Annotated in this window: 54 protein-coding genes (1 of these 54 running past the window's edge); 29 read left to right on the top strand and 25 right to left on the bottom strand. The window is 63.6% G+C overall.

Annotated features, from left to right (window positions below):
* The 6 genes from NKH91_RS27595 to NKH91_RS27570 form a co-directional block, all read left to right on the top strand.
* Window positions 1–938, top strand: the 3' portion of a protein-coding gene (locus tag NKH91_RS27595; protein ID WP_352848314.1) for a glycosyltransferase. Its footprint begins 70 nt before the window's first position; 938 of the gene's 1,008 nt are visible here — the last part of the coding sequence; the start codon falls outside the window, past its left edge; it ends in the stop codon at window positions 936–938.
* A gap of 7 nt (window positions 939–945) precedes the next feature.
* Complete coding sequence (locus NKH91_RS27590) at window positions 946–1,320, top strand: GtrA family protein (RefSeq protein ID WP_352640351.1); 375 nt, start codon at window positions 946–948, stop codon at window positions 1,318–1,320.
* Between the two features lie 216 nt (window positions 1,321–1,536).
* On the top strand, window positions 1,537–2,478 hold the full coding sequence (gene gshB / locus NKH91_RS27585) for a glutathione synthase (protein ID WP_352640352.1): 942 nt from the start codon (window positions 1,537–1,539) through the stop codon (window positions 2,476–2,478).
* 160 nt (window positions 2,479–2,638) lie between these two features.
* Window positions 2,639–4,171, top strand: coding sequence for a YifB family Mg chelatase-like AAA ATPase (locus NKH91_RS27580; protein ID WP_352789071.1), 1,533 nt, complete (start codon window positions 2,639–2,641; stop codon window positions 4,169–4,171).
* A complete protein-coding gene (locus NKH91_RS27575) occupies window positions 4,171–4,587 on the top strand; it encodes a hypothetical protein (protein WP_352481522.1) in 417 nt (138 codons plus the stop codon). The genes NKH91_RS27580 and NKH91_RS27575 overlap by 1 nt, the downstream gene beginning before the upstream one ends.
* Complete coding sequence (locus NKH91_RS27570; RefSeq protein ID WP_352481514.1) at window positions 4,470–4,778, top strand: GNAT family N-acetyltransferase; 309 nt, start codon at window positions 4,470–4,472, stop codon at window positions 4,776–4,778. The genes NKH91_RS27575 and NKH91_RS27570 overlap by 118 nt, the downstream gene beginning before the upstream one ends.
* Before the next feature lie 201 nt (window positions 4,779–4,979).
* On the opposite strand, the gene NKH91_RS27565 is transcribed toward NKH91_RS27570, so the two are convergent.
* The 6 genes from NKH91_RS27565 to lepA form a co-directional block, all read right to left on the bottom strand.
* Window positions 4,980–7,151 carry a malate synthase G gene (locus tag NKH91_RS27565; protein WP_352848312.1) on the bottom strand — a complete coding sequence of 724 codons (2,172 nt, stop codon included), beginning with the start codon at window positions 7,149–7,151 and terminating at the stop codon, window positions 4,980–4,982.
* 290 nt (window positions 7,152–7,441) lie between these two features.
* The gene (locus tag NKH91_RS27560; RefSeq protein ID WP_023718895.1) at window positions 7,442–9,469 is read right to left on the bottom strand and encodes a hydantoinase/oxoprolinase family protein; all 2,028 of its coding nucleotides are present in this window, start codon (window positions 9,467–9,469) and stop codon (window positions 7,442–7,444) included.
* A gap of 297 nt (window positions 9,470–9,766) precedes the next feature.
* On the bottom strand, window positions 9,767–10,390 hold the full coding sequence (locus tag NKH91_RS27555) for a CDGSH iron-sulfur domain-containing protein (RefSeq protein ID WP_023718894.1): 624 nt from the start codon (window positions 10,388–10,390) through the stop codon (window positions 9,767–9,769).
* 526 nt (window positions 10,391–10,916) lie between these two features.
* Window positions 10,917–11,264: a hypothetical protein gene (locus tag NKH91_RS27550; RefSeq protein ID WP_352848309.1), complete on the bottom strand. Its 348-nt coding sequence runs from the start codon at window positions 11,262–11,264 to the stop codon at window positions 10,917–10,919.
* A 306-nt stretch (window positions 11,265–11,570) separates the two neighbouring features.
* Window positions 11,571–12,095, bottom strand: coding sequence for a hypothetical protein (locus NKH91_RS27545; RefSeq protein WP_352481393.1), 525 nt, complete (start codon window positions 12,093–12,095; stop codon window positions 11,571–11,573).
* A 173-nt stretch (window positions 12,096–12,268) separates the two neighbouring features.
* Window positions 12,269–14,074: a translation elongation factor 4 gene (gene lepA, locus NKH91_RS27540; protein ID WP_023718891.1), complete on the bottom strand. Its 1,806-nt coding sequence runs from the start codon at window positions 14,072–14,074 to the stop codon at window positions 12,269–12,271.
* A 159-nt stretch (window positions 14,075–14,233) separates the two neighbouring features.
* Between lepA and NKH91_RS27535 the strand changes: the two genes are divergently transcribed.
* From NKH91_RS27535 to msrA, 4 genes are all read left to right on the top strand, one after another.
* The gene (locus tag NKH91_RS27535) at window positions 14,234–15,286 is read left to right on the top strand and encodes a TadE/TadG family type IV pilus assembly protein (protein WP_352848307.1); all 1,053 of its coding nucleotides are present in this window, start codon (window positions 14,234–14,236) and stop codon (window positions 15,284–15,286) included.
* Window positions 15,287–15,660: 374 nt separating this feature from the next.
* On the top strand, window positions 15,661–16,386 hold the full coding sequence (locus NKH91_RS27530; RefSeq protein WP_352848304.1) for a DUF1223 domain-containing protein: 726 nt from the start codon (window positions 15,661–15,663) through the stop codon (window positions 16,384–16,386).
* 79 nt (window positions 16,387–16,465) lie between these two features.
* Window positions 16,466–16,774: a hypothetical protein gene (locus tag NKH91_RS27525; RefSeq protein WP_352848301.1), complete on the top strand. Its 309-nt coding sequence runs from the start codon at window positions 16,466–16,468 to the stop codon at window positions 16,772–16,774.
* A gap of 77 nt (window positions 16,775–16,851) precedes the next feature.
* Window positions 16,852–17,580, top strand: coding sequence for a peptide-methionine (S)-S-oxide reductase MsrA (gene msrA / locus NKH91_RS27520; RefSeq protein WP_352848299.1), 729 nt, complete (start codon window positions 16,852–16,854; stop codon window positions 17,578–17,580).
* Window positions 17,581–17,808: 228 nt separating this feature from the next.
* Here the strand turns inward: msrA and NKH91_RS27515 are convergent, their stop codons facing one another.
* The 3 genes from NKH91_RS27515 to NKH91_RS27505 all read right to left on the bottom strand — a co-directional run bounded on the left by NKH91_RS27515 (window position 17,809) and on the right by NKH91_RS27505 (window position 22,819).
* Complete coding sequence (locus NKH91_RS27515) at window positions 17,809–20,343, bottom strand: mechanosensitive ion channel family protein (protein ID WP_352848297.1); 2,535 nt, start codon at window positions 20,341–20,343, stop codon at window positions 17,809–17,811.
* A gap of 101 nt (window positions 20,344–20,444) precedes the next feature.
* Entirely contained in the window at window positions 20,445–21,449 is a 1,005-nt protein-coding gene (locus NKH91_RS27510; protein WP_352481386.1) for a cytochrome d ubiquinol oxidase subunit II, read from the bottom strand.
* Window positions 21,446–22,819, bottom strand: coding sequence for a cytochrome ubiquinol oxidase subunit I (locus tag NKH91_RS27505; protein ID WP_023718884.1), 1,374 nt, complete (start codon window positions 22,817–22,819; stop codon window positions 21,446–21,448). The genes NKH91_RS27510 and NKH91_RS27505 overlap by 4 nt, the downstream gene beginning before the upstream one ends.
* 263 nt (window positions 22,820–23,082) lie before the next feature.
* On the opposite strand from NKH91_RS27505, the gene NKH91_RS27500 reads away from it, so the two are divergent.
* From NKH91_RS27500 to NKH91_RS27485, 4 genes are all read left to right on the top strand, one after another.
* A complete protein-coding gene (locus NKH91_RS27500) occupies window positions 23,083–24,009 on the top strand; it encodes an ABC transporter ATP-binding protein (protein ID WP_352640363.1) in 927 nt (308 codons plus the stop codon).
* 14 nt (window positions 24,010–24,023) lie between these two features.
* Entirely contained in the window at window positions 24,024–24,785 is a 762-nt protein-coding gene (locus tag NKH91_RS27495; RefSeq protein WP_023718882.1) for an ABC transporter permease, read from the top strand.
* 137 nt (window positions 24,786–24,922) lie between these two features.
* A complete protein-coding gene (locus NKH91_RS27490; protein ID WP_023718881.1) occupies window positions 24,923–25,414 on the top strand; it encodes a MarR family winged helix-turn-helix transcriptional regulator in 492 nt (163 codons plus the stop codon).
* Window positions 25,411–26,091 (top strand): GNAT family N-acetyltransferase, encoded by a 681-nt coding sequence (locus NKH91_RS27485; protein WP_352481385.1) that lies wholly within the window; start codon window positions 25,411–25,413, stop codon window positions 26,089–26,091. The genes NKH91_RS27490 and NKH91_RS27485 overlap by 4 nt, the downstream gene beginning before the upstream one ends.
* A 102-nt stretch (window positions 26,092–26,193) precedes the next feature.
* Here the strand turns inward: NKH91_RS27485 and NKH91_RS27480 are convergent, their stop codons facing one another.
* Window positions 26,194–28,185, bottom strand: coding sequence for a PhoX family protein (locus NKH91_RS27480; protein ID WP_352848293.1), 1,992 nt, complete (start codon window positions 28,183–28,185; stop codon window positions 26,194–26,196).
* A gap of 202 nt (window positions 28,186–28,387) precedes the next feature.
* Between NKH91_RS27480 and NKH91_RS27475 the strand changes: the two genes are divergently transcribed.
* The 4 genes from NKH91_RS27475 (at window position 28,388) to NKH91_RS27460 (ending at window position 31,924) form a co-directional block, all read left to right on the top strand.
* Complete coding sequence (locus NKH91_RS27475; protein WP_023718878.1) at window positions 28,388–28,726, top strand: hypothetical protein; 339 nt, start codon at window positions 28,388–28,390, stop codon at window positions 28,724–28,726.
* Between the two features lie 14 nt (window positions 28,727–28,740).
* A complete protein-coding gene (locus NKH91_RS27470) occupies window positions 28,741–29,442 on the top strand; it encodes a phosphatase PAP2 family protein (RefSeq protein ID WP_352848291.1) in 702 nt (233 codons plus the stop codon).
* 318 nt (window positions 29,443–29,760) lie between these two features.
* On the top strand, window positions 29,761–30,030 hold the full coding sequence (locus NKH91_RS27465; protein WP_352885414.1) for a helix-turn-helix domain-containing protein: 270 nt from the start codon (window positions 29,761–29,763) through the stop codon (window positions 30,028–30,030).
* 181 nt (window positions 30,031–30,211) lie between these two features.
* The gene (locus tag NKH91_RS27460; RefSeq protein ID WP_352848288.1) at window positions 30,212–31,924 is read left to right on the top strand and encodes a SulP family inorganic anion transporter; all 1,713 of its coding nucleotides are present in this window, start codon (window positions 30,212–30,214) and stop codon (window positions 31,922–31,924) included.
* Window positions 31,925–31,937: 13 nt separating this feature from the next.
* Here the strand turns inward: NKH91_RS27460 and NKH91_RS27455 are convergent, their stop codons facing one another.
* Complete coding sequence (locus tag NKH91_RS27455; RefSeq protein ID WP_352848285.1) at window positions 31,938–32,798, bottom strand: SMP-30/gluconolactonase/LRE family protein; 861 nt, start codon at window positions 32,796–32,798, stop codon at window positions 31,938–31,940.
* Between the two features lie 115 nt (window positions 32,799–32,913).
* Here NKH91_RS27455 and NKH91_RS27450 point away from each other — a divergent pair, with 115 nt between their 5' ends.
* Together NKH91_RS27450 and NKH91_RS27445 are read left to right on the top strand one after the other, a co-directional pair.
* The gene (locus tag NKH91_RS27450) at window positions 32,914–33,717 is read left to right on the top strand and encodes a helix-turn-helix domain-containing protein (RefSeq protein ID WP_352592331.1); all 804 of its coding nucleotides are present in this window, start codon (window positions 32,914–32,916) and stop codon (window positions 33,715–33,717) included.
* A gap of 364 nt (window positions 33,718–34,081) precedes the next feature.
* Window positions 34,082–34,852, top strand: coding sequence for a DUF6647 family protein (locus NKH91_RS27445; RefSeq protein ID WP_352848283.1), 771 nt, complete (start codon window positions 34,082–34,084; stop codon window positions 34,850–34,852).
* A gap of 109 nt (window positions 34,853–34,961) precedes the next feature.
* On the opposite strand, the gene NKH91_RS27440 is transcribed toward NKH91_RS27445, so the two are convergent.
* Genes NKH91_RS27440 through NKH91_RS27430 form a run of 3 tightly spaced genes read right to left on the bottom strand, consistent with a single transcriptional unit; the run spans window position 34,962 to window position 37,230 of the window.
* A complete protein-coding gene (locus NKH91_RS27440) occupies window positions 34,962–35,774 on the bottom strand; it encodes a C40 family peptidase (protein ID WP_023718869.1) in 813 nt (270 codons plus the stop codon).
* Between the two features lie 41 nt (window positions 35,775–35,815).
* The gene (locus NKH91_RS27435) at window positions 35,816–36,760 is read right to left on the bottom strand and encodes a CHAD domain-containing protein (RefSeq protein WP_023718868.1); all 945 of its coding nucleotides are present in this window, start codon (window positions 36,758–36,760) and stop codon (window positions 35,816–35,818) included.
* Window positions 36,757–37,230 (bottom strand): CYTH domain-containing protein, encoded by a 474-nt coding sequence (locus NKH91_RS27430; protein ID WP_023718867.1) that lies wholly within the window; start codon window positions 37,228–37,230, stop codon window positions 36,757–36,759. The genes NKH91_RS27435 and NKH91_RS27430 overlap by 4 nt, the downstream gene beginning before the upstream one ends.
* Window positions 37,231–37,318: 88 nt before the next feature.
* On the opposite strand from NKH91_RS27430, the gene NKH91_RS27425 reads away from it, so the two are divergent.
* Genes NKH91_RS27425 through NKH91_RS27410 form a run of 4 tightly spaced genes read left to right on the top strand, consistent with a single transcriptional unit; the run spans window position 37,319 to window position 41,047 of the window.
* Window positions 37,319–38,035, top strand: coding sequence for a CerR family C-terminal domain-containing protein (locus tag NKH91_RS27425; protein ID WP_023718866.1), 717 nt, complete (start codon window positions 37,319–37,321; stop codon window positions 38,033–38,035).
* Complete coding sequence (locus NKH91_RS27420; protein ID WP_023718865.1) at window positions 38,032–38,985, top strand: HlyD family secretion protein; 954 nt, start codon at window positions 38,032–38,034, stop codon at window positions 38,983–38,985. Before NKH91_RS27425 ends, NKH91_RS27420 begins: the two co-directional genes overlap by 4 nt.
* Window positions 38,982–39,902: an ABC transporter ATP-binding protein gene (locus NKH91_RS27415; RefSeq protein ID WP_352848280.1), complete on the top strand. Its 921-nt coding sequence runs from the start codon at window positions 38,982–38,984 to the stop codon at window positions 39,900–39,902. The genes NKH91_RS27420 and NKH91_RS27415 overlap by 4 nt, the downstream gene beginning before the upstream one ends.
* A gap of 8 nt (window positions 39,903–39,910) precedes the next feature.
* Window positions 39,911–41,047: an ABC transporter permease gene (locus NKH91_RS27410; RefSeq protein ID WP_023718863.1), complete on the top strand. Its 1,137-nt coding sequence runs from the start codon at window positions 39,911–39,913 to the stop codon at window positions 41,045–41,047.
* 36 nt (window positions 41,048–41,083) lie between these two features.
* On the opposite strand, the gene NKH91_RS27405 is transcribed toward NKH91_RS27410, so the two are convergent.
* The 3 genes from NKH91_RS27405 to NKH91_RS27395 all read right to left on the bottom strand — a co-directional run bounded on the left by NKH91_RS27405 (window position 41,084) and on the right by NKH91_RS27395 (window position 43,327).
* Window positions 41,084–41,737: a glutathione S-transferase family protein gene (locus NKH91_RS27405; protein WP_352848277.1), complete on the bottom strand. Its 654-nt coding sequence runs from the start codon at window positions 41,735–41,737 to the stop codon at window positions 41,084–41,086.
* Between the two features lie 92 nt (window positions 41,738–41,829).
* Window positions 41,830–42,807, bottom strand: a complete 978-nt coding sequence (locus NKH91_RS27400; protein ID WP_352848275.1) for a threonine/serine dehydratase family protein — start codon at window positions 42,805–42,807, stop codon at window positions 41,830–41,832.
* Window positions 42,808–43,009: 202 nt separating this feature from the next.
* Window positions 43,010–43,327, bottom strand: a complete 318-nt coding sequence (locus NKH91_RS27395) for a hypothetical protein (protein WP_023718860.1) — start codon at window positions 43,325–43,327, stop codon at window positions 43,010–43,012.
* A gap of 181 nt (window positions 43,328–43,508) precedes the next feature.
* On the opposite strand from NKH91_RS27395, the gene mbfA reads away from it, so the two are divergent.
* A complete protein-coding gene (gene mbfA, locus NKH91_RS27390; RefSeq protein ID WP_023718859.1) occupies window positions 43,509–44,492 on the top strand; it encodes an iron exporter MbfA in 984 nt (327 codons plus the stop codon).
* A 6-nt stretch (window positions 44,493–44,498) separates the two neighbouring features.
* Here the strand turns inward: mbfA and NKH91_RS27385 are convergent, their stop codons facing one another.
* The 3 genes from NKH91_RS27385 to NKH91_RS27375 form a co-directional block, all read right to left on the bottom strand.
* The gene (locus NKH91_RS27385; protein ID WP_023718858.1) at window positions 44,499–44,843 is read right to left on the bottom strand and encodes an antibiotic biosynthesis monooxygenase family protein; all 345 of its coding nucleotides are present in this window, start codon (window positions 44,841–44,843) and stop codon (window positions 44,499–44,501) included.
* On the bottom strand, window positions 44,840–45,172 hold the full coding sequence (locus NKH91_RS27380) for an NIPSNAP family protein (protein ID WP_023718857.1): 333 nt from the start codon (window positions 45,170–45,172) through the stop codon (window positions 44,840–44,842). Before NKH91_RS27380 ends, NKH91_RS27385 begins: the two co-directional genes overlap by 4 nt.
* A 95-nt stretch (window positions 45,173–45,267) precedes the next feature.
* On the bottom strand, window positions 45,268–45,483 hold the full coding sequence (locus NKH91_RS27375; protein WP_352481378.1) for a DUF1127 domain-containing protein: 216 nt from the start codon (window positions 45,481–45,483) through the stop codon (window positions 45,268–45,270).
* A 68-nt stretch (window positions 45,484–45,551) separates the two neighbouring features.
* Here NKH91_RS27375 and NKH91_RS27370 point away from each other — a divergent pair, with 68 nt between their 5' ends.
* Window positions 45,552–46,226, top strand: a complete 675-nt coding sequence (locus NKH91_RS27370) for an ArsR/SmtB family transcription factor (protein ID WP_352848273.1) — start codon at window positions 45,552–45,554, stop codon at window positions 46,224–46,226.
* A gap of 224 nt (window positions 46,227–46,450) precedes the next feature.
* Here the strand turns inward: NKH91_RS27370 and ligD are convergent, their stop codons facing one another.
* From ligD to NKH91_RS27355, 3 genes are all read right to left on the bottom strand, one after another.
* Window positions 46,451–48,952 carry a DNA ligase D gene (gene ligD / locus NKH91_RS27365; protein ID WP_352592324.1) on the bottom strand — a complete coding sequence of 834 codons (2,502 nt, stop codon included), beginning with the start codon at window positions 48,950–48,952 and terminating at the stop codon, window positions 46,451–46,453.
* 9 nt (window positions 48,953–48,961) lie between these two features.
* On the bottom strand, window positions 48,962–49,813 hold the full coding sequence (ku, locus tag NKH91_RS27360; protein ID WP_023718853.1) for a non-homologous end joining protein Ku: 852 nt from the start codon (window positions 49,811–49,813) through the stop codon (window positions 48,962–48,964).
* A gap of 125 nt (window positions 49,814–49,938) precedes the next feature.
* Complete coding sequence (locus NKH91_RS27355; RefSeq protein WP_023718852.1) at window positions 49,939–50,445, bottom strand: YciE/YciF ferroxidase family protein; 507 nt, start codon at window positions 50,443–50,445, stop codon at window positions 49,939–49,941.
* A 407-nt stretch (window positions 50,446–50,852) separates the two neighbouring features.
* Between NKH91_RS27355 and NKH91_RS27350 the strand changes: the two genes are divergently transcribed.
* From NKH91_RS27350 to NKH91_RS27340, 3 genes are all read left to right on the top strand, one after another.
* Complete coding sequence (locus NKH91_RS27350) at window positions 50,853–50,999, top strand: hypothetical protein (protein WP_023718851.1); 147 nt, start codon at window positions 50,853–50,855, stop codon at window positions 50,997–50,999.
* 251 nt (window positions 51,000–51,250) lie between these two features.
* Window positions 51,251–51,637, top strand: coding sequence for a thiol-disulfide oxidoreductase DCC family protein (locus NKH91_RS27345; protein WP_352481375.1), 387 nt, complete (start codon window positions 51,251–51,253; stop codon window positions 51,635–51,637).
* Window positions 51,638–51,687: 50 nt separating this feature from the next.
* Entirely contained in the window at window positions 51,688–53,409 is a 1,722-nt protein-coding gene (locus tag NKH91_RS27340; protein WP_352848271.1) for a saccharopine dehydrogenase family protein, read from the top strand.
* On the opposite strand, the gene NKH91_RS27335 is transcribed toward NKH91_RS27340, so the two are convergent.
* Both NKH91_RS27335 and NKH91_RS27330 read right to left on the bottom strand, forming a co-directional pair.
* On the bottom strand, window positions 53,322–53,705 hold the full coding sequence (locus tag NKH91_RS27335) for a DUF1850 domain-containing protein (protein ID WP_352592309.1): 384 nt from the start codon (window positions 53,703–53,705) through the stop codon (window positions 53,322–53,324). The two genes, NKH91_RS27340 and NKH91_RS27335, sit on opposite strands and share 88 nt — an antisense overlap.
* Window positions 53,702–55,798 (bottom strand): TRAP transporter permease, encoded by a 2,097-nt coding sequence (locus NKH91_RS27330; protein ID WP_352495444.1) that lies wholly within the window; start codon window positions 55,796–55,798, stop codon window positions 53,702–53,704. The genes NKH91_RS27335 and NKH91_RS27330 overlap by 4 nt, the downstream gene beginning before the upstream one ends.
* Between the last annotated feature and the right edge of the window lie 319 nt (window positions 55,799–56,117).

Here is a 56,117-nt window from a genome sequence, read left to right as displayed (position 1 = left end):
TCGGCGAAGTGGTGCGGCGCTTTCGCGAGACGCTGCCTGCCGCCGCGATATATGTCTACGACAACAATTCGCGCGATCTGACGGCGCTCCGAGCCCGCGCCGCCGGCGCCATCGTGGTGCGCGAGCCGCGCCAGGGCAAAGGCAATGTCGTGCGCCGCATGTTCGCCGACATCGAGGCCGACATCTATCTGATGGCCGACGGCGACGGCACCTATGCGCCGGAGGACGCGCCGCAACTGATCAACACGCTGCTGACCGAGCGCTCCGACATGGTGGTGGGCACCAGGCGCGGCGTCGCCGACGATGCCGGCAGGACTGGCCATGCCTTCGGCAACCGCATCTTCAACAGCCTCTACAAGCGGCTGTTCGGCTCGGACTTTACCGATATCTTCTCGGGGTACCGCGCCTTCACCAGGCGCTTCGTCAAGAGCTTTCCCGCCGTTTCCGGCGGTTTCGAGATCGAGACCGAAATGTCGGTGCACGCCTCGCAGCTCAAATTGCCGGTGAGCGAGATCGGGCTCGACTATGGCCGCCGGCCGGAAGGCTCCTCGTCGAAGCTGTCGACCTTTCGCGACGGCGCGAAGATCCTGTGGATGTTCGCCATGCTGATGAAGGAGACACAGCCGCTGCGTTTCTTCGGCGCTTTTTCGGTGTTCTTCCTGGCATCGAGCCTGTTCCTGATGGCGCCGGTGCTGATCGAGTTCGCCGAAACCGGGCTTGTGCCGCGCATGCCGACCTGGGTGCTGTCGGTCGGGCTGCTGCTGCTGTCGATGCTGGCGGCGGTGACCGGGGTAATCCTCGATTCGGTGTCGCGCGGCCGGGCCGAGCAGAAGCGCATCTTCTATCTGTCGATGCCTTCCGGTCGCGTCGAACGTGACCGTGCAAGCGCCCTCGCGACTTTGAAGGCCGGACCGGGCAAGACCCCGCGCGCGGCCTAGAGCCTGAATGGGACGCCTCGCCCGCTTCATTTTCGCCGGCGGCGTCGGCTTCGTCGCCGATGCGGCGGCGCTTTGGCTGGTGCTGACGATAGCGCCGCTCGGACCATTCGCGGCTCGCATCATTTCGATCGGTTTTGCCCTGTCCGTCACCTGGTTGATCAACCGCCATCTGACGTTTTCGCCTTCCAGCCGCGGCATCGCGCAAGAGGGCGCACGCTATGGCGGCGTCGGCATTGCCACCAGCGTCGTCAATTATCTCGTCTATTGCGCCATCCTGTTCGCGCTGCCGACGGTGTCGCCGCTCATCGCCCTTGCGGTCGCCTCGCTGATTGCCATGGCGCTGTCCTTCCTCGGCTATTCCAAGCTGGTCTTCGATCGCTGACGGCACATCGCATTGGGATCTGCGCCAAACGAAGCGCAGCCTCATCATGACCTTGGCCGATTGGCAGAAGCCGCCGATTTCCTTATATCGCTGTCGTCGATGCATCGGCGCGAAAATCGGAATCGATTTTCGGACAGCACGATGCATGGATTCAAAAGTGTTGGAGCGTACTTTGTGCATCCAAGTGGATCGCTGCAAGTGCGCCGGAGAGCTGCCATGCCCCTGAAAGTCGCCGTCCAGATGGACCACATCTCCACCGTGTCGATTGCCGGCGACACGTCGTTTGCGCTGTCGCTGGAAGCGCAGCGGCGCGGCCACCAGCTGTTCCACTACACGCCCGACCGGCTGTCGCTGCGCGACGGCAAGGTGTTTGCCCGCATCGAGGCGATGCAGGTCCGCGACGAGAAGGGCAGCCATTATTCACTGGGCGAAGAAATCCGTACCGATCTTTCGGAGATGGACGTCATCCTTTTGCGGCAGGATCCGCCCTTCGACATGAACTACATCACCACCACGCATATCCTCGAGCGCATCCATCCGAAGACGCTGGTGGTCAACGACCCGGCCTGGGTGCGCAACAGCCCGGAAAAGATCTTCGTCACCGAATTTCCCGACCTGATGCCGGACACGCTGATCACCAAGGATCCGCTCGAAGTCGCCGCCTTCCGCAAGGAGTTTGGCGACATCATCGTCAAGCCGCTCTACGGCAATGGCGGCGCCGGCATCTTCCACCTGCACGAGGCCGACCGCAACCTCGCCTCGCTGCTCGAAATGTTCGGCCAGATGTTCCGCGAACCCTACATCGTGCAGCGCTACCTCAAGGAGGTGCGCGCCGGCGACAAACGCATCATCCTGATCGACGGCGAGCCGGTCGGCGCCATCAACCGCGTGCCGGCCGAGCACGATTCGCGCTCCAACATGCATGTCGGCGGCCGCGCCGAAAAGACCGAGCTGACAGAGCGCGAACGCGAGATCTGTGCCCGCATCGGCCCGTGGCTGAGGGAGCGCGGCTTCATCCTCGTCGGCATCGACGTCATCGGCGACTACATGACCGAGATCAACGTGACCTCACCGACCGGCATACGCGAAGTGAAGCGCTTCGGCGGCGCCGACATCGCCAGCCTGTTCTGGGATGCGGTGGAGGGCAAGCGTAACTAGTCTCGCTTCGGAGCGGCCGCGTTGCAACCCATTGGAGCCGCTGCGTTCAGCCGTTCCCCAAATGTTCTTGCCTTCGCCGGAAATCTGTGGTTGTCTCCGGTGACGCCGTTCGCGGCATGATCGCAAGGGCTTGGGGCAAGCCTGCAGCCGGGGTGAAGACATGGTGGCGCGGGTTCGCACGGTTGCTTTCCAAGGCATCGAGGCCGTGCCGGTCGACGTGCAGGTGATGATCGCGCCGGGCAAGGTCAACATGCACATCGTCGGCCTGGCCGACAAGGCTGTAGCCGAAAGCCGCGAGCGGGTGCAGGCGGCGCTGCATGCATCCGGCCTGTCGATGCCGTCGAAGAAGGTCACCGTCAATCTGGCGCCTGCCGATCTGCCCAAGGAGGGCAGCCATTACGATCTGCCGATCGCGCTCGGTTTGATGGCGGCACTCGGCGCCATTCCGGGCGACATGCTGGCCGGCTATGTCGTGCTTGGCGAATTATCGCTCGACGGCACCATTGCCGCGGTGGCCGGCGCGCTGCCGGCGGCGATCGGCGCCAATGCCGAAGGCAAGGGCCTGATCTGCCCGTTCGCCTGCGGGCCGGAAGCGGCGTGGGCCGGCAAGGATTTCGACATATTGGCGCCGCGCAGCCTGATCGCCATCGCCAATCATTTTCGCGGCACGCAGGTCCTGTCGCGGCCGGAAGCCGGCATCCATGCTTCGGCGCGCGACCTGCCCGACCTTGCCGACATCAAGGGGCAAGAGACCGCCAAGCGGGCGCTGGAGGTGGCGGCAGCCGGCGGCCACAATCTGCTGATGGTCGGTCCGCCCGGGTCCGGCAAATCGATGCTGGCGCAGCGGCTGCCGTCGATCCTGCCGCCGCTTGCGCCGAAGGAATTGCTCGAAGTCTCGATGATCGCGTCGGTGGCCGGCGAACTCGGCGAAGGAAAGCTCACCGACCGGCGGCCGTTCCGCGCGCCGCATCATTCGGCCTCGATGGCGGCGATGGTCGGCGGCGGCTTGCGCGTGCGGCCGGGCGAGGCCTCGCTTGCCCATCACGGCGTGCTGTTCCTCGACGAGTTTCCCGAATTCTCGCCGCAGGCGCTCGATGCGCTGCGCCAGCCGCTGGAGACCGGCGACTGCATGATCGCGCGCGCCAATCATCGCGTCACCTATCCGGCGCGTATCCAGCTTGTCGCGGCGATGAACCCGTGCCGTTGCGGCATGGCCGGCGAGCCGGGCTATCGCTGCCTGCGCGGCGACCGCTGCCGCACCGACTACCAGGCGCGCATTTCCGGCCCGCTGCTCGATCGCATCGATCTCAGGATCGAGGTACCGGCGGTTTCGGCCAGCGATCTGATCCGGCCGGACCGGGCGGAGAAGAGTGCAGCCGTGGCACTGCGCGTCGCCCGTGCCCGTACGATCCAGCGTGAGCGTTTCGAACGGCTCGGCGCGACCTCCGCCACCACCAACGCGCATTGCTCACCGTCGGTTATCGAGGAGATCGCCATGCCCGATGCCGCCGGCCTGTCGCTACTGAGGGACGCCAGCGAAAAGCTCGGCTTTTCGGCAAGAGCCTACCACCGCGTCTTGAAGGTGGCGCGGACGCTGGCCGATCTCGAGGCCAGCGAAACGGTCGGCCGCATCCATCTGGCCGAGGCGATTTCCTACCGCATGAGCTCGGAGCGGATGGCACAGGCGGCGTAGTGCTTCTGCTGCTCGCTGGAAGTACGGTTGCGGGTTCGCGCCCGATGATCGCATATGTTACGGTCATGCACCTAACCGGGGCTGAGGCGGGGATGATTTCTGTTTCGCCGGCACGCAGTGCCGAAGACTTCGAGACCATGGCCGGGCTTTGCCGCAAGCTTGCACAATGGGATGTCGACGCCGTGCAGCCTTACGGCGTCTCGGAGGAGGACGTGAGGACCATCTTCCACCCCGAAAGGAGCGGCAGTTCGCTGGCAGCGAAGTTCGGCGCGCCAGATGCCATGGCGTTTATCGCGCGATCGGAGAACCTACCGGCGGGCTGCCTCGCCTTGACCAGTTCGACGACCATACGGCGGAGATTCACAAGTTTTTTGTCGACGCGTCGTTTCGCGGAAAAGGAATCGGCCGGGCGCTGATGGGGGCCGCGCTGGCGGAGATCCGGAAAGGCCGAATCCGGACGGTATTGATCCACACGACGTTCTACATGAAAAACGCCATTGCCGTGTATGAGTCGTTCGGCTTCAGGCCCTGCCCGCCCTTCCGTGAAACCCCGGAGCCGGTCAGACATACCGATATTTTCATGTCGTGCTCGATCTCGCCCGCGTGAGGTTAGAGGCAGCCGCGGTGTGGAGGACGCGGCGTCCCTCGACTTGCCCTATTTTTGGAAATCGAACCTGGGCCCCGATGATCCTCTTCCTGAGGCGCATCGTCAGAATGGGCGTTGGCGCACTTCATGCAGGACCCCTCCCGGCCCTTCGGGTCACCCTGCCCTCAAGGGGAGGGGGACGCCGGCTCCCGCGCCTTCGCTTCAGGCGCCTTGCTTCGCCTTCAGTTCCAGCCGCCGCGCGTGAAGGACCGGCTCGGTGTAGCCGTTGGGCTGGACGCGGCCCTTGAAGACGAGGTCGCAGGCAGCAAGAAACGCGATGGACTTGTCGAAGTCCGGCGCCATCAGCCGGTAGAGCGGATCGCCATGGTTTTGGCGGTCGACGATTGCCGCCATGCGTTTCATCGTTTCCATCACCTGGTCGGGCGTGCAGACGCCGTGATACAGCCAGTTGGCGATGTGCTGCGAAGAGATGCGCAGCGTAGCACGGTCCTCCATCAGGCCGACGTTGTTTATATCTGGCACTTTCGAACAGCCGACGCCCTGGTCGATCCAGCGCACGACGTAGCCCAGAATGCCTTGCGCGTTGTTGTCTAGCTCCTTCTGGATGTCTTCAGGCGACCAGTTCGGCCGCCTTGCTACCGGCACCGACAAGATGTCGTCGAGCCTGGCCTTGGGCCGGCTTTTCAGCGCCTTCTGCACGGCCTGGACATCGACCTTGTGGTAGTGCGTGGCGTGCAGGGTTGCCGCCGTCGGCGACGGCACCCAGGCGGTGTTGGCGCCGGCCTTAGGGTGCGCGATTTTCTCGGCCAGCATCGCCGCCATCAGGTCGGGCATCGCCCACATGCCCTTGCCGATCTGGGCGTGGCCGGCCAGCCCGCATTCGAGCCCGGTATCGACGTTCCAGGCTTCATAGGCGGCAATCCAGGCGGCCTGCTTCATGTCGCCCTTGCGGATCATCGGGCCGGCTTCCATCGAGGTATGTATCTCGTCGCCGGTGCGGTCGAGGAAGCCGGTGTTGATGAAGACGACGCGGTCCCTGGCGGCGCGGATCGCCTCCTTGAGGTTGACGGTGGTGCGCCGCTCCTCGTCCATGATGCCCATCTTGATGGTGTTTTTCGCCATGCCGAGCAGCGCCTCGACGCGGTCGAAAATCTCGACGGCAAAGGCAATTTCCTCCGGCCCGTGCATCTTGGGTTTTACGATATACATCGAGCCGGCGCGAGAATTGGCGCGGCGCCCGTTGGGGCCAACATCGTGCAGCGCGATCAGCGCCGTCAGCGCCGCATCCATGATGCCTTCCGGCACCTCATTGCCGTCGCGGTCCGATATCGCCGGATTGGTCATGAGGTGGCCGACGTTCCTGACCAGCATCAGCGAGCGGCCGGGCACGGTCAGCGTGCCGCCATCGGGCGCGGTATAGGTGCGGTCGGGGTTGAGCCTTCGGACAAAGCTCTTGCCGGCCTTGGTGATCTCTTCAGCCAGGTCGCCCTTCATCAGGCCGAGCCAGTTGCGGTAGACCAGCACCTTATCCTCGGCATCGACGGCCGCCACCGAATCCTCGCAGTCCTGGATGGTTGTCAGCGCCGATTCCAGCACGACATCGGCAATGCCGGCCGGATCGGTGCGGCCGATCTGGTTGTTGCGGTCGATGGCGATTTCGATGTGCAAGCCATTCCTGACCAGCAAGACGGCTTCGGGGTCGGCGGCATCGCCGCGATAGCCGGCAAACTGCTTGGGGTCGGCAAGCGTGGTGGCGCCGCCGCCCTCGCCCAGCCGCAACATGCCGTTGGCGACCGAAAGCCCGTTCACGCCGGCCCATTTGCCTGTCGTGAGCGGCACCGCCTCGTCGAAGAAGCTTTTCGCCCAGGCGACGACCTTGGCGCCGCGCGCCGGATTGAATTTGTTGCCTCGCTCGGCGCCGTCCGTCTCCGGGATGGCGTCGGTGCCGTAGAGCGCATCATACAGTGAGCCCCAGCGCGCATTGGCGGCATTCAGCGCATAACGCGCATTCATCACCGGCACCACCAACTGCGGCCCGGCGACCAGCGCGATTTCCGGGTCCACATTTTCGGTCGTCACGCTGAAGGCCGGCCCCTCGGGCAGGAGATAGCCGATCTCGCGGAGGAAGCTCTTGTAGGCCTCCATGTCGACGGGCGCGCCATTGTCGCGGTACCAGCGGTCGAGCTTGTCCTGCATGGCATCGCGTTTTTCGAGCAGCGCCCGGTTTTTTGGCGAGAGATCATGGACGATCGCCGAAAAACCGCTCCAGAATGCCTCCGCTTCAATGCCGGTGCCCGGCAACGCCTCGTTCACGACAAAATCATGAAGCTCGCGGGCAATCCGCAATCCGGCGATCTCGACGCGATCGGTCATCAGGGCTTCTCCAGACGAAAGGCTAGGCCGGGCCTTTGGCATGTCGCGGTTGCAGGGTCAATTCGGCATAGGTGAAGGTAGGGCGTTTTCGCCGTTGCAGGAGCTGCCAATCTCCCCACTTGTGGGTGAGATGCCCGGCAGGGCAGAGGGGGGCGTGAAGGATCGCCGACCTTGCCATTTACGACCAGCCGCAAGTCTGAGGTGTTACCGCGAAAGACTGAGACGTTGGCGGGACAGCGCCCCCCTCTGTCCTGCCGGACATCTCCCCCTCGAGGGGGGAGATCGGCTAATCACACCGCCATCCTTGGCCTGCCCGACGCGACCGCCACGACATGCGCCTCGATGAACATGCGCTGGCCCTCGACGGTGGAGACGCGGAACTCGCTGGCGATTTCGATCTCGGCGCTGTCGGTGCCGGCGTCCTTCGCCCGCCCGGCGGCAATAGCGCGCACATCTCTCTCCGCCGCGGCGATCGCCGCCGCCTCGTCGTTGAAATCGCGCACGCTTTCGCCTGAGGCGACACGGAACAGCCCTTCCTTGGGCTGGCTGACCCGCGCCTCGGCCGAAACCCGGACCTGGCCGACGACGGCGCCGAGCGCATTGGCCACATCGGTATCCTCAGGCACCACGCAGTCATTGCCGACCAGCTCGGCCAGGCCGGCATAGTGCAACGGCGCCGAGGCGCCGAGGCCGATGACCGGACGGTCGAGCGCGACGCTGAGCCGGGCGATGCCGGGATGGGCGTCGACGGCGCGCTGGACCAGCGCGTGGGCGACGGTCGCCGCGCCATCCAGCCCATCCTCGGCGAAGGCGGTCTCGAGGATGACTTCCGCCGACAGGCGGGTCAGCGTGGTCAGCACCCGTTCCGAGATCGCCTCCGGCGAGGCGGCGATGAACTGGCCGCGGCCGTCACGCCTGCGCGCGAACAGCTCGGCACCCAGACGCGCCGCAGCCAGATCCCAATTGGCCTGCCTGCCCAGCACATGCGCGGCATCCGACGGCGTGAAGCCGGCGACATGCACCAGCCCGCGCGACACCAGCCGGTTCAAGGTGGCGTTCTGGGCATTCGAAGTCAGCAATCTGTCGAGAGCCTGCGGCACGGCACCGATCAGCTCGTAAAGCTTGGCTTCGGCACCGGTCAGTCCGGCCGCGAGCCGCTCCGGCACGCCGGTGCGCACCGCGAGGCGGCCATCCATGCGGCCGGGATTGGGTGCGCGCAGCTGGCGTTCCAGTTCTGATGTGACCGCGTCGCCATGCATCATGCCGGCCAGCGCCAGCGGCACCAGGCGGCGCGGCCCGAGCAGGATCTTCGGGTTGAGCGCGCCGTCCTCCAGCGCCACTTCGGAATCGCCGCCGAGGCCAAAAGTGCGCATGGCGACGGCCTCGACCATGGTGCGGAAGCCGCCGACGGTGGCGCCTTCCGGATCGAGCCGCGGCCGGCCCTTGTCCAACACCGCGACGTCGGTGGTGGTGCCGCCGATATCGGAGACCACGGCATTGTCGAGGCCGGTCATGTGGCGGGCGCCGACAAGGCTGGCGGCCGGGCCGGACAGGATCGTCTCGATCGGCCGCTGGCGGGCAAAGGCGGCCGAGACCAGCGCGCCGTCGCCGCGCACCACCATCAGCGGGGCGGCGATCTTGCGCGCGGCCAAAAAACCTTCGGTTGCCGCGACCAGCCGGTCGATCATCGAGATCAGCCGGGCGTTGAGCAAGGTCGTCAGTGCCCGGCGCGGGCCGCCGAGCTTGGCCGACAGCTCGTGGCTGGCGGTGACCGGCAGGCCTGTTATGTCGCGGATCAGGTCGCGGGCGGCAAGCTCGTGCGCCGGGTTGCGGGTAGCAAAATAGGCGCAGACGGCAAAGCCGGACACCGACTTTTCCAATTCCGGCAAAGCTGCCTCCAGCCCGGACAGATCGAGGCTCGCCGCATTGCCGTGGACATCGTGGCCGCCGGGGCAGAACACCACCGGATCGGTGCCGAGCGCCGCCTTCAGCCCGTCGCGGGCAAGGTCGCCCTCGGCAAAACCGATCATCACAAGTGCTACGCGGCCGCCCTGGCCCTCGACCAGCGCATTGGTGGCAAGCGTCGTCGACATCGACACCAGCTTAATCGCCGCCGGGTCGGTGCCGGCTTTTTGCAGCACCGCATCGACCGCGCCCGATATGCCGACCGCCAGGTCGTGACGGGTGGTTAGCGCCTTGGCCTTGGCCAGAACTTTTCCGCCGGGGCCGCCGGCCTCCGACCACAGCACCGCGTCGGTGTAGGTGCCGCCGGTGTCTATGCCGAGGAACAGGGGGGAGGGTTTGAGCTTGGCGGTCATTGGCGGGTCCGGAGAATTCGTCTCCGCCCCTTAGCGGATACCGGCCGATCGATAAAGCCGCGATGGCTGGGCCACGGGCGAACACGCTGCAGGCTCGCCCAATGCCGGCGGGACAGCACCCCCCTCTGTCCTGCCGGACATCTCCCTCTCAAGGGGGGAGATTGGGTGTCACCCACGCTCTCGCAAATTTTCAACGCTGCAAACAGGGTGGCCGCCGGCGAAGCTGCCAATCTCCCCCCTTGAGGGGGAGATGTCCGGCAGGACAGAGGGGGGTGTGACGGATCGCAACCTTGGCAATTACCCGACAAACCCCACGCGCTTGTGGCTGCCATCGCAGAACGGCTTGTTGGCGGAGTGGCCGCAGCGGCAGAGGAAGGTGCGTTGCGTGCGGTCGACCGTGTGGCCGGTGCCGGTGACGATTTCGAGATTGCCTTCGAGCTTGAGCGGGCCGTTGGTGGTCGGCGTGACGGTGAGCGGGCCATCGCGCGCTTCCAATGCCGGCGTGTCTTTCAGCGCCGGCTCGCCGGTGGCGGTGAAGCCCGCCTTGGCGTGGCTGCCATCGCAGAACGGCTTGTTTTCCGAGGCGCCGCAGCGGCAGAGCGTGGCGCGGTAAAATGTTTCGCCGCCCAGCACGATCTCGGCATGCACGGCCAGCGGGCCGTTTTCCCTTATGCGCACAATGTTGACCACCGGCGGCTGTTCCTGCGGCCCGCCATCCTTGCGGACATAGGTGATGGCGCCGGACGGGCAGCCTTCGGCGAGCGCCACGATCTTCTCGACGCTGGCCGCCTCGGGGTGGATCCACTGGTCGGGCGCATTGGGCACGAAGACACGCGGATCGCCAAGCACGCAGTTGCGCGAATGGATGCAACGTTTTCCCGAAAAGCCGATCTCTATGTTTTCGCCTTCGACCACTGCCATGGGTGGGATCTCCTCTCGGACTACGCTATGGCGACGGCCAGGACGACGTCAAGGCAGCATTCTCCACCTCGTGAGGGCCGACCTCGGGCGCGGCGGGAAGGGAATTCGCATTTTTTGCTCGCAGCACTACATTTTGTTCTTGCTTTGTGCCGGCAGCTATGCTACTAATTTGACTATGGTGCCAATTGGCTCCAACGACCCGCCCCACCGAGGCGGGTTTTTTGTTTCAGCTTTGAATTCCGGCGTTGCCGGCCGACGCTGGCGGGACAGCGCTCCGCTGCTATGGCCTCTGTACGACCACCTGGCCCACAAGGGTGAGGCAATCGCATACAGGAGTCCCCCTCATCCGGCCGCTTCGCGGCCACCTTCTCCCCGAGGGGAGAAGAGGCTGGCGCCAGTGCAGGCGACTCCTCTCCCCTCGGGGAGAGGTCGGATTGCCCCGAATTCCCCTTCGCAATTCGGTTGGCAATCCGGGTGAGGGGGCGCTTGCCGATGTGCAATAGCCCTCGAACAAAAGGGAGACAGTTCACGGAACCAGATCGATTTCCTCGGTCTCGCCGCCACTGCAGGTGTAGCAGCAATCGTCGCATTTTTCCGCGTTGGCCGGGCCGACACCCCAATAGGTATTCTCGTCACCATCGACCCAGGCGCCGTAGCAGATCGATTCGCCGTCATTGCAGGACAGCGGGATCGACTTGGTCTCGCCGTCGTTGAGATAATAATCCTGATTGTTGCCCGGCCAGACGTGGTCGCGGTCCTGGCTGTACAGTTCGACGCGCATGGCGTTGGGATGGCTGTTCTTGATCTCGAACGTGACATCGCCGGCATGCGCGCGACGGGCGCAAACAACCGACGATGAACAGCGCAGCGGCAACGCGGCGCGCGAAAGCGTAAGACAACATGATGATTCCCCCCGGAATGAAACGGCCTGCCCGGCCGCGCGGGGAACATGGCATGGCGGGTTGAACGGTGGAAGAGGTGATTGCGGCATTTGCGTCGCAAGACGCGCGAGGCTGCCAAGGAAGACCCCTCTCCGGTTTGCTTCGCAAACCACCTCTCCCCACTTCGTGGGGCGAGGAAACCGCCAATCGCCGAAGCCTCACAAGACCTGGGTTCCTCGCCCCCACATAGTGGGGGAGAGGTGGCCGCGAAGCTGCCGGAGAGGGGCGGTCCGACGGGCTCAACGATCGGGCTTCAGCAGGGTCCATATCCAGCCGATGAATGTGAGCACCAGGAAGGGATATCCGGCAGCGGGCAGCGGCGCCGAGGTCGGCAGCAAAGGGGTGCCCCAGAGGATCAGGCCCACTGAGACGACGAACAGCACAGCCGCCACGACAGCGGTGAGCCGCATCCACAGGGCGAAGGTTTTCGGCGCGCTGACCATGACCAGCGCCGCCGCCCAGAGCGAGATACCGCCGACATAGGAGGGCACGCTGGCCTCAAGCCCCGCCGCATTGCCGGCGAGCAGCAGGCTCTCGCCGGCGAGAAAGGTCAGAAATCCGGCCGCCACGCAGTCATTGCCCAGCCGCTGATATTTCATCGTCAGCAGCGCGGTTGCTACCACCAGTGCGACGCCGTCGATCGTCCAGAGTGTTTCGCGAAGGGACGCGCTTTCGACGAAGGTGCCGACGAGGCCCATCGCGCCGCCGATGGCAAGGCCGATCGCGGCGATCGTGTCGGAGATAGCAGGGCTGGCGGGACGCATCGGGACCTCCCTTCCAAGCTCAAGGATACTTCAAGACGGGACCTTCTCCAATGGCGGCCCGCTGCCTAAAGCGAAGGGCATTGGCCGGCGCATATTTAATCGCATCGGGAGGCGGTTCGGTCAGCTCGAAATTGGGAACGCCCCGGCCACGGGGGAAATGGGCGTAACCCCGTTCAATCGCCCATCTTCAAGGCCTGGATAAACGCCTCCTGCGGGATATCCACCTTGCCGAACTGGCGCATCCGCTTCTTGCCCTCTTTCTGCTTGTCGAGCAGCTTGCGTTTGCGTGAGACGTCGCCGCCGTAGCATTTGGCGGTGACGTCCTTGCGCAGCGCCGAGATCGTCTCGCGGGCGATGACTTTGCCGCCGATCGCCGCCTGGATCGGGATCTTGAACAGATGGTGCGGGATCAGCTCCTTCAGCTTCTCGCACATCTGGCGGCCGCGCTTTTCCGCCGCCGTGCGGTGGACCAGCATCGACAGCGCGTCGACCGGCTCCTCATTGACCAGGATCGACATCTTGACCAAGTCGCCTTCCTTGTAGTCGGTCAAATGATAGTCGAAGGAGGCGTAGCCCTTGGAGATCGACTTCAGCCGATCGTAGAAGTCGAAGACCACCTCGTTGAGCGGCAAATCGTATATCAGCATGGCGCGCTTGCCGACATAGGACAGGTCGGCCTGGATGCCGCGCCGGTCCTGGCATAGCTTCAGGATGCCGCCGAGATAGTCGTCGGGGGTGAGGATCGTGGCGCGGATCCATGGCTCCTCGATGGCGGAGATCTTGACCACGTCGGGCATGTCGGCCGGGTTGTGGAGTTCCTTGACCGTGCCGTCGTTCAACAGCAGGCGGTAGACGACGCTCGGCGCGGTGGCGATGAGGTCGAGGTTGAACTCGCGCTCCAGCCGCTCCTGGATGATTTCGAGATGCAACAGGCCGAGGAAGCCGCAGCGATAGCCAAAGCCGAGTGCGGCACTGGTTTCCATTTCGAACGAGAAGGACGCGTCGTTGAGGCGCAGTTTGCCGACGGCGGCGCGCAGGTCTTCGAAATCGGCGGCATCGACCGGGAACAGGCCGCAGAACACCACCGGCTGCGCCGGCTTGAAGCCGGGCAGGGCTTGTGCCGTCGGGCGCTTGTCCTCGGTGATGGTGTCGCCGACGCGGGTGTCGGCGACTTCCTTGATCGAGCCGGTGAAGAAGCCGAACTCGCCGGGACCGAGCTCGTCGACATTGATGCGGGCGGGCGTGAAGACCCCGGTGCGCTCGACCAGGTATCTGGCGCCGGTGCCCATCATGCGGATGGTCTGGCCCTTTTTCAGCACGCCGTCGATGATGCGCACCAGCACGATGACGCCGAGATAGGCGTCGTACCAAGAGTCGACCAGCATCGCCTTCAGGGGTGCCGCGATGTCGCCCTCGCGCGGCGGCGGCAGATCGTTGACGATGGCTTCGAGCACATCGGGAATGCCTAGCCCGGTCTTGGCCGAGATCAGCACGGCGTTGGAGGCGTCGATGCCGATCACCTCCTCGACCTGTTCGCGGATGCGCTCGGGCTCGGCGGCGGGCAGGTCGACCTTGTTCAGCACCACGACGATCTCGTGGTTGTTGTCGATCGCCTGGTAGACATTGGCCAGCGTCTGCGCTTCGACGCCCTGCGAGGCATCGACGACCAGCAGCGAACCTTCGCAGGCGGCGAGCGAGCGCGACACTTCATAGGCGAAGTCGACATGGCCGGGCGTGTCGATGAGGTTAAGGATATAGTCCTGCCCATTGTTGGCGCGGTACTTCAGCCGCACCGTCTGCGCCTTGATGGTGATGCCGCGCTCGCGCTCGATGTCCATCGAGTCCAGCACCTGCTCCTTCATGTCGCGCAGCTCCAGGCCGCCGGTCGACTGGATCAGCCGGTCGGCAAGCGTGGATTTGCCATGGTCGATATGGGCAACGATGGAGAAATTGCGGATGTTCTTGATCGGCGTGGTCATGCGGCGCGCTTTAGCAGGGGCACGGTACATCGGCAAGCGGCGGGGCGCGGGTGCGGCGGCGGCGCGGCAAAGTCGTTAAACTTTGATCCATGAGATTAGAGCATAGTTCGCACCCGGCGTGATAGCCCCACTGGCCTATCGCCGTTTCGGGGGATCGGAATGCCGCTGTCAGCACGCAAATTTCTCACATCGGTGAGCGGCTCGTTCGCGCCGATGCTCGCCATCTTGCTTATCCCGATGGTTGCCGCATTGGGTTTTTCCATCGACTATACCTCGGCGGTTTCAACCAGGGCATCGATGCAGAACGCCCTCGATGCAGCGTCGCTGTCGATCACGACGCTTGCGACGGACACCTCACTGGCGGACCGCCAGGTGAAGCTGCAGGAGTCATACCTGGCCAATGGCGGGCAAGGCACGGCCAAGCTCGACAGCTTCGTCGTCGCCACCGACGGCACTGCCAGCATCAAGGCTTCGGCTGGCTTCGCCATGCCGACGAGTTTCATGCAGATCGCCAAGATCAACACGGTGCAGGTCGGCGTCGCGTCGGCCGTAACAAAGCGGCCGGCATTGGTGGAGGCCACGTTCAAGGTCGACAATATCTCGGGCTATTGGAACAAGACGATGACGCTCTATGGCACCAAATTCGCTGAGACGACTGCCAACAAGCTGATGAAGATCGACTACACATACAACGGTTATGGCGATCCTAAGGGCTACGGCACGGCCAGCGTGTATACGGTCAACGGAACGACGACCACGCTCGTCCAGCAGCAAGTATGCGCGACCACCACAGTGCTCAGCTTCTACGGCTTACCCAGAACCACGATCACTCAGACCGACTCATACGGCAGGAAATACGCAACCACCTGCGTCAGCACGATGTATCCCGCGACGAGTGCCGGTGCGGTGATCGACGTCAGCCAGATGGACCAGCTGTACCTGCGGATGGATGTGCCGTCCGGCAATCCATCCGTGCTCAAATCGAACGATCCGGCGACATCGAACCGGCTTTACGCCGACGGCGTCGAAATTGCGAACGGAGAAACCGTCGATATCTTCACGCTTGTGCCATGCGGCCAGAGCAGCAAACAGGCTTGGGAAGATGGCGGCAATCCCGTACCGGCAGCCATTTCGAATGCCGACTTCTTCTACACGGTGACCGGCAAGTGCGCCTTCAACAAGCGGCCTTCGGAAACTGTGCTTACACAATAGCCGGGCCGCGTGCCGATCTCCCCCCGTGTGGGGGAGATGGCCGGCAGGCCAGAGGGGGGCGCTGTCCCGCGGCTCTCGTAATTTGCAAATCTGGCAATCTCCAATCCGCTTGGCCCATCCTTGCATCGAGTTGGCGTCGCTCGGCGTCCAAGAGTTGCACCTAAGCTGATGCTCTATGGCGCCCCCCTCTGTCCTGCCCTCTTTGCCACCACTTGGCATCTCCCCCACTAGGGGGGAGATCGGATGTCGCCTCGGCTCTCGCCAATCCCTGAGACGAAAAACTTGGACTTCTCCTCAATCACGAAGCGGTGATGCTGTAACGAACCGTGTGTCGGCGGCGAAGTGTGGGCATGGAACCGCACAGGAGAACAGCGATGACCGGATCGAAACGCGGCACGGCCCTTGTCGGGCTTGCCCCAGCTCTGCTTTCGGCGGCTTTGTTTTCGGCAATCGGGCTGTCGGCAACCAGCGCGGCTGCCGGCCAGACGCTGACCGTCGTCGAGCTGTTCACCAGCCAGGGCTGCTCGTCCTGCCCGCCGGCCAACGCCAATCTGATCAAGGTCAAGGACCGGCCCGGCGTGCTGGCGCTGTCCTTCAACGTCACCTACTGGGATTATCTCGGTTGGAAGGACACATTCGGCAAAGAAGAATTCACGCAGCGCCAGGTCCGCTATGAACCGTCGCTCGGCCGTTCCGGCCCGTTCACGCCGCAAGTGGTGGTCAACGGCAAGGCCGATGCGGTCGGCGCCAGGCCGGGCGAGATCGAGCAGCTGATTTCGAGCGGCGGCCACGCCGATGGACCTTCGCTGTCGCTCGCCGGTGGAAAGGTCAGCATCGGCGCCGGTCCGGTGCCCGGCGGCAAGGCCGATGTCTGGCTGGTGCGTTACGGCAAGGGCGTCATCGAGGTGCCGGTGGCGCGCGGCGAAAACACCGGCCGCACGCTGCCGCACGCCAATGTCGTGCATTCGCTGACCAGGCTGGGCAGTTGGACCGGCGACGCCACCGCGCTGCCGCTGCCGGCGACGACGGGCGGCCTCAGCACCGCGGTGCTGGTCCAGGTGCCGGGCGGCGGGCCGATCCTCGGTGCCGCTGCGAATTAGAACCCGTTCCGAAATTTGCGCAATGCCGCAGCGGCGCCGCCGCATGCGATCAACCCTGCCATAACCCAAGGAGACCACCATGACCAATCACCTGACCCTGGCGGCACTCGCCCTCGCACTTTGCTCGACGGCGCTGTTCGCCGGAGGCGCTGCGCGGGCCGAAGATGCGATGAAGCCGGCGAACGCCATGGCGACAAACGCCATGAAGCCGGCAACCGATGCCATGAAGCCGGCCGGCGCCATGGCGCCTGATGCAATGGCCACAACTGCGATGAAGGCGGGCGATCCGATGAAGGCCGACTGCATGGACAAGGCCGCCGCCGAGACGGACGCCATGAAGAAGGCAGAGGCGACCAAGGCCTGCGATGCCATGGCTCCGGCCAAATAGGCGATGCGCACAGCAATGTGAGAGCCCGGCGGATCTATCCGTCGTATAATCCACACCAGCATCATGGGAGATCAGACATGACCGGAGCCCTGAAACGATCGTCGACTTTCGCAAAAGCAGCACTTGCCGCGCTCATCCTCACGGCTGCTGCTGCCGTGTTCTGGCAGACACCGGCAGTCTCGGCCGAAGACGCGGTGGTGATCCCGCCGCCGGCAATGGACGAGAAGGCCACCGCCGGGACCGAAAAGGCGGTCTTCGCCGGCGGCTGCTTCTGGGGCGTCCAAGGCGTGTTCCAGCACGTCAACGGCGTAACCAGCGCGGTCTCCGGCTATGCCGGCGGCGACAAGGAAACGGCCGTCTATGAAATGGTCGGCACCAGCCGGACGGGCCACGCCGAATCCGTCGAGATCACCTATCAGCCGTCCAAAGTCACCTATGGCCAGCTGCTGCAAGTGTATTTCTCGGTCGCGCACAATCCGACGCAGCTGAACTACCAGGGGCCGGACAGCGGCACCCAGTACCGCTCGACGATTTTTGCCGAAAACGACACGCAGAAAAAGATCGCCGAAAGCTACATCGCCCAGCTCGACAGGGCCAAGGTGTTTGCAAAGCCGATCGTGACGACGCTGGAGACCGGCAAGACCTTCTATCCGGCCGAGGACTATCACCAGGACTTCCTGACGCTCAACCCGACCTATCCCTATATCGTCTACAATGATCTTCCCAAGGTCGAGAATCTGAAGCGGCTGTTCCCCAACCTCTACAGCGAAAAGCCGGTGCTGGTGCTGGCCGCCAACAAGAGCTGAGCTTTTGCGCCGGCGGGCGCGACGGAGAATAAGCGTCGGCGATCCTTCGCACCCCCCTCTGTCCTGCCGGACATCTCCCCCGCAAGGGGGGAGATCGGCTATCACCTCGACCTTCGCCAAATCTCCAACGTTCAGGACGAGCGGAGCGCTGAAACTGCTAATCTCCCCCCTTGCGGGGGAGATGGCCGGCAGGCCAGAGGGGGGTGCTGTCCCGCCAACGTCTCGAAACTACACCCCCTTTTTCCAGGGCAGGCTCCAGCGCACTTTCTCCAGCGTCGCCTTTGCCTCGGCCGAGTCCGGGTCGGGCTCTGTCTCACGATAATGCGCCGAGCCCTCAGGCGGGTAGGCAAGTGTGTTGTTGAACGCGAATTTGTCGATCTGGCTGAAGTCGGGGAAAGGCAGGTTTTCCGTCTCGCGCCAATCGCTGACCCTTTTCTCCGCGGCGATGCGTTTTTCGTCGTCGATCGGAAGGTCGGTGGCTCTGTATTCCAGCGATGAGGGGAAGGCGAACTGCGCGCCGGCATCATCCATGATGTTGATCATGGACAACAGGATGTCCTCGCGGATGGCTTGGAACTCGGCCACGTCGGCGGTTTTGACGTAGGTGAACACGTCGATGTCGAGCGAATAGGCGCCGAAGCCGGCAAAGCGCACGCGGCACGGCTCGTCGACGACGCGCGGATGGGCGATCAGCAGCTTGCGCAGCTCGGCCAGGACGTAGCGCAGCTGATCGGGCGTGGTCTCGTAGCGCAGCTGCAGCGTCGTCGCGAACCGGGTGCGGTCGCGATGCGCGTAGTTCTCGATCTGCATACCGGCGAAATCCGAATTCGGCACCGAGATGATCGTGCGGTCGAGCGACCGGATGCGTGTCGAGCGCATGCCGATATGCTCGATCGTGCCGGACTGGTCGCCGAACTTGCAGAAGTCGCCGACGCTGACCGGCCGATCGGCATAGAGCGTCAGGCCGGAGAGGAAGTTCTGCAGCGTCGGCTGCGCCGCCAGCGCCACCGCCAGGCCACCGATGCCGAGACCGGCAATGACGCCTTCATAAGGGATGGCGAGCACTTCGGCCAACAGCAGGAAGGCGACGACCAGCACGGCGACGCGCGCGACGCCGGTGGACAGCGAAATCAGCGTGTCGTGATAGCCGGGCACTTGCCACAGCCCGCGATAGTGTTCGGCGACCTTGCCGATCAGGTGCCAGACCACCGGCACGGCGCCGATCACGATCAGGCTCCAGGCGATTGCCTTGACCGGGGCGGCGACCACTTGCGGCAGGCCGAGCGGGCGCAGCGTCAACAGCAGGAAGAAGCCAAGCACGATCGAGCGCACCGCCCATTCGACGATGCGGAAGAAGGCCGAGCTGTCCGTCCTTCGCACAAACAAGGAAATCAGCGCATTGGCGATGAAGCCGAAGACGATGCCGGCCACTGCGGCAAGGCCGAGCATCCACCACTGCCAGTGCTCCATCGGTCCGGCGCGGGTGAGCAGGCCGGGGCTGATCTCGCGGGCGAGGCCACGGGCGATGAAGAACGGGTCGGTGCTGGCGAAGGCAGCGAACTCCGGCGCCACCGGCACGTCTTCCACGTCGGCGTAGAGCGCGCGGATGTGGGCGAGCGTCTCGGGCGTGAACTGCCAGATCTTGCCCTTCTCGGTCTCGACAGGGCCGATGACGATGTTGCCGGCGGGATGCTCGAAATAGATGAAGGGGGTGTTGCTCTTCGGGTCGTCGGGGATCTCCTGCCAGTAGACATAGCCGATGCGGTCGATGACCTTTTTGAGATAGCGCTCGAGCAGGAACGCCTCGTCGCCGCGCACCGCCTGACTGTAGTTGCGCAGGTCGAGCGCCGCCTGTGCCGGATCGCCGGCCTCGGTGAGGCCGCTCAACAGTACCTTGAACGTGTCGCGCGGCGAGGCACGCTTGCTCGGATCGTCGACCATGTCGACGGCTTCGCCACGCGCTTCCTGGAATTCGGCGAGCTTTGCCTGGAGCTGGGCAAGTGGCGGCCCGACGATAAACCACTCGCCATTCTTGCGGCGAAAGGTGAGATCGAAGGAAACCCTGGTGCCATATTGCGGGAGCGTCGCCGTCACCTCGTCGCCGGCAATCGTATCATGCGGCAGGCTCCACAGGCGGAACGTCGCGTTGTCGATGACGGTGAACAGGAGCTTGGTGTAATCGGGCATGTTGAGGCCGCCGCGGTCGGCCTCGGTGACGTCGACGAGGCCCGCTGCCAGACCGGCAAGACCCATGCCGCCGCCGGTCGCGCGCGGCACGTTGTCGGCGCCGCTCTCGTTCATCGTCTGCAGGAACGAGCGCATGGTGCTCATCGGGCTCGACTGGTCGACACGGACGTCCTCGACGGCGCTGACGCGCACGCCTGTCCACCATTCGGCGGTGGCGACATCGAAACGGCCCATGAAGCTTTCGCCGTCAGGCGACTGGACGAAGGTGAAGGCGCCCTGGCGGTCGCCTTCGAACCAGTGGCCGACAAGCTTGTCGCCTTCGGCCTTGGCCTCGATGCGGCCGTTGTAAAGCGGGTAGACGCCCTTTACGTCGGCGCCGGTCTGCTCGAACTTGATCTGGGCGCCGCCGCCGCGCCATTTCGTGTCCCACACGCCGGTCCAGCTGGCCGCGTCCTGCGCATGCGCCTGCGGCATGGCCGGCAGCAGGCCTGCAAGCGCGAGTGCGCCGACCAGCGCGACCGTCCGGATCAGCATCAGCAACAGCCGATCCTGTCTCGCCGCAAAAAAGGGGGTCATTCTGTTGCCCTTCTTCTGCCGGCGATTCTGCTGGGCCGGCCAGAGAAGGTTATTCCGCTTGAAGATGAATATTCTGTTTCGGCCGGCGCCGGCGAAGCCGGTCAGTCATAGGTCAGATCCGTCGCCTTGCCGCCGAACACGCGGTAGGCAAAGAACGAATAGAAGATGATGATCGGCAGCACGACGACTGTCCCGACCAGGATGACGGCCAGGCTTTCGGGTGCCGAAGCAGCCTGCCAGATGGTCAGCCGGTCGGGCACGACGAAGGGGTAGAACGACCAGGCGAGCCCGGCAAAGCCAAGCGTGAAGATCGCGGCCAATGTCAGGAACGGGAGCAGCGCGTGGCGATCGTCGGGCTTCGGCAGATGAAAGGTCTGGCGCCACAGCCACAGGAACAGCACTGCCGACAGGATCGGCAACGGCGACAAATAGAGCATGGCCGGCCAGACGAACCATTTGTCGAAGATGCGCGCGCTGGCAAAGGGCGTGGCCAGTGATACTGCAACCATGCCGAGCGCGGTCAGCACCAGTGCCGTGCGCAGCCACAGCACCGCTTTCTTCTGCAAGTCGCCTTCCGTCTTGTAGATGACCCAGGCCGCGCCCATCGCCGCGTAGGCGGCGGCAAGGCAGAGCGCCACCAGCGCCCCGAAAGCCATGCCGCCAGGGCCGACGTCGAGGCCGAGCACATAGACGCCGAGCATATAGCCCTGCGCCAGCGACGCGATGACCGAACCGAGGAAGAAGATGCGGTTCCAGCGGTGCTTCCTGCCGGCCGGCACCTTGGCACGGAAATCGAATGCGACGCCGCGCAGGATCAAGCCGACCAGCAGGACGAAAACCGGAATGTAGAGCGCGGTCAGGATGGTGCCGTGCGCCAATGGGAAGGCGACCAGCAGCAGGCCGACGGCGAGCACCAGCCAGGTCTCGTTGGCGTCCCAGAACGGGCCGATGGCGGCGATCATCGTATCCTGCTCGGTGTCTTCGGCTGCGGCGAACAAGATGCCGATGCCGAGATCGAAACCGTCGAGGATGACGTAGATCAGGATGGCGAGGCCCATCAGGCCGGCGAAGATCAGAGGCAACAGGGTCGGCCAGTCGAAGCTCATGATGTTTCTCCCGGTTGCGCAACCGGTTGCGACAGCGGCCTGTTCATGACGCCCGGCAGCGGCGAGGTGTCACCATCCTTCGCCGCCTTCAATGCCAGATGCACCAACACGCCGAGATAGGCGATCAGCAGCAGCACGTAGAGGATGAGATAGACCGCGAGCGACAGCGCGACATGGCTGCCGGCGACCGGGCCGACAGCATCGGCGGTGCGCAGCACGCCGGTGACCAGCCAGGGCTGGCGGCCGATCTCGGTGGTGTACCAGCCGGCCAGCGTCGCCAGCCAGCCGGACAGTGCCATCGGCACCATGACCAGCGCCAGCGGCTTAGGCAGGCTGTGGCGACGCTTGAGGAAGAAGGCCGCCGACCAGGAGACGACGAGCATCAACAGGCCGGTGCCGACCATGATGCGAAAGCCCCAGAACACCGGAAACACCGGAGGATGGTTGCCGGCATAATCGTTCAGCCCCGGTACGATGCCGCCGGCGCTGTGCCTGAGGATGAGGCTGGCGCCGTCGGGAATGGTGAGCTCGAACCTGTTCTCCTTGGCCGCTTCGTCGGGAAGCGCAAACAGCACCAGCGGCACGTTGGGACCGGTGTTCCAGTTGGCCTCCATGGCGGCGATCTTCTGCGGCTGATGTTCAAGCGTGTTGAGGCCGTGCTGGTCGCCGGCAAAGATCTGGATCGGGATCAGGATCGCGGCGGCGAAGACACCGGTGCGCAGCGCCTTCCACATCGATTCCGAGCGATCGCCGTAGAGATAGCGCAGCGCCGACAGGCCAGCGATCAGGAACGAGACGGTCAGCCCCGAAGCAAGCAGCATATGAACGAGCCGGTAGGGCATGGACGGATTGAAGACAACGGCCCACCAGTCGGTGGCGTGCGCAACACCATCGCGAATTTCGAAGCCGGCCGGCGTCTGCATCCACGAATTGAGGGCGATGATCCAGAAGGCGGACAGAGTGGTGCCGCCGGCTACCAGCACCGTCGCCAGCGTGTGGACGCGGTTTGAGACGCGGCGGAAGCCGAACAGCATGATGCCGAGGAACGCCGCCTCGAGGAAAAAGGCCGTCAGGATCTCGTAAGCCAGCAGCGGGCCGGCGATGTTGCCGACCGTCTCCATATAGCCCGGCCAGTTGGTGCCGAACTGAAAACTCATGGTGACGCCGGAAACCACGCCCATGGCGAAGGACAGCGCGAATACCTTAACCCAGGTGAAATAAGCGCGCATCCAGGCGGAGTCGCCTGTCGCGTTGTAGCGGAGCTTGAAGAACAGCAGCACCCAGCCGAGCGCGATGGTGATCGCCGGGAACAGGATGTGGAACGAGATGTTCGCGCCGAACTGTATGCGCGACAGGATGAGCGGGTCCATGGCGGCTCCAGCTGCTGCTTGTTTGTACAAGGATAGGCTTCATGCGCCGGGCGGTCAAAGCGGCGTCCCGCCGCGAGGCGGAACGCCGCAGTGCCGGTTAATCTGCTTTTGCGTGGAATTTTGCTGGACGACCAGGCGGGTGTTGCCTATTCCGGCGAACCTCGATGTCCAGAACTGTCAGGAGCGCCATTGACATCCGGATTTGCGCACCGACATTCAGCGGATTAAATCAACAACTCTGTTTCAAGCAGCCGTTTTCAGCCATGCAGCCGATCATCTCGATTTCCGGGGTCACGAAGACCTACGCCACCGGCTTCAAGGCGTTGAAGGAGATCAATCTCGATATCGTGCGCGGCGAGATATTTGCGCTGCTGGGGCCGAACGGCGCCGGCAAGACGACGCTGATCTCGATCGTCTGCGGCATCGTCAACCGCTCGTCGGGCACCGTCACGGTCGACGGCCATGACATCAACCGCGACTACCGCGCTGCGCGCGGCCTGATCGGGCTGGTGCCGCAGGAACTGACCATCGATGCCTTCGAGAGCGTGTGGGCGACGGTCAATTACAGCCGCGGCCTGTTCGGCAAGCCGGCGGACAAGGCGTTCGTCGAAAAAGTGCTGCGCGACCTGTCGCTCTGGGACAAGAAGGACGCCAAGGCGATCACGCTGTCCGGCGGCATGAAACGCCGGCTGATGATCGCCAAGGCGTTGTCGCACGAGCCGCGAATCCTGTTCCTCGACGAACCGACCGCCGGCGTCGATGTCGAGCTGCGCCAGGACATGTGGGCGATGGTGCGCCGGCTGCGCGAAGACGGCGTCACCATCATCCTGACCACGCACTACATCGAAGAAGCCGAGGCGATGGCCGATCGCGTCGGCGTCATCAACCGCGGCGAGATCGTGCTGGTCGAGGACAAGGCCGAGCTGATGCGCAAGCTTGGCCGCAAACGGCTTGTGCTGGAACTGCGCAGCCCGTTGGCCACCGTTCCCGATGTTTTTTCGCACTACGCGCTGGAGCTTTCGCCCGATGGCGGGCAGCTGACCTATACCTATGACAACCAGAGCGAACGGCCGGGCGTCGCCTCGCTGATCCGCGAGCTCGAGGCGGCCGGCATCCAGTTCCGCGACATCGATACGGAAAACAGCTCGCTCGAGGAGATCTTCGTCAATCTGGTGAGGAAACAGGCATGAACCCGCGCGCGGCCATGAACCTTCATGCGGTATGGGCGATTTATCGGGTGGAGATGGCGCGCGCCCTTCGCACTGTGCTGCAGAGCATCGTTTCGCCGGTCATTTCGACGTCGCTCTATTTCGTCGTCTTCGGCTCGGCCATCGGCTCGCGCATCACCGAGATCGACGGCATCAGCTACGGCGCCTTCATCGTGCCGGGGCTGATCATGCTGTCGCTGCTGACGCAGTCGATCTCCAACGCCTCCTTCGCCATCTACTTTCCGAAATTCGTCGGCTCGATCTACGAATTGCTGTCGGCGCCGGTGTCCTATCTGGAGATCGTCATCGCCTATGTCGGAGGTGCGGCGACAAAGTCGATCGTGCTTGGCCTGATCATTTTGGCGACGGCCTCGCTGTTCGTGCCGCTGACGATCGAGCATCCGTTCTGGATGCTCGCTTTCCTGGTGCTGACGGCCGTGACCTTCAGCCTGTTCGGCTTCATCATCGGCATCTGGGCAAGAAGCTTCGAGCAACTGCAGCTGGTGCCGCTGCTGATCATCACACCGCTGACCTTCCTCGGCGGCAGCTTCTATTCGATCAACATGCTGCCCGGCATCTGGCGCACGGTGACGCTGTTCAACCCGGTGGTCTACCTGGTTAGCGGCTTCCGCTGGAGCTTCTACGGCAAATCCGACGTTTCGGTCGGCGTCAGCCTCGGCATGACGGTGGTCTTCCTGCTTGTCTGCATAGCGATCGTCGCCTGGATCTTCAGAACCGGCTACCGGCTGCGCAACTGATCGATTGGCCTTGCCAAGCAAAGCAGCCTTATCGATCAACGGAAACAGCACTGAGTGCAGCCCCTGCAACGATAGCCCCTTGACCTTCATGTTTTGTTATATATCATGTTATGATTTATCGCGAGGCGGATTGGCCTATGGAAGACGTCATACGATCGCTTGGCTTCCTGTGCCTGGGCAGCAGGATGAAGCGTATAGGCGAGCAACTGCAAGCGGAGGCGCAGCGCCTTCTCGACCGGCTGGATGTTCCGGTTCAGGCGAGCCAGTACCCACTGCTGGCCGCGCTCGACAGGCTAGGCCCCCTGCCTGTCGGGGAACTGGCGCAATCCCTTGGCATCGCGCAGCCAGGCGTAACGCGAAGCGTCTCGCTTCTCGCCGAGTTGGGATTGCTCGAGGTCAGTCCGTCGATCGATGACCAGCGGCGCAGGATCGTCTCCCTCACCAGGGACGGCCGGCGGCTGGTCGATGTCGCAAAGCGCGAGGTCTGGCCGCGCATCGAGAACGCCGTCGCGGATCTGTGCGCGGATCTTTCGGGGCCGCTTCTCGATCAGTTGGCCGCCATCGAGGACGGCCTCGCCGCGGCTCCTCTCGACCGTCGTGCACCAAAACCGAGAGATGCCGTGCAATGAAACACCTGCTTGACCGCCCGATCTGGAGCGCGCTTCAGACGCGACATCAGGCCTTCGCGCAAGGTGGCAACCTCGCCAGGCGATATCGGCCGTCGATTGTTCCTTTCGCCGCCACTGGCGCGGACGACGCGGAAAGCCTGCGGGCGCTCGAAAAGCTTGTCTCCCCGGGCGAGAGTGTGATCCTGCTTCAAGCGGACGCCATTGCTCTGCCCACGGGGCTTTCCGCGACTTCGACCGCGGCCGGGGTTCAGATGATTGCCGAGCAGCCATTGCAGATCGTGTCCGACGGGCGCGTGCAACGTCTGACGCGAGACGACGCCGCTGAGATGCTGGCTCTGGCGTTGGTCACCAAGCCTGGCCCATTCACGCTCGAAGCCTTGAGCCTGGGCGATTTTTGGGGTGTGAAAATCGAGGGCAGACTTGCAGCAATGGCCGGCGAGCGCATGAAGCAACCTGGCTATACCGAACTCAGCGGAGTGTGCTCACATCCGAAATTTCGCGGCGGTGGCCTGGGCAAGCTGTTGTCCATATTCGTGGCAAACCGGATAGTGGCGCGCGACGAAATTCCCTATCTCCACGCTTATGCCAGCAACGCCACGGCCATTAGACTTTACGAGTCCATTGGCTTCAGGTTGCGAAGCACAATGAATGTGGCCGTGGTTCAGCGCACCGAATGATTCGTCGGCGCATAATGCGTAGCATGGATGCATCCCGCATCGGGAAGGAAGGATTTCGTATCGCCGAAATCCTTCCTTGAGACTGCAAGACCTTGCTGCGTGTCAGACCGCGATCTTGCCACCACCTTGCCTGGTGATGGCAACGACCGCCGGCCGCACCGGCATGTCCGGCTTGAAGTCGGGCCAGCGGGTCGACAAATCCTCATAGTAGGACGGACGGCCGAAAGCCTCCCAGTCCTCGCCACCGTCGCCTGGATGCTGGACGGCAACGAAAGCGGTCTGGTCGTCCGGCGCAAACAGGGGACCACACATTTCGGCGCCGATCGGCACGCGGAAGAACAGTTTTGAGGTCGCCCGCGCCGGCCCTTCCGTATCGACCGCCCACAGACCGTCGGTGCGGCCAGTGGCCTTCGGACCCTGACCGTCGGTGGCGACCCAGAGGCGGCCGGTCGAATCAACCGCGCAATTGTCCGGCATGCCGAACCAGCCATTGGCCGTGGTTGCGGTCGAGAAGGTGGCGCCGACTGCCGCAACCGAGGGCTCACCGCATTTCAAGAGCACCTCCCACTTGCCCTTGGTGGCGGCAAAATCGCCACCGTCCTCGACGATCTCGATGATGTGGCCAAAGGCATTTTCGGCACGCGGGTTGGCGGCATCGACCTGATCGGCCTTGCGCTTCGAATTGTTGGTCAGCATGACATAGACCTTGCCGTTGGCGGCATTGGGCTGGATGTCTTCAGGGCGGTCCATCTTGGTGGCGCCGAGCAGGTCGGCGGCGCGGCGCGTCTCGATCAGCACGTCGGCCTGGCTGGCAAAGCCGTTCTCCGCCGTCAGCGGCCCTTGGCCGAAGACGATCGGCAGCCATTCGACCGAACCGTCGTCGGCAAACTTGGCGACATGCAAGGTGCCGTCGTCGAGCAAATCCATATTGGCGGCGCGGTCGTCCGGATTGAACTTGCCTGTGGTGACGAACTTATAGACATAGTCGAAGCGCTCGTCGTCGCCGAGGTAGAAGACGACACGGCCATCCTTGGCGACGATCGATTCGGCGCCCTCATGCTTGAAGCGGCCCATTGCGGTGCGCTTCTTCGGCACCGAAGTCGGATCCTGGACGTCGACCTCGACGATCCAGCCAAAGCGGTTCGGCTCGTTCGGCTCTTTGCCGATGTCGAAACGGTCGTAATGCGCTGCCCATTCATAAGCACCTTCGGGAATGCCGAGCCGCTTGTAATTGGCCGCTTCCTTGTGGCCTTGCGGCAGCTCGCCCGAGAAATAGCCGTGGATGTTCTCCTCGGCCATGACATAGGTGCCCCACGGCGTGACGCCGCCGGCACAATTGTTGACGGTGCCGACGACTTTCGTGCCGGTCGGGTCGGCGCTGGTCTTGACGCGGTCGTGGCCGGCGACGGGGCCGGACAGCGCGATCTCGGTGTTGGAGGTGATGCGGCGGTTGAGCTTGCCGTCGCGAACGACCTGCCATTTGCCGGCTTCCTTGCGGATCTCGACAATGGTGCCGCCATGCGCGGCCATCTCGACGTCGACTTGTTCCTTGCTGAGAGGCGCCTGCTTGGCTTTGCCATCGACGATGGTGACGAGGCCTGGAAACATCAGGTGCGGATTGGTGTATTCGTGGTTGACCACCAGCAGGCCGTGCTCGGCCGAGCCGTCGATCGGGATATAACCGACATAGTCATTGTTGTAGCCGAATTGTCTGGCCTGGGCTTCCGCCGACTGTTTTGTCGGATCGAATTCCGGCGAATCGGCGAACAGCGGATCGCCCCAGCGCAGCAGCACGTCGGCGTCATAACCGGGTGCAACGTGATGCTTGTCGTCGATGCCGGCCTCGAGCTCGTCGAAAGCGAAGGCGGAGCCTTCGGCGGCGCGGGCGTTGTCGGCGGTGATCAGCGCCAGCGGGCTGACGGTAGCGGCTATGGCCGAGACGGCAAGCGAGCCCTTGAGGAAGCCGCGGCGCGAGAACCGCGCGGCGATGATCTCACCCATGGTGCGGTTGTCGCTGGGATTGGCTCCTGGCCCATCGTTTTCCTCGAGCAGGCTGGTGCGGAAATGGACGTCAGGGGTGCGATGTTCGGTCATAGGGGCCTGCCTCTGGCTGGATGGATTGCTGGAGCGTGTTGCCTGGCCAATCCGGTATCGCCGGCAGGTCACAGTTTGATGACATGCCGGCTAATTGCCAGCTGCGATTTCGTGCCCAACATCAGCCCGCTTGACCGCGACCGGCGCTTCGGAAACAAGAGCTGCGGCAGGCGCGCAAGGACCGCATCGGGAGGAGCAAAAAGTGAGTTTCTGGGGACTTGGGCAGCTCTGCATTTCGACAGTGATCTTCCTGCTGGCGGCTACGGCGGCGAAGCAATGGGGGCTGGCGCCGAGCTTTGGCAAGATCGTGCTGACGTTGGCGCTCTATTCGCTCGGCAATCTGATCATGCTGAGGCTGATCCGTGAATTCGGCATGTCGGTGTCGTTCAGCCTGTCAGCGGTGATCCAGCTGGTGTCGGTGAACGTGGTGGCGCTGGTCTTCTTCGGCGAGCGCGTCAATGCCTTGCAGGCGACCGGCATCGTGCTTGCCATCGCAGCTGTGGCGCTGATTACGCTCGGGCCCTATCTGCAAAGGCTGTAACTGCGATCGGGCCGATGAAGAAGACTGCAAGCAGACTGCGCAACTGGCTGGAGTTCCCGGTTCTGCTGGCCGGGCTGATCATTGCCGGCGGGCTGTGGGGCTTCGAGGAGCTAATGGAGATGGCGCGGGCCACCACGCCGCATGCCTTCGATACCGAAATCCTGCTTGCCTTCCGCAAGGCCGGCCAACCCGACAATCCGATCGGACCGGCGTGGCTGGAAGGAGCGATGCGCGACATCACCAGCCTCGGCAGCGCCAGCGTGTTGGTGCTGATCACGGCAGCAATGATCGTCTATCTGCTCCTCATCCGCAGGCCAGGCGCGGCGCTTCTCATGTTCATCGCGGTAGCGGGCGGCCAGATCCTGTCAAGCGTGCTCAAGTTCGATATAGACCGGCCGCGCCCCGATCTGGTCTCGCATCTCGCCGACGTGGCATCGCTTTCGTTTCCGAGCGGCCACGCCATGCTGTCGGCGGTGACATATTTGACGCTGGGCAGCATGGCGGCGCGGTTTTTGCCCGGGCGGACAACGAAGATCTATGTGCTCGGGCTGGCGGTGCTGACGACGGTGGTGGTCGGCATCAGCCGCATCTATCTCGGCGTCCACTGGCCGTCCGACGTATTGGCCGGCTGGTGCGCCGGCTTTGCCTGGGCGATGCTGTGCTGGCTTGCGGCCCGGTTCCTGCAGCGATGGCTCGGGCGGGCCGGCGGCACCTGACTCATGTCAGTCGATTTGCGGTCAAATCAGCCTGTTGATCAGGCCATGGCCGCAGCCTGCCAGCAGGAAAACCATCGACAGCAAGGCTGTCGAGGTCGCCAACGCATTGAATACCTTCACCTGCTCATCCTTTTTGAGTCGTTGCCTGTGAAATCGGGATCGCAATGGATGTCCCGCCAAACGATGCCGAAATTGTAGCATGCTAGCGCATCGGCTGGCAAAGAGTGCTGCATGTTTCACATATGCAAGATGATGCTTGAACCATCATAATGAAGGTATTATACGTGATATCGCAGACTCAGACGGGGGTTTTGGCCGATGATCACTGCCGCGCAGATGCGTGCCGCGAGGGCGCTGGCCGGCATCGGCCAGAAGACGCTCGCCGAGCGCGCCGGGGTTTCGCTTCCAACCATTCAGCGCATGGAAGCGAGCGACGGCGTGGTCCGGGGCGTGGTCGATACGCTGATGAAGGTCATCCAGGCCCTTGAAGAGGCCGGGGTCGAGCTGATCGGCGACAACCAGGCGAGCGAGCGTGGCGGCAGGGGCGTTCGCCTCAAGCCTGTCACGCCGCAGAACCCGCAAGGCTGACGGTACTGCCGCATCGCCGAAAATCGAAATCGATTTTCGGATAGTCCAATGCGCGGTTCAAAAGTGTTGGAGTGTACCTGTGCGTCGATTTGGACGCACGCCGCTCCAAGTCGCGACGGCGACCGCCGACAGTCCTGCCGACGATCCCGCCGCCTCCTTGGTTTCATGGGGAAGGCACTCGATGGATCAGACCCGGCGGGCAGTGCATCAATCGGCACGGCCGACATTTTCCGAACTGTTCACGCCGAAGCTGGTGACGGTGCTGCGCGAGGGCTATACGCTCGCGCACTTCAAGGCGGATGCCATCGCCGGGCTGACTGTCGCCATCGTGGCGCTGCCGCTGTCGATGGCAATTGCCATTGCTTCAGGCGTGACGCCGGAGCGCGGGCTCTACACCTCGATCATTGGCGGCTTCCTGGTCTCGGCGCTTGGCGGCAGCCGTTTCCAGATCGGCGGCCCGGCCGGCGCCTTCATTGTGCTGGTGGCTGCGACGGTGGCGCGAGTTGGCGTCGACGGCTTGCTGCTGGCGACGATGATGGCCGGCCTGTTCCTGCTTGCCATCGGCTATCTCAGGCTTGGCACCTACATCAAGTTCATCCCCTATCCGGTGACCGTCGGCTTCACCGCCGGCATCGCCGTCATCATCTTCTCCGGCCAGATCGTCGAGCTCTTCGGGCTGAAGCTCGCCGGCAAGGAACCGGGGCCGCTGGTGCCGAAGCTGATGGCCATCGGCGAGGCGGCCGGAACGATCAACCTCGCCGCAACCGCGGTGGCGGCACTGACCATCATCACCATTGCGCTGTTGAAGCGGTTTCGGCCGAAGTGGCCGGCCATGCTGATTGCCATCGGGCTGGCATCACTCGTCGTGGCATTGCTCGCCATGCCGGCCGAAACGATCGGCACGCGCTTCGGCGGCATCCCGCGCAGCCTGCAATGGCCGGCCTTCCCGCCGCTCAGCCTCGACAGGATAATCGACGTGCTGCCGGACGCCATCGCCTTTGCGCTGCTCGGGGCGATCGAATCGCTGCTGTCGGCCGTCGTCGCTGACGGCATGACCGGAAGGCGGCATCGCTCCAATTGCGAGTTGGTGGCGCAGGGCTTCGCCAATATCGCCTCCGCCTTGTTCGGCGGTATCTGCACCACCGGCACCATTGCCCGCACCGCGACCAATGTACGGGCCGGCGCGCATGGACCGGTCTCAGGCATGATGCACTCGGCCATCCTGCTTGCCCTGATGCTGGTGGCGGCACCGCTGGCCAGCTATATCCCGCTTGCGGCACTTGCCGGCGTGCTGGCGGTGGTGTGCTGGAACATGTTCGAGAAACAGGCCTTCGCCACCTTGCTGCGCGCCTCGCGCGGCGATGCGCTGGTACTGCTGGCGACGTTCCTGATCGTCATCTTCCGCGACCTGACCGAAGGCATCGTCGTCGGTTTTGCGCTGGGCTCGATGCTGTTCATCGACCGTATGGCCAAGAGCATCGCGGTGGAGGCGGACCATCAATCCTTGGTCCAGGAAGACGTTGCCGACCGCGCCAGCGCTTATGATTCCAGCGAGGCGAGCGATGCCGATACCGTGGTCTACCGGATATCGGGCGCCTTTTTCTTCGGCGCCGCCTCGACCGTCGGCACGGTGCTGGACCGCATCGCCGACCAGCGCAGGAACTTCATCCTCGACTGTTCGGCGGTGCCGTTCTTCGATTCGACGGCGGCCAATGTTATTGAGGGCGCGGCCCACAAGGCCAAGCGCGCCGGCGTTCGCTTCATTATCGCAGGCGCTTCACCGCAGACACGCCGCATGCTGATCAACCACGGCGTCAAGCGGCCGCTGGTGACTTATGCCGCCTCGATCACGGATGCGCGGGCGCAGCTGAAGAAAGCCGCGCCCGCCGCCTGAGCCGATGGCTGGCTTAGTCGAGGCCTAATGCCGCGATCTCTCCGTCGTTCATCAGCGGCACGAAGATTGTCGACTTGCCGTCGGTGCCGATGTCGGCGCTGCCCGGCTTGAACGTCGCAACCGCTTGCGGCGTGCCGCCGGCTTTGTAGCTGTAGAGCGTGCCGGTCATATACGCGGTGGCGTAAACGCTGCCGCCGATGGCGACGACGCCATCGAGGTTAGCGAACTTTTCTGCGCCGGGCAGTGACGCAATTGCCTTGGTGGCGAGATCGACCGAGAGCAGGCCGCCCGGCTCCGCGGTGCTGAAATCGGGCTTGATGCCCTTGCCCCACGAAGCGACGATCAGCCGGCCGCCATCGGCGAAGATGCCATTCGGCGAAGCAAGCGCCGCATCCCTGACGAACAGTTCGGGCCGGTCGCCGTCGATGCGATAGATCGTATCGGTAAGCATATCAGTGACGTAGACCTTGCCGGACGCGTCGGCGGTCACGTCGTTGAGGAAGACCGCGTTCGGCACGTCGATCGTCGATGTTAGCTTGCCGCTTGCGAGATCGACGACGCGCACATGGGTGAGGTCGGCGACGTAGAGTTTGCCGTCGGCAATCGCCATGCCCTTGGGCGCGTCCATGCCGTCGGTCCAATGTTGCGTAACCATCTTGCCGTCCACAGACAGGACCGACAGGTATCCATTGCCGTCGGCGTCGCCGGGATTGCCAACGATATTGGAGATGATGATGCGTTTGCCGGCGGCATCGAACAGCGCCGATTCCGGCTGCTCAAGCCCGGTAGCGCGCCAGAGTTCGGCCGCCTGAACTGCCGGCGCGGCGGCGATGCCGACCAGGGCGAGAAGTATCGAGGTGAAGAGGCTCTTCATGGCTAGTCTCCTGTAATGGAATGGGGGAGAGCTAGGCCTTTCGATACTTTTCGGGAAGATGTATCGGGACTAGTACCGAAGGCTGATACCAAATCGCGTAAAAGAGGTGCATCCCATGAACGGCCCGATCTTCGAAGCGCTGAAGCGGACGCTTAAGGCCAAGGGCGTGACCTACCGTGTCCTTGCCGAGCGGATGGGCGTTTCCGAGCCGACGGTGAAGCGCATCTTCCATGAGCGCAACTGCAAGCTCGACCGGCTGATCGAGATCTGCGATGCCGCCGGCGTGGAGTTGGAGAACGTGCTCGGCTCGATGAACAGGGGACCGGGACCTGCCAACCGGATCGCGCCGGAGATCGAGCGCAGGCTCGCCGGGCGGCCGGCACTGCTGTTCGTATTCGTCATGCTTTCCGAGAAATTCACGCCAGAAGGCATCATGCGCTCACAAGGGTTGAGCGAGGCTTCGATGTTCCTCTATCTGCGCGACCTCGAGGAACTCGGCCTGGTCGCGCTTGGTGGCGGCCTGTCGGCAAGGCTGCTGGTCGAGGCGCCGATCCAGTGGAATTTCGACGGGCCATTGCGGCCGCTGTTCGAGATGACCAACAAGAATTTCATCGGCTGGGCCATCACCCATCTTGAGCGCGAGGCGACGTTCGTCAGCTTCTCCAGGCGGATGCGGCCGGAAACGGCGGAAATGGTCAGGCGCGAGGCGGAGGAATTGGCGGAGCGCGCCAAATTGCTTGCTCATCACGACCAGCACACGACGCCCGAAGACGGGCTGGTCGGCTACAAATGGACGTTTGCGTTCGGCGCAACGCCGTTCCCGGTGATCATGCCGATCGGGCCACATCCGCGCGACGCAGGCGCGCGGACGGACGATCGAGTTGCGGCCGCCGCAAACGGACGACGTCTGCCGGCCTAGGCAAATCACGGAACGACTGAGGTCGGATTCTTGGGTTTAGGCTGCTGTCCTCCACAGACGCCTTGTAAGCCGCGAAGACTAGGCAGGCGCGCCGAAAACTAGGCAAGCGGCGCCTATAAATTGGGTGACCGTACCGATGTGCATGGACATCGGCTTGCGTAGGGTGAGCCTGTGATTATCCAGGCTGCTTTGCAGTCCGGGGCCGGCGTCAGGAGGTGCGCACGGGACACCGGCCAGTAATTTATGCATCGCTTCGCAGCTTACGGGAGCACGTCGCGAAGCCGTCGCATTCGTTGACCGCAATGCAAACCTGAACGCTCTTTCGTGGCGTTGTTTCTTCATCACGGCGGTGTCTCCCAAATTGATGGCGCTGCCGATCAAGGAGGTCGTGACCATGAGCGCGCTCTCAAGGGCATGCTTGCCTTGCGTCGTAAGCGTGATCCTGGCGGCGACACTTGCCGCGTCCGCGGACGAGCCGGAGCTTAGAGGACCCAATGCCGATCCAGGCTCAGGATTGCCGCCGTTGGTCCTGCCTTATATCGAATTGCTCAGCGCACCCGGTGTAGTAGCATCAGCGACGCTTGCCGCGCCCGCGGGCGACTCGGAGCTTATGGGACCCGATCCCGCCCGGCCCGGCATCCAATTGCCCGGCGCACCTGGTGCTCTTGCTCCCATGAAGATGTCTGACCGCTCGCAGCCGGCCGCGCTAATGGCAATAGCGGTATGGCTTTCGTCTGAACTCGGCCTTCCGTCCTTCGTACCTGCGCGCAGGATGGCAGGTTTGCGGTTTCGCGACGTGGCGGCGGATCGCTGGAACAGCAGCCCCAATTTTGCCAGTCCGGACAATGTTGGCAAGCAGCCCACTGTTATTGCTATCTACGATGACGAAGCACGGACTATCTTCTTGCCGGAGGGCTGGACAGGCGGCACCCCGGCGGAGCTGTCGGTACTTGTGCATGAGTTGGTCCATCACGTCCAAACCGTGGCCGGGCTGAAGTTTGCATGCGCGGAAGAACGCGAGAAGGCGGCCTTTGAGGCGCAAGAGCGGTGGCTTGCCTTGTTCGGCAGCGACCTTCTGAAGGAATTTGAGCTCGATCCTTTCACGCTGTTGGTTCGCACGAACTGCCTGTATTGATGCTGAAGCCGCTTCGGGGGCAGCCAGTCTGACTGAGCTTCTTACCCAGAGTATCGGCCGCAAAACCGGTTCTCGGAGGGCCCCATGCTCAAACCACAAGATCGAGCGGCTATCCGGCGGTCTTCGTCTCCGGAGCGGCCGCGACCGCCTTGTCATCCCAGACCATCTGCCGGTAGTCGAAGCCGTATTCCAGCGTCGGCTTGACGATGCGGAAATAGGGCGACAGGTCGAAGTCGCGCGGCGTGTAGAGCGAGTGATGGCGGATGTGCAGGATTTCCTTGCGCGAATAGCTCGACTGGGCCGAGGCACGGCCAGGCGCGCGGGTAATCTCGGGTAGGATCGGGTAGCGGATCTGGCCGTAAGCCTCGGCGATCAGCGACGAGCAGATGGCGCGCGTCGGGTCGCCGGAACCGAAAGCCAGCATGCGGCGGCGCCAGCGCACCGGCACCGGCGGCGTCGGCAAGAAGTAGCGCAGCATGTCGAATATGTTCTTGAGATCGTATCTGAGACCCAGCCTGCCGATCATGAAGGCGACGACCGCTTCGCGATCGTCGGGAGCCAGGCCGCTCGCCCGGCAGATGCGGGTGTTGTAGCTGCGGTAGCGCGACAGCGGCACGGCGATGCAGCCATCGCCGAGCGTGACCTCGATCAGGCGCCGCCGTTCCGACCCGTCCTCGGGCTCCGGCAATGCATCGCCGACATAAAAGGCGGCATGCGACCAGGTCGACTGGGTGAGGTATTTGATCGCCGCCGAGATCTTCTGGTTGCCTTCGATGAGCAGGATGTCGCCGGGCTCGAGCGTGCGGCGTAGCGTTTCGGCGTCCGACGGCGTGTAAGGCTCGTAGCCGGACGATTCCTCCTGCAGCCGGCCGGCAAGCCAGCGGCCAAGTCGGTCCAGAAGCGTGTCGCCGGGCTCGGTCATGCCAGACGGCGATTACCACAGGGCGACAAATTAGACCATGATCAGCCCACGCCAGGCGCGCCGGCGTCTTCGTGCGGTACCGCTATGAGATCCTCGCGCACCTTACGGGCGAGCTTCCTCGTCGAGCGCTTCGGACTGTCGCCGAAAAGCTCGGCCGCCTCGGCGAGGCAGGTTTTTTTCAGGCCCTTTTCCGAGCGCTTCAGCAGCTTGCCAAGCAACCGCGTCTCCTCAGCGGGGCCAAGCGGCTGGTCCTCGGCATCGAGAAGCGCGCGCATGACGAGCACATCGTGCAGTTCGCCGAGCCGCTCGCCCAGTTCGTCGACGGCCTTGCGCCGCGTCTTGATCGGCGTCGGCCACAGCCTGCCGAGCAGCGACAGATGCATGCCATGCGTCTTGGCCGCCTTGCGCAGATCGTGAAAATCATCGGCCGCGCCGCGCGAAGCGGCCTTGTCCAGCGCTTTCCTGGCGCGGCGCAAAGTGATGCGCGCGCCTTCGGCGAGCACGTCGGCAGCCTGCTCCGGCTGGTCGGGCAAAGCGAGCTTGTCGATGCGGACGACACCTTCCTCGCAAGCGGCAACCGCCGCGCCTATCGCAGCGTCGAGGCCCGCTCCGACATGCAGCTCATGCTGGCGCGCGACGAGCCTGTCGCGGACGGCACCGAGACCGCCGCCGGCACTTTGCTCGGGAAAGCTTGCCGCCAGCCGGTCGATTGTTTCGACCAGCGCAGTCGCCTCACGCGGACCGGCAAGCAGGGCCGCCACCTGGCGGTAGCACTGATTCTCGGTCACGCAGAATGTTTCGTCCCCGGAACGAACTAGGCGCAGTAAAGCGCGGACGTTTTTCAACCGCTTGCGGCACTTGTGCAGCGCCTGTTCGGGCCTGTCATGCGCCGCGTCCAGATGAACGAGCGCCCTGCCGATCTCCTCGGCGAGGATGCGCCTGACCTCGCCGGTCAGCGACATGCGCGGATCGATACGAAAGCTCATGCGACGATCTCCGGAATCCCCCCAAGGGCGAGCGACGCGTTGTAAAATCTCGGCTCGCCGGTGACTTCGCGGCCGAGCCAATCTGGCAGCATTTCGTCCGGTACATCCTCCTGCGTCTCGAGCTCGGCGATCACCAACCCCGCAAGCGTCCCGCCGAAGACATCGACTTCGTAGAGATAGCCGCGGTGTCTAACATGGTGGCGTGTCTTCTCGATGACACGTCCGATGGCAAAGGCCTGCATCTCTTGCGCCTCCGCCAAAGGCACCGGATATTCGAATTCATCGCGCTCGCGGGCCTGGCTGCCGAACTTGAGCGTCAGCTTGGCAGCGGCATCATTGCTGATGCGCACACGCACCGTGCGGGTAGGCTCGGCGACAAGATAGAATTGACGGATATGAATGTCCGCCTTGACCATTCCCCGCCATTCCTCACCTGAGACCAGGAATTTACGCTCGATTTCCTTGCCCATGGCGAGGCACTAAAGCGCGCACGGCCAGAGTTGGCAAGCCGCTTGACCGCAGTTGACTTTAATCATTCGATTGATTAAAGTATAGACCATGATCAAATCGCCCAGTGCCAGCGGCCTTCCTCATGAAGCGCCCAAGACTGCCGCGGATATGACGCGGACGGCCCTCGTGCGCGCGGCGCTGAAGCTGTTCGGACGCCAGGGTTTCGACGGCACGTCGACGCGCCAGATCGCGGCTGAGGCCAAGGCCAATATCGGCTCGATCGCCTATCATTTCGGCGGCAAGGAAGGGCTCCGCAACGCGGCGGCCGACTACATCGTAGACACCATCCAGACCATTGCGGGCCAGGCGATCGGCAATCTGCAAGCGCCGCCCGCGGCATTGGCGGACACCGAGGCCGCGCGGGCACATTTAGCCGTCGCACTGGAGCGGATGGTCGCCTTCATCGCGGCAAGGCCGGAAGCCGGCGAGATTGTACAGTTCGTCCTGCGTGAGCTGTCGCATCCAACCGCCGCGCTCGACCGTATCTATGACGGCGTGTTCGAACCGGCGCATCACCGGCTCTGCCTGATCTGGGAACAGTCGACGGGCGAGCCGGCCGAGAGCGAGCGCACTAAACTCACCGTATTCACGCTGATTGGCCAGGTCGTCTATTTCCGCATCGGCCGCGAGGCGGTTATGCGCCGGATGGGCTGGCGCGAGATCGGCGATGACGAGGCCGGCAAGATCGCGGCAACAGTAACCGACAATCTCAGCGCGATTTTAGCTCGGCGCGATTTGGCTGTCCGGAAGGATCGTGGATCATGAGCCTGCTCTGTTCTTTGCCGCTTGCCGCCCAGCTTTTCAGCGCCTGCGCGCCGGCAGCACCGCTCGCCGTCGGCTACGTCGAGGGCGATTATGTGCTGCTGGCGCCGATCGAGGTGGCCCAGGTCGAGACGATTGCGGTCAAGCGCGGCGACCGCGTAGCGCCCGGCACGCCGGTGGTGACGCTGGAAAACGCCGACGCCAAGATCGCCATCGCGCAGGCCGAGGCGGCCCTCGCGCAGGCCCAGGCGCAACTTGCCGACCTGCAGGTCGGCAAGCGGCCGGAAGAGATTGCAGTGCTCAGGGCGCAGGTCGACATGGCCAAAGCGCAGGCCGCCGACGCCAAACGCAGATACAGCCGCGCCAGCGATCTGTTCAAACGCGGCACCGGCACGCAGGCCGATTATGATACGGCTTCCGCGGCGCTGGAGACGGCCAACGCGCAGGTCGGCCAGGCGGAAGCCAATCTCGCTGTCGGCGGCCTGCCGGCACGGCCGGAGACGATCAAGGCCGCCGACAATCAGGTCAGGCAGGCGCAATCGGCGCTGGAGCAAGCGCAATGGCGACTGTCGAAGCGTGTGCTCACGGCGCCCTCGCCCGGCAGGGTCAACGATGTCATCCGCTATCCCGGCGATACAGCCGGGCCGACCGCGCCGGTCATCTCCATACTGCCGGACGGCGCAGTGAAGCTCAGCGTCTATGTGCCGGAAAGCGCGTTCTCCTCGGTCGAGGTCGGCACGCTGCTCAACGTCCATTGCGATGGTTGCGGATCGGGCGTGAAGGCACGCGTCAGCTATGTGTCGCCGGATCCGGAATTCACGCCGCCGGTGATCTACTCGCTCGAGACCCGGCAAAAGCTGGTCTATCTGGTCGAAGCGCGGCCGGAAGGCGACGCCAGCGCATTGCAGCCCGGGCAGATCGTCGACGTCGATCTGGCGGACATCGGAAAATGAACGTCATCGACGTGCACGGCCTGGTCAAACGCTTCGGCGACAAGACTGTCGTCGACCATGTGACGATGACCGTGGCCGAGGGCGAGATCGTCGGCTTCCTCGGGCCGAACGGCTCGGGCAAAACGACGACCATCCGCATCATGTGCGGCTTGCTGACGCCCGATGAGGGTGAAGGCACGGTTCTGGGCTTCAACATCCGCACCGACAGCCTGCGGATCAAGCGCGAAGTCGGCTACATGACGCAGAGATTCTCGTTCTACGAAGACCTCACCATCGGCGAGAATCTCGAATTCGTGGCACGGCTCTACCGGCTGAAGCCGCTCGACGAACATGTGGCCAAGACGCTTGAGGAGCTCGGCCTGACATCACGCAGAAACCAACTGGCCGGCACCTTGTCCGGCGGCTGGAAGCAGCGGCTGGCGCTGGCCGCCTGCATCATGCACAAGCCGAAACTGCTGCTGCTCGACGAACCGACGGCTGGCGTCGACCCGAAGGCGCGGCGCGAATTCTGGGACGAGATCCACCGGCTGGCGACCGGCGGGCTGACCGTGCTGGTCTCCACCCATTACATGGACGAGGCCGAGCGCTGCCACCGCATCAGCTACATCTCCTATGGCAAGATGCTGGCCACCGGCACGGTTGAGGACGTGGTGAGGAATGCCGGGCTGACCACCTTCGTCCTGCAAGGGCCGCGGCTCGATCAGGTCGCTGCCGCACTTCATGGCCGCCCAGGCGTCGACCAGGTGGCGCCGTTCGGCGCGGCGCTGCATGTAGTCGGCTCCGACAGGACGGCGCTTCAGGCAGCGCTCGCCGACGTCGAGAAAGACCACAAGGGCGTCAGGGTCTCGCCCGGCGAGACCAGCCTGGAGGATGTGTTCATCCAGTTCATGTCCGGTTCGAAGGACAATATGGGATGAAGAACGGGATAAACAGCGTCTTTTCCTTCGCCAGGCTCGGTGCGCTGCTGATCAAGGAGTTCATCCAGATGCGGCGCGACCGCATCACCTTCGCCATGATGCTGGGCGTGCCGCTGATGCAGCTGGTGCTGTTCGGCTATGCCATCAACAACGATCCGAAGAGCCTGCCGGCAGCGCTGGTGGCGATGAGCAGCGATCCTTACACGCGAGCCATGGTTTCGGCGCTGCAGACCACCGGCTATTACCGCTTCGACCATGTCGCGCAAAGTGCCGCCGAAGCCGAATTCCTGATGGCGCGCGGCGACGTTGCCTTCGTCGTCACCATTCCCGCCGATTTCGCCCGACGGGTCGAGCGTGGCGACAGCCCGCAGATCCTGATCGAGGCGGATGCGACCGACCCGGCCGTCGCCAGCGGCGCCATCTCGACGCTCGGCACCGTTGCCAACCAGGCGCTGCTCAGGGCGCGCGGCATGCAGGAGACAGCGGCCGAAGCTGCCCGGGGCCAGCTCCAGGTCGTAGTGCACCGGCGCTACAATCCGGAAGCCGTATCGCAATACAACATCGTGCCCGGCCTGCTCGGCGTCATCCTGCAGATGACGATGGTAATGATGACCTCGATCGCGCTGACGCGTGAGACCGAGCGCGGCACGATGGAGAACCTTCTGGCGATGCCGTCCAGCCCGCTCGAGATCATGCTGGGTAAGGTGCTGCCGTATCTGGCGGTCGGCGCCGTGCAGGTGCTGGTGGTGCTGGCGGCATCGAAGCTTCTGTTCGCCATCCCCTTCACCGGATCGATGTCGCTGCTGTTGACGGCCGTCCTGATCTTCGTGCTGGCGCTGGTGCTGCTCGGCTACACGATCTCGACGATTGCCCGCACGCAGATGCAGGCACTGCAGCTCACCTTCTTCTTCTTCCTGCCGTCGATCATGCTGTCCGGTTTCATGTTCCCCTATCGCGGCATGCCGGACTGGGCGCAGATTTTCGGCGAGGTGCTGCCGCTGACGCATTTCCTGCGCATCATCCGCGCGGTGATGCTGAAGGGCGCCGAGCTGCCGGCGGTGGCAACGGAGATCGGCTGGCTGGTGGTGTTCGTGGCGCTGTTCGCCGGCGTGGCGCTGGTGCGGTTCCGCCGGACGCTGGATTAGGGTCGAACTCGATCCGCTTGTGCAAATGACCGAGATTCACACCGGCTTGGCCTGACCCGGGACCGGCGCCAATTCAGGTGCATTGAGCCCTTCGAAGGGATCGCGCCAGGTGTCGATTTCTTCAAGCTGCCGATACCAGCGACCGACAGAAGGATAATCATCGAGCGGCAATCGGGCGACGTCGTTGAAGGGCAGAAACGTCGCCATTCGAAAGTCGGCATAGGAAACCGAACTTCCGACCAGCCAGTCTCGCTCGGAAAGCTCGGCATCAAGTATTGCGGCGGCGGTGCTGAAGTCGCTCAGGCCCTCCTCAACCCGCGCTTGATCGATCGGGCCGAGCCCATAGCGCTGTTTGGTCCCGCGTTCGAAATGCACGACGTCGCAGGCTCTTGCGAAGTTCTCTTTGCCCCAACTCAGCCATCGGATCATCTCGGGCTCGTCGTCGCCGGTGCGCCAGAAATGCGAATGCGTGTCGCGTGAAAACCGGCAGGCTATGGCGTCGGCCTCCCAGAGGCTTTTTCCCAAGCCCACAAGGATAGGCAATGAAAGATTTGGATTGAGCGGCCGAAAGCGCTCGGCCTGCCCCGGAGCGAAGGGAGAGGCGAATTCGAACTCGACCTTGGCTTTGAGATACCGTGCCACCGCGACCGCGAGGCGAGGATTGGGATTGCGGCTGAAGAACAGTTTCATTGATCTCAGTCTTTGAAGGGTACCGGTTCGACCGGGCGCAACGGACGCTCAAGCACCTCGAATCGGCACATGACCTGGAACTGGTTGCTATCCTAGCCGGCAGCAATGATCTCGGCATAGGTGCTGAGATCGACATTGCCACCGGAGAGCGCCACGGCAATGCATTTCCCGGCAAGGTCGATCTCGCCTGACGACAGCGCGGCCAAGCCGACGCAACCGCCAGGTTCGACGACCAGCTTCAGGCAAGCCATGGCATCGCGCATCGCCTGTGCCACCGCCTTGTCGGAAACGGTGATGGCGCCGGCGAGATTCTTGCGGTTGATCTCGAAAGTGATCGCGCCCGGCTCTGCGACGAGAAGGGCATCGCAGATCGAGGTGTTGCCGGGCGCGTTCGACACCCTGGCGCCTTTGATCAGCGAGCGGCGTGTGTCATCGAAATGCTCGGGTTCCACGGCCCAGACGGCGGTGCCCGGTGAGGCGTCCTTGACCGCGATCGAAATGCCGCTGCTCAAGCCGCCGCCGCCGCAGGGAACGACTACCGCATCCAGGCTGACGCCAAGCGCTTGTGCTTGGCGCATCAATTCGAGGCCGATCGTGCCCTGGCCGGCGATGATGGCCGGATCGTCGTAGGGCGGCACCAGGACCATGCCCCTTTCCACGTAAGAACGGACGACGGCAGTGCGATCGTCGCGGACCCGGTCGAAGGTGATCACTTCTGCGCCCATCTTCCTGACATTGCCGACTTTCATCGCCGGCGCATCGGTGGGCATGGCTATGACGGCCTTGACGCCGAACATCGCCGCTGCGGCGGCAACGCCTTGCGCGTGATTACCCGACGAGAAGGCGACGACGCCGCCAGCGCGTTCTTCCGCCGAGAGCGAGGAGAGCTTGTTGTATGCACCGCGGAACTTGAAGGAGCCGGTGCGCTGCAACGTCTCGGGCTTGAACAGGATCCTGGCGCCGAAGCGCTTGTTCAGCTCCGGCGATTCGATCAGCGGCGTTTCGACGATCAGGCCGGACAATCGCGCTGCTGCGCTGCGGATATCGGCGATGCCGGGAGGGGTGGTCATGGCGAGGTCCTGCAAGAAATGAGACCGCCTATGGTGCACGGAAAGGGAGGCCGCGCACCAATGAAAAAATGTGACGGTTACAATTCGTCTTGCAGGCAGGAGAGGAGCGTGCCTGCCACCTGCCGCCTCCTCGTCTCTCCGCCATGCGGTCGTCGCTTCAATCGACAAATCGTTGCCGATTGACCGGCTTGGCCGCCGCTCCTCACCCCAACAGCGTCTTTTGCCGTTTGGGACCGCCCATCTTACGCCAGGTGTTGAAGCGGTGGGTGGCGGCGGCGAAGGAGATCTTCATCTGCTGGGCGACCGAATAGCGCGACTTGCCCTCGTCGAACAGGCGATAGCAGCACTCGACACCCTCCTCAGTCAACTTGCCATCGGGAGCCTTGTTGTGCGGATTGGCGGGATCGAATTTTTCGACCTGCTGCTCGACCAGGCCTTTCAGGCGCTGCAGATCCGCCTCGATGTTGGCGATCAGGTCGAGGACTGGTTTGGGATCAAACGGCTGCTGTTTTTCCGGCATCTGCGGGTTCCTTTCTCTTGGTTCAGATTCGGTTATATAAGTGAACGTTCACCGATAGCAAACGACGACCTGCTCGGGGGTTCGAAATCTGTAGCTTTTGAGCATGAGTGGAGCACGCACGATTGACCGGCGACGTGCAAGGTCATAGTTTAGAACTATTCTAAACTAGGGTGAATTTCTCATGCTTTCCCGCGTTTTCGGCCTCGGCCGCCGTTCCTTTGAATCGCTCTCGGAACAGGAGATCCTGGCGCTCGCCATCTCCTCCGAGGAGGATGACGGGCGCATCTATCGCGCCTATGCCGACGGGCTGGCGGAAAGCTTTCCGCAATCGGCCAAAGTGTTCGAAGAGATGGCGGAGGAAGAGGACGGCCATCGCGATTCACTGATCGAGCTTTACCGCAAGCGTTTCGGCGAGCGGATACCGCTGATCCGGCGCGAACATGTGAAGGGTTATTACGAGCGCAAACCGGACTGGCTGGTGAGGCCGCTCGGCGTCGATCATGTGCGCAGCCAAGCCGAGGCCATGGAGCGGCAGGCCTACCTGTTCTATGTCGAGGCGGCCAAGCGCACAGGCGATGCGTCGACGCGAAAGCTGCTCGACGATCTGGCGATCGCAGAACAGGGCCACGAGACACTGGCGCAGCGGCTCGAACAAAAGCATGTGCCGGGCGCGGTCAAGGACGAAGAGGCGGCGGCCGAGCAGCGCCAGTTCATCCTGACCTACGTACAACCGGGGCTGGCGGGGCTGATGGATGGGTCGGTGTCAACACTGGCGCCGATCTTTGCCGCCGCCTTTGCCACGCACGACACGTTCCAGACCTTTCTGGTCGGGCTTGCTGCCTCGATCGGCGCCGGCATCTCGATGGGTTTCACCGAAGTGGCCTCCGACGACGGTAAGTTGTCGGGCCGCGGCTCGCCGGCAAAACGCGGTCTGACCGTCGGCGTCATGACAACGCTGGGCGGGCTCGGCCATGCGCTGCCCTATCTCATCCCGCTTTTCTGGACGGCGACCATTGTCGCCGCCGTGGTGGTTTTCTTCGAGCTGTGGGCGATCGCCTTCGTGCAGAACCGCTATATGCAGACGCCATTCTGGCGCGCCGCCTTCCAGGTGGTGCTGGGTGGCGCGCTGGTGTTTGCGGCAGGGGTGCTGATCGGGAATGCATAGCAGCCCCTATCCGTTCACCACCCGGCTGTCTGCTGGCGCCTCGGCGCGTTCGGTCAGGCCGTAGTCGCGCACGACGTGGGCGATGCGCAAACGATAGTCGGCAAAGATACCGCCGCGCCCGGCTTTCTGGGCCTGCCGATGTTCCTGCGTGTTGCGCCAGGCCTTCACCGCTTCCTCGTCGCGCCAGAAGGACAGCGACAGGATGCGGTTCGGATCGGCAAGGCTCTGGAAGCGCTCGATCGACAGGAAACCGTCGATGCCGTCGAGCAGCGGCCGCAGGTCGGCGGCGATGCCGAGGTAGGCTTCGCGCTTGCCCGCCGCCGGCTCGACCTCGAAGATGACGGCGATCATGGCTTCACCAAAGGACCATGCGGCGCGGAGGCCAGCTTGAGGAAGATGCGATCCTCCTTCAGGATGAATTTTTCCCGCCGGGCGAACTCGTAATTCGCCTTGCCGGCGGGATCGGCGGCGAGCCGGGCGCGGTAGACTTCGTAGGCCGCAAGACTGTCGATGTTGTAGGCGGCATAAGCCGTGGTGGCCGAGCCTTCGTGCGGCGCGAAATAGCCGATCAGATCGGCGCCGCAGCGCGGGATCGCCTGCCCCCAATTGCGGGCATATTCCTCGAACGCCGCCTTGCCGAACGGATCGATCTCGTAGCGGATGAAGCAGGTAATGGTCATTTTCGCCTCCTTGGCGGGTGGATGTTTCTTGCGACCACAGTTCGAGCCGGGTCGAAACGTTCCGAAGATCGATATGCTAGGCAATCCCTCGCTGATCATGCCTGCCAGAAGGATTTCGCGTATTCGCGACGGACGTCTTCGGGTGTCAGGCCAAGGTCACGCAGCAGATGATCGTCGATTTCGGCGAGATCGAGGCGCTGCGAATGACGGTCGTACCACCGCTTCAGGAGCCACAGCCGCAAGCGGCGCAAGACAATTAACGGGAACGGCCGGCGAGCAGGCGCGGCGCTGAGAATGGTCCTTGCAGGCATCGTCGTCTCCTTGATTTGCATCGAGATTAATGCTTGTCTGACGAGGATGCTTCGATGAGGAACGAACTATGCGCGAAGGCCCTGACATAGCCCGCATTGCCAGCCTGGTCGGCGATCCGGCGCGGGCAAACATGCTGTCCGCACTGATGGGCGGCACAGCACTGACGGTGAGCGAACTGGCACTCGAAGCCGGCGTGTCGCTTCCGACAGCGAGCTCCCATCTATCGAAGCTGATGGAAGGCGGGCTGCTGACGCTGGCGAGCCAGGGACGGCACCGCTATTACGGCCTCGCCGGCCCGCAGGTGGCAGGAATGATCGAAGCCATCACCGGCGTCGCTGCTGCTGTCGGGCCGCAGAGGGTGCGACCCGGCCCTCGCGACGCGGCCATGCGCGTGGCGCGGGTCTGCTACGACCACCTCGCCGGCGAGCAGGCGGTGGCGATGCTGGACCGTCTTGTCGCTCGACAAGTGCTCCTGCGCGACGACAAGGAGATCCAGCTTGGGCCGTCGGCCGCCTCGCATTTCGCCGCGATCGGCATCGACATCCATACCAAAGCGCGGCGACCGGTGTGCCGGGCGTGCCTCGACTGGAGCGTGCGGCGTTCGCACCTTGCCGGCACGCTGGGCGCCGCCATTCTCGACAAGATCCTCGCCGAGAAATGGGCGCGGCGCGAGAAGGACAGCCGTGCCGTGATCTTTTCACCGGCAGGCAAGCAGGCCTTCGAGAACACGTTTCTCGCCTGACAGATCGCTTCGACGCGCTAGTACGCATTCGTCGTTTCACGGAAACGCCGAACCGCTCTGTCTTTTTGTTTTGACGCAATTCCGGGCGGAAAACCTTTTCATACTTTTCCTGGAATTGCTTTAAAGCGCGTCGCGTTCGACCGGCCTCATGCGATGCGCTTTAGGTCCTTGTTTTGATGCATGTCGTTATCGCAAAACCGCTGCACACTTTTGCGCGACATGCACTAGTCGCGCTTGAGCAGCTTGGCCTGCTTGAAAAAATCCGCCCAGGGGTCGGCTTGCCCGAGCCGCTTCAGCGTCGTCTTGTCGCCGATCGGAAAGGCGTTGGGCGGCAATCCGGCCTCGATCTCCGCCCAGGTCACCGGCATCGATACCGTGGCGCCCTTTTTGGCGCGCGACGAATAGGGGGCGACGGTGGTGGCGCCGCGGCCGTTGCGCAGATAATCGACGAAAATCCTGCCCGTGCGTGCCTTCTTCGACAGCGTCGCCGTGTAGCGGTCGGGTGCGGCCTGTTCGAGCGCTCGGGCGAACTCATGGGCGAAGCCCTTGACCTCGTCCCAATCCGCCGACGGCTTCAGCGGCACGACGACGTGGTAGCCCTTGCCGCCCGAGGTCTTGACGAAATTCGGCAGGGACAGTTCGTCGAGCCGGCCGCGGATGTCGAGTGCCGCCGCGCGCACCGCCTTCACGTCGACGCCCTCGTCGGGATCGAGATCGAAGATGATCTGGTCGGGCTTTTCCAGCTCGTCGGTGGTCGAGCCCCAAATATGGATCTCGACGACGCCCAGTTGCACCAGTGCCACGAGACCGTCGAAATCGCGGATGAACAATATCTCCTCGCCGTCGGTCGGATCCTTCATCACGGCGATCTTGTCGTGCATGCCGGCCGAGGCATGCTTCTGGAAGAAGCGTTGGCCGCCGACGCCGTCCGGCGCCCGCACGAGGCTGAGCGGCCGATTGATGACGAACTGCTTCATGCGCGGCCAGACCAGCGCGTAGTGATCGACCAGATCCTGCTTCGATACGTTCTCCTCGGGCCACAGAAGCTTGTCAGGGCGGGACAGCGTAACCGAGGTTTTCGCCGCGCCTGCGGTTTTGGTGGGCTTTGGCTTCGGCTCTGCCGTGGCTGAGCGTGCTTTCGGTTTCTCCTGCACGACTTCCTCCGCCGGCTTGTCCTCGCGCAATCCCTGGAAGGACGCGTGGCGTATTATACGGTCCGACGTCCAACTGCGAAACTCCACTTCGCCGACAAGTTCGGGCTTGACCCAGACCAGCCCCTTGCCCCTTGGCACCGCGCTGTCGAAGGGCGAGGTTGTCGTCTTCAGCGCATCAAGCCTTTTCTTCAGCTCGTTGGTGCTTTTGGCCGTGAAGCCGGTGCCGACGCGGCCGGCATAGCGCAGCTTGCCGCCCTCGTGATAGCCGACCAGCAGCGAGCGCAGGCCACGCCCGGTCTTGTCCGACGGCATGTAGCCGCCGATGACGAATTCCTGGCGCGCCGTGCATTTCGACTTCACCCACGAGGGAACACGCCCGCTGCGGTAGGGCGCATCGGCACGCTTGGAGACGACGCCTTCGAGGCCCAGGCGGCAAGCATGCTCCAGCATGATCTTGCCGGGCTCGGCAAAGTGGTCGCTGAAGCGCACGGCCTGCTCTTCGGTCTGTCCGGCGAGCAGGCTGCGCAGCCTTTCCTTGCGCTCGACCAGCGGCTCGGAACGGATGTCTTGACCATTGAGCTGCAACAGGTCGAAGACATAGTAGATGAAACGGTCCGTACGGCCCGCCGACAGATCTTGCTGAAGCAGCGAAAAGGACGACACGCCATTATCCGCCAGCACGACGATTTCGCCGTCGATGACGGCATCGGTACATTTCAGGCCGCCAAGTGCCGCGATAATTGAGCCACCGAATTTGTGGGTCCAGTCGAGGCCGGTGCGTGTCAAAAGCCGCACCTCGGTACCGGCAAGCTGCGCCTGCATGCGATAGCCGTCGAACTTCACCTCATGCAGCCAGTCCTTACCGGGCGGGGCGTCCCGCTCCAGCGTGGCGAGCGCCGGCTCGACGAATTCGAGCCGCCTTGCCGCGACAGCCTTCGCTTTGCCGGCGGCCGGCCTGTCGGACTGCCAGACGCTTGGCTTCTTGCCGTCGGCGGTCTTGCCTTCGCCGACCTCCTCGATGGTCAGGCCGGATTTCACCGATTGCGGCGCCTCCTGCAAAATGTCCTCACCGGGACGCGCGGCGGCATCGTCGGACTTGATCAGCAGCCAGTTGTCGCGTTTTTCGCCGGGCCGCGGCTTCAGCCGCACCAGATGCCAGGCGCCATGCAATTTGTGGCCATGCAGTTCGAAATTGATATGGCCTTTCTTCATCCCTTTGGCAGGGTCGCCTTCGGGGACCCACGTGCCTTCGTCCCAGACAATGACCGAGCCGCCGCCATATTGGCCCTTGGGGATGGTGCCTTCGAACGGCGCATAGTCGATCGGGTGGTCCTCGACATGCACGGCGAGCCGCTTCTCATGCGGGTCGAGGCTCGGGCCTCGCGTCACCGCCCAGCTCCACAGCACGCCGCCATGCTCAAGGCGAAGGTCGTAGTGAAGCCTGGTGGCGGCATGCTTGTGGATGACGAAGATGCCACCCGGCACGGCTTTCTTGCCGCGCGCGAGCTTACCGGCCGGTTCGGCGGTCTTCTTGAAATCGCGCTTGGCGTGATATTGCTCGAGGCCGGCCATGGTCTGATCCTAAGCCGATTTGCGCCGGGCGGCTTTGGACTTGGCGCCTTTTGCCGGGCGTCTGGCCTTTGCCGGCGGGCTGGCCTCCGACGAAAGGCTCTTCTTCAGTGCATCGAAGAGATTGACGACGTTGGAGGGTCGCGGTTCTGCCTTGGTCTTCGGTGCCTTCTTGCCGGCCTTCTTGGCGCGGACCAACTCGATCAGCGCGTTTTCGTATTTGTCCTCGAATTCGGAAGGATCGAACTTCGCCTGTTTCTCATCGACAATGTGTTCGGCCAGCCTGATCATCTCGGCGTCGGTCGTCACCGGCTTGATGTCGCCGAACACCATCTCCGGCCTGCGCACCGTATCGCCATAGCGCAGCGTCGTCAGCAGCAGGCCCTTGCCCAGCGGCTCGATGACCACCGGACGCTCGCGGCGGTAGAGCACGATGCGGGCAAGGCCCGCCGTCTTCTTGGCGGCCATGGCGTCGCGGATGACGGCAAAAGCCTCTTCCGAGACATCGTCCGCAGGCGTCACATAATAGGGCGTGTCGAGATAGATCTGCTGGATCGAAGATTTTTCGATGAACCCGTCGAGGCTCATCGTATGCGAGGATTCGATCTGGACGGCTTCGATCTCCTCCTCCTCGATTTGGACGAAGTCGCCGTCGCCGATCTCGTAGCCCTTGATCTCGTCGCCTTCATCGAGCGGCTTGCCGCTTGCCGAATCGACATAGACGCGCCTGACAGTGTTGCCAGTCTTGCGGTTGAGCACGCGGAACGAAACTTTTTCGGCTTGGGTGACGCCATTGGTCACTTCGACCGCGCAGGTGACCAGCGAAAGCTTGAGATACCCTCTCCAGGCGGGGCGCGGCGCCATGACAAACTCCCTGCGCGACAACGTTCAACCGAGAACGGGCAAAGTCCGTTCCGGTTCCGGCGGCGCAAAAGGCAAGTCCGGGCTTTCGGCCCAGCCTTGCCTGAACTCCATTCTCGATCGCGGCCCTACTCGGCGGCTTGCAGGTTGATCTTGCTTTCCGCCATCTCGGTAAGCTTGCGGTCGGTTGCCTGTTCCTCCTTGAGGTTGTTGGCCAACACATTGGCGCAGTCGCTGCGGCCCAGTTGCTTGGCCCAGGCAATCAAGGTGCCGTAACGGGTCATCTCATAATGCTCGACCGCCTGGGCGGACGCGATCAGTGCAGCGTCGAGGACCTCCTTGTCGGCGATGTCGCCGCTGACCTCATCGGCCTCTTCGAGAATGCCATCGATGGCCGGGCAGTCGACTTCCTTGGCCTTCACGCCGTGCAGCTCGAACACCTGCTCGACACGCTGAATATGACCCTTGGTCTGGGCGAGATGCTTCTCAAAGCCGGCTTTCAACTGCGGATCACTCGCCTTGTCGATCATCTTCGGCAGCGATTTCTCGATCTGTTTCTCGGCGTAATAAATGTCGCGCAGCGTGTGCACGAAGAGATCGTCGAGTGTTTTGATGTCCTTCGAAAAGAAGCCCATGGCCTTTGCCTTTCCATTGCTCTTGCTGTTTCGGATTTTTGGCTGCGGCTCCAGCCGGAAGCTGCAGCCCGCGCAGCCGGTTCGTCCCGACACTGGGAAATCAACGTGCGGCTGACGGGCGGGTTCCTGGTTTTTCGACCACGTGCACGGAAATTTCGCCGTGGCAGCAAAAGTGAAACAAACGCGCGCCTCGGCGACATTCAGGCGAAACATATGTGATGCAAAAGTCACACTGGGCGAAATGCCGACGGACAGCACGGAAACACCGCGAATCAGCCGCATTGCAGCCATGAACAAAGGCATTTTCGACCAGAGATTAACATCGCGTTCACCGACTATTCACGCCTGGACGCTATGATCCCCGCAATTCGGAAGGGACATCCGAAACGGGACAGGGACCGAGTAAAATGAGCTTCTGGAATCAAATCGCCGGCTATGCCGCCGCCATTCGCGAATTCGTCGCGCCGACCTATCGGCCCGAGCGCTATTACATGCGCGGCCCAGGTCCCGCCTGCGCGCGCCGTGGCAACACGCTTGGGATCAGCGTGCACTGATGATGACCAGGGAAAGCCGTCACGACAGCCGTATCTGCCGGCCTGACGCCGACAACCGGTCAACGACCTATCGCGCCGAGCGCCCTGCGCTGACCGACAGACGGCGGGCGACAACGCCAAGCCTCTAACATTCCGGGCTTTGATCCAGCCGCCGGCAGGCTTAGTGTCGCCTGACACCAGCTGCCGGGCGCCACGTGATCGTCAAGCCGAACCATTCTCCTGAGCCGCCAGAATTCGAATCAAGTCGCCCGTTGATCGTATTCGACGGCGTCTGCGTGTTGTGCTCGGGTTTTGTGCGGACGGTGGTAAAGCTCGACCGCAAGGGCCACTTCCATTTCGTAACGGCGCAATCGCCGCTCGGCGAGATGCTGTTCAAGAAATACGGGCTGCAGACGGATCGCTACGAGACCAATCTCGTCATCGTCGATGGCGCGGCTTTCACACGCCTGGACAGTTTCGTTGCCGTCATGGCCGAACTCGGCTGGCCATGGCGAGCGGCGCGGATCCTGCTGTTGTTGCCGCGCCCGCTTCGCGACTGGCTCTACGATCGCATCGCAAAGAACCGCTACGCCCTGTTCGGCAAGAAGGACAATTGTGAAATCCCTTCCGCCGAGGTGAGGGCAAGATTGATCGGCTAGGCTCATCGCCGTGGCCGGGAGCGGCGCGGGGCATTTTGGGGGAACTGCGGATGAAGGTTCTTGTCGTCGGCGGTTATGGCACCTTTGGCGGTCGCACCGTCGAGCTTTTGGAGGGCGAGCCCCATCTGATCCTGTTCGTCGCCGGGCGCTCGCTCGCCAAGGCTGACGCGTATTGCAAGAAGCGCGCCCCGACCGCAGCGCAACTAGTGCCGGCACTGTTCGACCGTGACGGCGATCTCGCCGTGCAACTCGCTGCATTTGAGCCTGATATTGTGGTCGACGCGAGCGGTCCGTTCCAGGCCTATGGCGAGGGATGCTATGGCCTGATCGAGGCATGCATCGCCCGGCGCGTCAACTATCTCGATCTTGCCGACGGCTCGGATTTCGTCGCCGGTGTCTCTGCGTTCGACGAGGCGGCGCGAAACGCCGGCGTCTTCGTGCTATCCGGAGTCTCGAGCTTTCCGGTGCTGACGGCGGCGGTTGTGCGCCGCCTGTCTTCGGACCTGACGCGGGTCGACGGAATTCGCGGCGGCATCGCGCCGTCGCCCTTCGCCGGTGTCGGCGGAAACGTCATTCGCGCTATCGCCGGTTACACCGGTCAGCCGGTGCGCCTTGTTCGTAATGGCCGTCCCGAACAAGGCTGTCCGTTTACCGAGCAGCTGCGCTATACTATCGCGCCGCCGGGCCAGCTGCCGCTTCGAAACACGCTGTTCTCGCTGGTCGACGTTCCGGACCTGCGTGCTCTGGCCGAGCTTTGGCCGGAGGCGAGGACCATCTGGATGGGAGCCGGGCCGGTACCCGAGGTGCTGCACCGCGCCCTGATCGGCCTCGCCTGGCTGGTGCGCGCCGGGTTGATCGGTTCGCTTTCGCCGCTGGCGCCGCTGATGCATCAGGCGACGAACCGGCTGCGCTGGGGCGAGCATCGCGGCGGCATGTTCGTCGAGGTGGAGGGATCGGACCGCGCGGGCGCCACCGGCAAGCGCTCGTGGCATCTCTTGGCCGAGGGCAACGATGGGCCGCTGATCCCGTCGATGGCGGTTGAAGCGCTGGTCCGCAAAGTGCTGGCCGGACATCAGCCCGCGCCGGGCGCACGGGCGGCGGTGCGCGATTTAGAGCTCCGGGACTATGAGGCCCTGTTCGCCGGGCGGACGATCTACACCGGCTTCAGGAACGGGGCCGCGGACGAGGACAAGCCGCTCTATACCGAGCTGCTCGGTGCCGCCTGGCAAGGCCTTCCCGAGGCAATTCGGTCAATGCATGACCGTACGATCACGGCCGCAGGCCGCGCTAGCGTAGAACGCGGGCACAATGTTCTTGGCCGGCTAATGGCCTGGATGGTCGGCTTCCCCGGAGCAAGCGAGGACATTCATGTCCGCTTCGACACCGACAAGGGCGGCGAGACCTGGACGCGGACATTCGGCAAGCACAGTTTTTCGAGCCTACAGTTCGCAGGCCGGGGTCGATCGCAGCGCCTGCTGTGCGAACGCTTCGGCCCGCTGACCTTCGCGATGGCACTGGTTGCCGAGGACGGCCGGCTGGCACTGGTCTTGCGCCGCTGGAGCTTTTTTGGCTTGCCGCTGCCGATCTGGCTCGGTCCACGCTCGACTTCCTACGAAACGGTGGAGGATGGCCGCTTCCGCTTCCATGTCGATATCTCGCATCCGCTTGCCGGCATGATCGCCCGCTACCGTGGCTGGCTAGAGCCTTCCGACCCGCACGGCTCCAGCGAGATCGTGTCGCCTGCCACCTTGCCAAATTCGCGGCAGTCCTGAGCCGTGCACAGCGTCCAGCCTTGACCCGTGGCGCCCGAGGCGGCGAGCACCAGGCGCCGCTGTGGCCCGACCCGGGGCGCATAGACCCACCAGCCGTCGCGCAGCGCCGAGCCTTGCGGCGGCTCCATGCCGGCGCCCGAGCCCTTGATTCGTGCCTCGACGAGTTGCAGGCCGGACGGCAGCACCTTCCAGTCTTCCTGCCACTGGGTCTTCTCCACAGAATGCGTCCAGGAGAGCGTGAAGGCGGCGACCGCGAGCGTCATGGTCTTGCCGGCCGCGACGATGCAGAGGCTCATGCCGAATTGGCCAGTGACGCCTGCCGCGCGCGCCAGCAGTGCCACCCGATCCAGGCAAGAGACAGCGCCCAGCCCGCCTCGTCGGTGAGCGGCAGCGCCGCAACCAGCAGCACGCCAGCGGCGAAGGCGACGAGGCGTTCCCACCAGGCCATGCGCCGGGCGAGAAAGCCGACGGCGGCGGCGCCCCACAGGACGATGCCCATGCAGGCTTTGATGACGATGTAGGCGACCTCGACGGGATAGCCGAACTGGGCGGCGATCGGGCCGGGGTCCTGCAGCATCAGCGCCGGGGTATAGACCGCCATGAACGGCACCACGAAGCCAGCAATGGCAAGCTTGGTGGCCTGGATGCCGATCTTGAGGCCGCTTTCCTTGGCCATGGGTGCGGCGGCGAAGGCGGCCAGCGCCACGGGCGGGGTGAGATCAGCCATGATGCCGAAATAGAAGACGAACATATGGCTGACCACCAGCGGCACGCCGAGCGACAGAAGCGCCGGCCCGGCTAGCGACGAGGTGATGATGTAATTGGGAATGGTCGGGATGCCCATGCCGAGCACCAGGCAGGTGAGCATGGTCAAAAGCAGCGACAGGAACAGATTGTTCTCGCCGATCGAGATGATCCAGCCGATGAAGGTCGAGGCGATGCCGGTGAGCGTCAGCGTGCCGATGACGATGCCGACGATGGCGCAGGCAATGCCGACCGGCAGCGCGTTCTTTGCTCCCTCGGCAAGGGAATCGACGCATATGCGCAGTGTCTCGCGCCCGCCCTTGAAGGTGAGGCAGGCGACGACCAGCACGGCGATGACCAGGCTGAGGATGTTGACGCCGAACTTCATGAAGGAAGCGGCGGCAAGCCCGAGCGCCAGCCAGAAGACGACGCGGAAGGCGAGCGGCCCGATCGATGCCGCCAGCGGCGTGCCGAGGATAAGCACAATGGTCAACGCCAGGCCCATGGTGCCGGCGAAGACCGGTGTGTAGCCGGCAAACAGCAGGTAGATCAGTGCTGCGAGCGGCAGTACCAGCGGCCAGTGTTGTCTCACCGCATCCCACGGATTGGGCAGGTCGGCCTTGGCCATGCCGTGCAGGCCGGCCTTGCCGGCCTCCAAATGCACCTGCCAGAAACAGGCGCCAAAATAGAGCAGCGCCGGAATGATCGCCGCCTTGACCACCGCGGCATAGGGAATGTTCAGCGTCTCGGCCATGATGAAGGCAACCGCACCCATCACCGGAGGCATGATCTGGCCGCCCATCGACGAGGTCGCCTCGACGGCTCCGGCGAAGGCCGAGCGGAAGCCGAAGCGCTTCATCAGCGGGATGGTGAACTGGCCGCTGGCCACCACGTTGGCGACGCCGGAGCCGGAAATGGTGCCCATCAGCGCCGAGGACAGCACGCAGACCTGCGCCGGGCCGCCGCGCCATGAGCCGACCAGGCCAAGTGCAAAATCGTTGAACAGCGCGATCATGCCGGCGCGTTCGAGAAAGGCGGCGAAGACGACGAAGATGAAGATGTAGGCGGCCGAGACATAGATCGGCGTGCCGTAGATGCCTTCGGTGCCATAGGCGAAGGTGTCGACGAGCTGGGCGAAATCATAGCCGCGATGGATGAAAGGCGGTGGCAGATGATTGCCGGCAAATGCGTAGGCGAGAAAGATGAAGGCAATGACGGCAAGCGGCAGCCCCATCAACCGCCGCGCCGCCTCGAAGACCAGCACGACCAGCACCGCGCCGACGATCAGGTCAGGCGTGGTGAGGAAGCCAGAGCGGCGGATGAGGTCGGCATAGAATACCCAGTTGTACAGACCGGTGGCGAAGCCGAGCACGCCGAGAGTCCAGAAGACTGCTTTCGCCGGGACGCTTTTGGCACGCAGATTGGCGATCAGGGCAAAGCCGAGCAGCAGCAGGAAGCCGACATGCATGGCGCGCACGACCTGGCTCGGCAGGCTGCCGTAGGCGGCGATGTAGATCTGGAAGATGGAGAAGGCGACGGCGATAAAAAAAGCCGCCTTGCCGGCGATGCCTTCGCCGAAGCCCGGTGGCAGGCCTTCGACAGCGATTTCGGCTGTGGTGGAAAGAACGGTCGGGGTTTCGGTCATTGGCGGGGTTCCTGGGGGGCGTCCCTCTCCCTTGAGGGGAGGGTGGACAGCCGCCGAAGGCGGATGGACGGGTGGGGTAACCTCAACTGCCTCGACCTTTGCCTGAACGATGGAGCGCGTCGCCGAGGACCCCTCCCGGCCCTGCGGGCCACCCTCCCCTCAAGGGCAGGGGAATCGCATATGGCGATTTTGGGGTTGAGTTTAGGCTGAGAAAGGATTCTTTGGAGAGGCAGGTGAGCGAAGGAGCGACTGCCATTTCCTGCCTTGAGAGCTACTTTGGCGCGGTGCCTGATCCACGCGCGCCCAACGCCACGCACCG

Origin of the sequence: Mesorhizobium sp. M0894 (assembly GCF_040319725.1) — a bacterium.
Lineage (GTDB): Bacteria > Pseudomonadota > Alphaproteobacteria > Rhizobiales > Rhizobiaceae > Mesorhizobium.
This window is presented reverse-complemented; position numbering and strand designations above follow the sequence as displayed.

Bases quoted from the DNA above. Each gene is read 5' to 3' on its own strand.
- NKH91_RS27590 (WP_352640351.1), top strand. From the start codon at position 946: ATGGGACGCCTCGCCCGCTTCATTTTCGCCGGCGGCGTCGGCTTCGTC.
- gshB (WP_352640352.1), top strand. From the start codon at position 1,537: ATGCCCCTGAAAGTCGCCGTCCAGATGGACCACATCTCCACCGTGTCG.
- NKH91_RS27580 (WP_352789071.1), top strand. From the start codon at position 2,639: ATGGTGGCGCGGGTTCGCACGGTTGCTTTCCAAGGCATCGAGGCCGTG.
- NKH91_RS27565 (WP_352848312.1), bottom strand. From the start codon at position 7,151: ATGACCGATCGCGTCGAGATCGCCGGATTGCGGATTGCCCGCGAGCTT.
- NKH91_RS27560 (WP_023718895.1), bottom strand. From the start codon at position 9,469: ATGACCGCCAAGCTCAAACCCTCCCCCCTGTTCCTCGGCATAGACACC.
- NKH91_RS27555 (WP_023718894.1), bottom strand. From the start codon at position 10,390: ATGGCAGTGGTCGAAGGCGAAAACATAGAGATCGGCTTTTCGGGAAAA.
- NKH91_RS27545 (WP_352481393.1), bottom strand. From the start codon at position 12,095: ATGCGTCCCGCCAGCCCTGCTATCTCCGACACGATCGCCGCGATCGGC.
- lepA (WP_023718891.1), bottom strand. From the start codon at position 14,074: ATGACCACGCCGATCAAGAACATCCGCAATTTCTCCATCGTTGCCCAT.
- NKH91_RS27535 (WP_352848307.1), top strand. From the start codon at position 14,234: ATGCCGCTGTCAGCACGCAAATTTCTCACATCGGTGAGCGGCTCGTTC.
- NKH91_RS27530 (WP_352848304.1), top strand. From the start codon at position 15,661: ATGACCGGATCGAAACGCGGCACGGCCCTTGTCGGGCTTGCCCCAGCT.
- NKH91_RS27525 (WP_352848301.1), top strand. From the start codon at position 16,466: ATGACCAATCACCTGACCCTGGCGGCACTCGCCCTCGCACTTTGCTCG.
- msrA (WP_352848299.1), top strand. From the start codon at position 16,852: ATGACCGGAGCCCTGAAACGATCGTCGACTTTCGCAAAAGCAGCACTT.
- NKH91_RS27515 (WP_352848297.1), bottom strand. From the start codon at position 20,343: ATGACCCCCTTTTTTGCGGCGAGACAGGATCGGCTGTTGCTGATGCTG.
- NKH91_RS27510 (WP_352481386.1), bottom strand. From the start codon at position 21,449: ATGAGCTTCGACTGGCCGACCCTGTTGCCTCTGATCTTCGCCGGCCTG.
- NKH91_RS27505 (WP_023718884.1), bottom strand. From the start codon at position 22,819: ATGGACCCGCTCATCCTGTCGCGCATACAGTTCGGCGCGAACATCTCG.
- NKH91_RS27500 (WP_352640363.1), top strand. From the start codon at position 23,083: ATGCAGCCGATCATCTCGATTTCCGGGGTCACGAAGACCTACGCCACC.
- NKH91_RS27495 (WP_023718882.1), top strand. From the start codon at position 24,024: ATGAACCTTCATGCGGTATGGGCGATTTATCGGGTGGAGATGGCGCGC.
- NKH91_RS27490 (WP_023718881.1), top strand. From the start codon at position 24,923: ATGGAAGACGTCATACGATCGCTTGGCTTCCTGTGCCTGGGCAGCAGG.
- NKH91_RS27485 (WP_352481385.1), top strand. From the start codon at position 25,411: ATGAAACACCTGCTTGACCGCCCGATCTGGAGCGCGCTTCAGACGCGA.
- NKH91_RS27480 (WP_352848293.1), bottom strand. From the start codon at position 28,185: ATGACCGAACATCGCACCCCTGACGTCCATTTCCGCACCAGCCTGCTC.
- NKH91_RS27470 (WP_352848291.1), top strand. From the start codon at position 28,741: ATGAAGAAGACTGCAAGCAGACTGCGCAACTGGCTGGAGTTCCCGGTT.
- NKH91_RS27465 (WP_352885414.1), top strand. From the start codon at position 29,761: ATGATCACTGCCGCGCAGATGCGTGCCGCGAGGGCGCTGGCCGGCATC.
- NKH91_RS27460 (WP_352848288.1), top strand. From the start codon at position 30,212: ATGGATCAGACCCGGCGGGCAGTGCATCAATCGGCACGGCCGACATTT.
- NKH91_RS27455 (WP_352848285.1), bottom strand. From the start codon at position 32,798: ATGAAGAGCCTCTTCACCTCGATACTTCTCGCCCTGGTCGGCATCGCC.
- NKH91_RS27450 (WP_352592331.1), top strand. From the start codon at position 32,914: ATGAACGGCCCGATCTTCGAAGCGCTGAAGCGGACGCTTAAGGCCAAG.
- NKH91_RS27445 (WP_352848283.1), top strand. From the start codon at position 34,082: ATGGCGCTGCCGATCAAGGAGGTCGTGACCATGAGCGCGCTCTCAAGG.
- NKH91_RS27440 (WP_023718869.1), bottom strand. From the start codon at position 35,774: ATGACCGAGCCCGGCGACACGCTTCTGGACCGACTTGGCCGCTGGCTT.
- NKH91_RS27435 (WP_023718868.1), bottom strand. From the start codon at position 36,760: ATGAGCTTTCGTATCGATCCGCGCATGTCGCTGACCGGCGAGGTCAGG.
- NKH91_RS27430 (WP_023718867.1), bottom strand. From the start codon at position 37,230: ATGGGCAAGGAAATCGAGCGTAAATTCCTGGTCTCAGGTGAGGAATGG.
- NKH91_RS27425 (WP_023718866.1), top strand. From the start codon at position 37,319: ATGATCAAATCGCCCAGTGCCAGCGGCCTTCCTCATGAAGCGCCCAAG.
- NKH91_RS27420 (WP_023718865.1), top strand. From the start codon at position 38,032: ATGAGCCTGCTCTGTTCTTTGCCGCTTGCCGCCCAGCTTTTCAGCGCC.
- NKH91_RS27415 (WP_352848280.1), top strand. From the start codon at position 38,982: ATGAACGTCATCGACGTGCACGGCCTGGTCAAACGCTTCGGCGACAAG.
- NKH91_RS27405 (WP_352848277.1), bottom strand. From the start codon at position 41,737: ATGAAACTGTTCTTCAGCCGCAATCCCAATCCTCGCCTCGCGGTCGCG.
- NKH91_RS27400 (WP_352848275.1), bottom strand. From the start codon at position 42,807: ATGACCACCCCTCCCGGCATCGCCGATATCCGCAGCGCAGCAGCGCGA.
- NKH91_RS27395 (WP_023718860.1), bottom strand. From the start codon at position 43,327: ATGCCGGAAAAACAGCAGCCGTTTGATCCCAAACCAGTCCTCGACCTG.
- mbfA (WP_023718859.1), top strand. From the start codon at position 43,509: ATGCTTTCCCGCGTTTTCGGCCTCGGCCGCCGTTCCTTTGAATCGCTC.
- NKH91_RS27385 (WP_023718858.1), bottom strand. From the start codon at position 44,843: ATGATCGCCGTCATCTTCGAGGTCGAGCCGGCGGCGGGCAAGCGCGAA.
- NKH91_RS27380 (WP_023718857.1), bottom strand. From the start codon at position 45,172: ATGACCATTACCTGCTTCATCCGCTACGAGATCGATCCGTTCGGCAAG.
- NKH91_RS27375 (WP_352481378.1), bottom strand. From the start codon at position 45,483: ATGCCTGCAAGGACCATTCTCAGCGCCGCGCCTGCTCGCCGGCCGTTC.
- NKH91_RS27370 (WP_352848273.1), top strand. From the start codon at position 45,552: ATGCGCGAAGGCCCTGACATAGCCCGCATTGCCAGCCTGGTCGGCGAT.
- ligD (WP_352592324.1), bottom strand. From the start codon at position 48,952: ATGGCCGGCCTCGAGCAATATCACGCCAAGCGCGATTTCAAGAAGACC.
- ku (WP_023718853.1), bottom strand. From the start codon at position 49,813: ATGGCGCCGCGCCCCGCCTGGAGAGGGTATCTCAAGCTTTCGCTGGTC.
- NKH91_RS27355 (WP_023718852.1), bottom strand. From the start codon at position 50,445: ATGGGCTTCTTTTCGAAGGACATCAAAACACTCGACGATCTCTTCGTG.
- NKH91_RS27350 (WP_023718851.1), top strand. From the start codon at position 50,853: ATGAGCTTCTGGAATCAAATCGCCGGCTATGCCGCCGCCATTCGCGAA.
- NKH91_RS27340 (WP_352848271.1), top strand. From the start codon at position 51,688: ATGAAGGTTCTTGTCGTCGGCGGTTATGGCACCTTTGGCGGTCGCACC.
- NKH91_RS27335 (WP_352592309.1), bottom strand. From the start codon at position 53,705: ATGAGCCTCTGCATCGTCGCGGCCGGCAAGACCATGACGCTCGCGGTC.
- NKH91_RS27330 (WP_352495444.1), bottom strand. From the start codon at position 55,798: ATGACCGAAACCCCGACCGTTCTTTCCACCACAGCCGAAATCGCTGTC.